Annotated in this window: 55 protein-coding genes and 2 pseudogenes (1 of these 57 cut by a window edge); 29 read left to right on the top strand and 28 right to left on the bottom strand. The window is 59.6% G+C overall.

Going from position 1 to position 55,420, the window contains the following annotated elements; translation table 11 throughout:
• Positions 1-113 precede the first annotated feature (113 nt).
• The 6 genes from AC1RPZ_RS24175 to AC1RPZ_RS24150 form a co-directional block, all read right to left on the bottom strand.
• Positions 114-1,535 (bottom strand): amino acid permease, encoded by a 1,422-nt coding sequence (locus AC1RPZ_RS24175; protein ID WP_493140004.1) that lies wholly within the window; start codon positions 1,533-1,535, stop codon positions 114-116.
• A gap of 759 nt (positions 1,536-2,294) precedes the next feature.
• Positions 2,295-3,560, bottom strand: coding sequence for a 23S rRNA pseudouridine(2605) synthase RluB (gene rluB / locus AC1RPZ_RS24170; protein WP_493140002.1), 1,266 nt, complete (start codon positions 3,558-3,560; stop codon positions 2,295-2,297).
• A 264-nt stretch (positions 3,561-3,824) separates the two neighbouring features.
• Positions 3,825-4,808: an SMC-Scp complex subunit ScpB gene (scpB, locus tag AC1RPZ_RS24165; protein ID WP_493140000.1), complete on the bottom strand. Its 984-nt coding sequence runs from the start codon at positions 4,806-4,808 to the stop codon at positions 3,825-3,827.
• Positions 4,809-4,820: 12 nt separating this feature from the next.
• Positions 4,821-5,639, bottom strand: a complete 819-nt coding sequence (locus AC1RPZ_RS24160; protein ID WP_493063721.1) for a segregation and condensation protein A — start codon at positions 5,637-5,639, stop codon at positions 4,821-4,823.
• Positions 5,640-6,269, bottom strand: a complete 630-nt coding sequence (locus tag AC1RPZ_RS24155; RefSeq protein WP_493139998.1) for an L-threonylcarbamoyladenylate synthase — start codon at positions 6,267-6,269, stop codon at positions 5,640-5,642. It abuts the gene before it with no gap.
• A gap of 13 nt (positions 6,270-6,282) precedes the next feature.
• Positions 6,283-7,146 (bottom strand): PHP domain-containing protein, encoded by an 864-nt coding sequence (locus tag AC1RPZ_RS24150; RefSeq protein ID WP_493139996.1) that lies wholly within the window; start codon positions 7,144-7,146, stop codon positions 6,283-6,285.
• A gap of 87 nt (positions 7,147-7,233) precedes the next feature.
• Between AC1RPZ_RS24150 and AC1RPZ_RS24145 the strand changes: the two genes are divergently transcribed.
• The 6 genes from AC1RPZ_RS24145 to AC1RPZ_RS24120 all read left to right on the top strand — a co-directional run bounded on the left by AC1RPZ_RS24145 (position 7,234) and on the right by AC1RPZ_RS24120 (position 11,458).
• On the top strand, positions 7,234-7,830 hold the full coding sequence (locus tag AC1RPZ_RS24145; RefSeq protein WP_493139994.1) for a septation protein A: 597 nt from the start codon (positions 7,234-7,236) through the stop codon (positions 7,828-7,830).
• Between the two features lies 1 nt (position 7,831).
• Positions 7,832-8,131, top strand: coding sequence for a YciI family protein (locus AC1RPZ_RS24140; protein WP_493139992.1), 300 nt, complete (start codon positions 7,832-7,834; stop codon positions 8,129-8,131).
• Positions 8,132-8,239: 108 nt separating this feature from the next.
• Entirely contained in the window at positions 8,240-8,650 is a 411-nt protein-coding gene (locus AC1RPZ_RS24135; RefSeq protein WP_493139990.1) for an SH3 domain-containing protein, read from the top strand.
• Positions 8,651-8,657: 7 nt separating this feature from the next.
• A complete protein-coding gene (locus AC1RPZ_RS24130) occupies positions 8,658-9,335 on the top strand; it encodes a response regulator transcription factor (protein ID WP_493139988.1) in 678 nt (225 codons plus the stop codon).
• A 262-nt stretch (positions 9,336-9,597) separates the two neighbouring features.
• Entirely contained in the window at positions 9,598-10,038 is a 441-nt protein-coding gene (locus AC1RPZ_RS24125; protein WP_493139986.1) for a Spy/CpxP family protein refolding chaperone, read from the top strand.
• A gap of 67 nt (positions 10,039-10,105) precedes the next feature.
• Positions 10,106-11,458, top strand: a complete 1,353-nt coding sequence (locus AC1RPZ_RS24120; RefSeq protein ID WP_493139985.1) for a sensor histidine kinase — start codon at positions 10,106-10,108, stop codon at positions 11,456-11,458.
• 124 nt (positions 11,459-11,582) lie between these two features.
• Here AC1RPZ_RS24120 and AC1RPZ_RS24115 read toward each other — a convergent pair whose 3' ends face one another.
• Positions 11,583-12,149: a nitroreductase family protein gene (locus AC1RPZ_RS24115; protein ID WP_493139984.1), complete on the bottom strand. Its 567-nt coding sequence runs from the start codon at positions 12,147-12,149 to the stop codon at positions 11,583-11,585.
• Between the two features lie 119 nt (positions 12,150-12,268).
• Here AC1RPZ_RS24115 and AC1RPZ_RS24110 point away from each other — a divergent pair, with 119 nt between their 5' ends.
• Positions 12,269-13,723 carry a TrkH family potassium uptake protein gene (locus AC1RPZ_RS24110; RefSeq protein WP_493139983.1) on the top strand — a complete coding sequence of 485 codons (1,455 nt, stop codon included), beginning with the start codon at positions 12,269-12,271 and terminating at the stop codon, positions 13,721-13,723.
• Here the strand turns inward: AC1RPZ_RS24110 and AC1RPZ_RS24105 are convergent.
• The gene (locus tag AC1RPZ_RS24105) at positions 13,680-14,741 is read right to left on the bottom strand and encodes an AraC family transcriptional regulator (RefSeq protein ID WP_493139981.1); all 1,062 of its coding nucleotides are present in this window, start codon (positions 14,739-14,741) and stop codon (positions 13,680-13,682) included. The two genes, AC1RPZ_RS24110 and AC1RPZ_RS24105, sit on opposite strands and share 44 nt — an antisense overlap.
• A 160-nt stretch (positions 14,742-14,901) precedes the next feature.
• Here AC1RPZ_RS24105 and AC1RPZ_RS24100 point away from each other — a divergent pair, with 160 nt between their 5' ends.
• On the top strand, positions 14,902-15,213 hold the full coding sequence (locus AC1RPZ_RS24100; RefSeq protein ID WP_493139979.1) for an Mpo1-like protein: 312 nt from the start codon (positions 14,902-14,904) through the stop codon (positions 15,211-15,213).
• A 99-nt stretch (positions 15,214-15,312) separates the two neighbouring features.
• Entirely contained in the window at positions 15,313-15,903 is a 591-nt protein-coding gene (locus tag AC1RPZ_RS24095; protein WP_493139977.1) for an HD domain-containing protein, read from the top strand.
• Positions 15,904-15,937: 34 nt separating this feature from the next.
• Here AC1RPZ_RS24095 and AC1RPZ_RS24090 read toward each other — a convergent pair whose 3' ends face one another.
• A complete protein-coding gene (locus tag AC1RPZ_RS24090; RefSeq protein WP_493139975.1) occupies positions 15,938-16,747 on the bottom strand; it encodes a UDP-2,3-diacylglucosamine diphosphatase in 810 nt (269 codons plus the stop codon).
• Positions 16,748-16,881: 134 nt separating this feature from the next.
• On the opposite strand from AC1RPZ_RS24090, the gene AC1RPZ_RS24085 reads away from it, so the two are divergent.
• Together AC1RPZ_RS24085 and AC1RPZ_RS24080 are read left to right on the top strand one after the other, a co-directional pair.
• Positions 16,882-17,640 carry a helix-turn-helix transcriptional regulator gene (locus AC1RPZ_RS24085; protein ID WP_493139973.1) on the top strand — a complete coding sequence of 253 codons (759 nt, stop codon included), beginning with the start codon at positions 16,882-16,884 and terminating at the stop codon, positions 17,638-17,640.
• A 94-nt stretch (positions 17,641-17,734) separates the two neighbouring features.
• Entirely contained in the window at positions 17,735-18,628 is an 894-nt protein-coding gene (locus AC1RPZ_RS24080; protein ID WP_493139971.1) for a DMT family transporter, read from the top strand.
• On the opposite strand, the gene AC1RPZ_RS24075 is transcribed toward AC1RPZ_RS24080, so the two are convergent.
• The 4 genes from AC1RPZ_RS24075 to recQ form a co-directional block, all read right to left on the bottom strand.
• Positions 18,622-18,909 carry an Rdx family protein gene (locus tag AC1RPZ_RS24075; protein WP_493139969.1) on the bottom strand — a complete coding sequence of 96 codons (288 nt, stop codon included), beginning with the start codon at positions 18,907-18,909 and terminating at the stop codon, positions 18,622-18,624. The two genes, AC1RPZ_RS24080 and AC1RPZ_RS24075, sit on opposite strands and share 7 nt — an antisense overlap.
• A gap of 87 nt (positions 18,910-18,996) precedes the next feature.
• A complete protein-coding gene (locus AC1RPZ_RS24070; RefSeq protein WP_493139967.1) occupies positions 18,997-20,640 on the bottom strand; it encodes a FimV/HubP family polar landmark protein in 1,644 nt (547 codons plus the stop codon).
• A gap of 270 nt (positions 20,641-20,910) precedes the next feature.
• Positions 20,911-21,345 carry a MarR family transcriptional regulator gene (locus AC1RPZ_RS24065; RefSeq protein WP_493139965.1) on the bottom strand — a complete coding sequence of 145 codons (435 nt, stop codon included), beginning with the start codon at positions 21,343-21,345 and terminating at the stop codon, positions 20,911-20,913.
• A gap of 118 nt (positions 21,346-21,463) precedes the next feature.
• Positions 21,464-23,593: a DNA helicase RecQ gene (gene recQ, locus AC1RPZ_RS24060; RefSeq protein ID WP_493139963.1), complete on the bottom strand. Its 2,130-nt coding sequence runs from the start codon at positions 23,591-23,593 to the stop codon at positions 21,464-21,466.
• Positions 23,594-23,842: 249 nt separating this feature from the next.
• Here recQ and AC1RPZ_RS24055 point away from each other — a divergent pair, with 249 nt between their 5' ends.
• From AC1RPZ_RS24055 to AC1RPZ_RS24045, 3 genes and pseudogenes are all read left to right on the top strand, one after another.
• Positions 23,843-24,430: a UPF0149 family protein gene (locus AC1RPZ_RS24055; protein WP_493063736.1), complete on the top strand. Its 588-nt coding sequence runs from the start codon at positions 23,843-23,845 to the stop codon at positions 24,428-24,430.
• A gap of 10 nt (positions 24,431-24,440) precedes the next feature.
• Positions 24,441-24,551, top strand: a pseudogene (locus AC1RPZ_RS24050) (DUF454 domain-containing protein); the annotation flags it as partial.
• A gap of 164 nt (positions 24,552-24,715) precedes the next feature.
• Positions 24,716-25,858 carry a bifunctional diguanylate cyclase/phosphodiesterase gene (locus AC1RPZ_RS24045; protein ID WP_493139961.1) on the top strand — a complete coding sequence of 381 codons (1,143 nt, stop codon included), beginning with the start codon at positions 24,716-24,718 and terminating at the stop codon, positions 25,856-25,858.
• 41 nt (positions 25,859-25,899) lie between these two features.
• Here the strand turns inward: AC1RPZ_RS24045 and AC1RPZ_RS24040 are convergent, their stop codons facing one another.
• Both AC1RPZ_RS24040 and AC1RPZ_RS24035 read right to left on the bottom strand, forming a co-directional pair.
• Positions 25,900-26,499 carry a tRNA-uridine aminocarboxypropyltransferase gene (locus AC1RPZ_RS24040; RefSeq protein WP_493139959.1) on the bottom strand — a complete coding sequence of 200 codons (600 nt, stop codon included), beginning with the start codon at positions 26,497-26,499 and terminating at the stop codon, positions 25,900-25,902.
• Positions 26,500-26,512: 13 nt separating this feature from the next.
• Positions 26,513-27,406, bottom strand: coding sequence for a LysR family transcriptional regulator (locus AC1RPZ_RS24035; RefSeq protein WP_493139958.1), 894 nt, complete (start codon positions 27,404-27,406; stop codon positions 26,513-26,515).
• Between the two features lie 232 nt (positions 27,407-27,638).
• Between AC1RPZ_RS24035 and speB the strand changes: the two genes are divergently transcribed.
• The 5 genes from speB to AC1RPZ_RS24010 all read left to right on the top strand — a co-directional run bounded on the left by speB (position 27,639) and on the right by AC1RPZ_RS24010 (position 32,017).
• Entirely contained in the window at positions 27,639-28,589 is a 951-nt protein-coding gene (speB, locus tag AC1RPZ_RS24030) for an agmatinase (protein WP_493139956.1), read from the top strand.
• A 9-nt stretch (positions 28,590-28,598) separates the two neighbouring features.
• On the top strand, positions 28,599-29,021 hold the full coding sequence (locus AC1RPZ_RS24025; RefSeq protein WP_493139954.1) for a YybH family protein: 423 nt from the start codon (positions 28,599-28,601) through the stop codon (positions 29,019-29,021).
• Between the two features lie 55 nt (positions 29,022-29,076).
• Positions 29,077-30,588: a purine-cytosine permease family protein gene (locus tag AC1RPZ_RS24020; protein ID WP_493139953.1), complete on the top strand. Its 1,512-nt coding sequence runs from the start codon at positions 29,077-29,079 to the stop codon at positions 30,586-30,588.
• Between the two features lie 146 nt (positions 30,589-30,734).
• A complete protein-coding gene (locus AC1RPZ_RS24015) occupies positions 30,735-31,244 on the top strand; it encodes a hypothetical protein (RefSeq protein WP_493139952.1) in 510 nt (169 codons plus the stop codon).
• 47 nt (positions 31,245-31,291) lie between these two features.
• The gene (locus tag AC1RPZ_RS24010) at positions 31,292-32,017 is read left to right on the top strand and encodes an MBL fold metallo-hydrolase (protein ID WP_493139951.1); all 726 of its coding nucleotides are present in this window, start codon (positions 31,292-31,294) and stop codon (positions 32,015-32,017) included.
• A gap of 78 nt (positions 32,018-32,095) precedes the next feature.
• On the opposite strand, the gene AC1RPZ_RS24005 is transcribed toward AC1RPZ_RS24010, so the two are convergent.
• Together AC1RPZ_RS24005 and ptrR are read right to left on the bottom strand one after the other, a co-directional pair.
• Positions 32,096-32,224: a PA1414 family protein gene (locus AC1RPZ_RS24005; protein WP_009042667.1), complete on the bottom strand. Its 129-nt coding sequence runs from the start codon at positions 32,222-32,224 to the stop codon at positions 32,096-32,098.
• Positions 32,225-32,296: 72 nt separating this feature from the next.
• Positions 32,297-33,232: a putrescine utilization regulator PtrR gene (gene ptrR / locus AC1RPZ_RS24000; RefSeq protein WP_493139950.1), complete on the bottom strand. Its 936-nt coding sequence runs from the start codon at positions 33,230-33,232 to the stop codon at positions 32,297-32,299.
• Positions 33,233-33,335: 103 nt separating this feature from the next.
• On the opposite strand from ptrR, the gene AC1RPZ_RS23995 reads away from it, so the two are divergent.
• Positions 33,336-34,514 carry an MFS transporter gene (locus tag AC1RPZ_RS23995; RefSeq protein WP_493139949.1) on the top strand — a complete coding sequence of 393 codons (1,179 nt, stop codon included), beginning with the start codon at positions 33,336-33,338 and terminating at the stop codon, positions 34,512-34,514.
• Positions 34,515-34,535: 21 nt separating this feature from the next.
• Here AC1RPZ_RS23995 and AC1RPZ_RS23990 read toward each other — a convergent pair whose 3' ends face one another.
• Entirely contained in the window at positions 34,536-35,372 is an 837-nt protein-coding gene (locus tag AC1RPZ_RS23990; protein WP_427529808.1) for a CvfB family protein, read from the bottom strand.
• 351 nt (positions 35,373-35,723) lie between these two features.
• Between AC1RPZ_RS23990 and AC1RPZ_RS23985 the strand changes: the two genes are divergently transcribed.
• From AC1RPZ_RS23985 to AC1RPZ_RS23970, 4 genes are all read left to right on the top strand, one after another.
• On the top strand, positions 35,724-35,912 hold the full coding sequence (locus tag AC1RPZ_RS23985) for a PFL_1563 family small protein (protein WP_017337097.1): 189 nt from the start codon (positions 35,724-35,726) through the stop codon (positions 35,910-35,912).
• 177 nt (positions 35,913-36,089) lie between these two features.
• Positions 36,090-36,959 (top strand): DUF6279 family lipoprotein, encoded by an 870-nt coding sequence (locus tag AC1RPZ_RS23980; RefSeq protein ID WP_493139948.1) that lies wholly within the window; start codon positions 36,090-36,092, stop codon positions 36,957-36,959.
• 106 nt (positions 36,960-37,065) lie between these two features.
• The gene (locus AC1RPZ_RS23975) at positions 37,066-37,812 is read left to right on the top strand and encodes a DUF899 domain-containing protein (protein WP_493139947.1); all 747 of its coding nucleotides are present in this window, start codon (positions 37,066-37,068) and stop codon (positions 37,810-37,812) included.
• A gap of 5 nt (positions 37,813-37,817) precedes the next feature.
• Entirely contained in the window at positions 37,818-38,765 is a 948-nt protein-coding gene (locus AC1RPZ_RS23970) for an AraC family transcriptional regulator (RefSeq protein ID WP_493139946.1), read from the top strand.
• Positions 38,766-38,831: 66 nt separating this feature from the next.
• Here the strand turns inward: AC1RPZ_RS23970 and AC1RPZ_RS23965 are convergent, their stop codons facing one another.
• A complete protein-coding gene (locus AC1RPZ_RS23965) occupies positions 38,832-39,506 on the bottom strand; it encodes a DUF3313 domain-containing protein (RefSeq protein ID WP_493139945.1) in 675 nt (224 codons plus the stop codon).
• A 322-nt stretch (positions 39,507-39,828) separates the two neighbouring features.
• Here AC1RPZ_RS23965 and AC1RPZ_RS23960 point away from each other — a divergent pair.
• Positions 39,829-40,158 (top strand): annotated as a pseudogene (locus AC1RPZ_RS23960) (AraC family transcriptional regulator); the annotation flags it as partial.
• 64 nt (positions 40,159-40,222) lie between these two features.
• On the opposite strand, the gene AC1RPZ_RS23955 reads toward AC1RPZ_RS23960, so the two are convergent.
• The 4 genes from AC1RPZ_RS23955 to AC1RPZ_RS23940 form a co-directional block, all read right to left on the bottom strand.
• Complete coding sequence (locus AC1RPZ_RS23955) at positions 40,223-41,569, bottom strand: DEAD/DEAH box helicase (RefSeq protein ID WP_493139944.1); 1,347 nt, start codon at positions 41,567-41,569, stop codon at positions 40,223-40,225.
• Positions 41,570-41,835: 266 nt separating this feature from the next.
• Positions 41,836-42,735, bottom strand: coding sequence for a carboxylate/amino acid/amine transporter (locus tag AC1RPZ_RS23950; RefSeq protein ID WP_493139943.1), 900 nt, complete (start codon positions 42,733-42,735; stop codon positions 41,836-41,838).
• 229 nt (positions 42,736-42,964) lie between these two features.
• Complete coding sequence (locus tag AC1RPZ_RS23945; protein ID WP_493139941.1) at positions 42,965-43,564, bottom strand: FMN-dependent NADH-azoreductase; 600 nt, start codon at positions 43,562-43,564, stop codon at positions 42,965-42,967.
• Between the two features lie 149 nt (positions 43,565-43,713).
• Positions 43,714-44,028 carry a 3-phosphoglycerate kinase gene (locus tag AC1RPZ_RS23940; protein ID WP_493139939.1) on the bottom strand — a complete coding sequence of 105 codons (315 nt, stop codon included), beginning with the start codon at positions 44,026-44,028 and terminating at the stop codon, positions 43,714-43,716.
• A 49-nt stretch (positions 44,029-44,077) separates the two neighbouring features.
• On the opposite strand from AC1RPZ_RS23940, the gene AC1RPZ_RS23935 reads away from it, so the two are divergent.
• The 4 genes from AC1RPZ_RS23935 to AC1RPZ_RS23920 all read left to right on the top strand — a co-directional run bounded on the left by AC1RPZ_RS23935 (position 44,078) and on the right by AC1RPZ_RS23920 (position 48,298).
• Positions 44,078-45,001 carry a PA3225 family LysR-type transcriptional regulator gene (locus AC1RPZ_RS23935; protein ID WP_019648027.1) on the top strand — a complete coding sequence of 308 codons (924 nt, stop codon included), beginning with the start codon at positions 44,078-44,080 and terminating at the stop codon, positions 44,999-45,001.
• A 14-nt stretch (positions 45,002-45,015) separates the two neighbouring features.
• Positions 45,016-45,819 (top strand): alpha/beta fold hydrolase, encoded by an 804-nt coding sequence (locus AC1RPZ_RS23930; protein ID WP_493139937.1) that lies wholly within the window; start codon positions 45,016-45,018, stop codon positions 45,817-45,819.
• A gap of 3 nt (positions 45,820-45,822) precedes the next feature.
• Positions 45,823-46,377, top strand: coding sequence for a peptidylprolyl isomerase (locus AC1RPZ_RS23925; RefSeq protein ID WP_493139936.1), 555 nt, complete (start codon positions 45,823-45,825; stop codon positions 46,375-46,377).
• An 88-nt stretch (positions 46,378-46,465) separates the two neighbouring features.
• Complete coding sequence (locus AC1RPZ_RS23920) at positions 46,466-48,298, top strand: ABC transporter ATP-binding protein (RefSeq protein ID WP_493139934.1); 1,833 nt, start codon at positions 46,466-46,468, stop codon at positions 48,296-48,298.
• Positions 48,299-48,438: 140 nt separating this feature from the next.
• On the opposite strand, the gene AC1RPZ_RS23915 is transcribed toward AC1RPZ_RS23920, so the two are convergent.
• The 5 genes from AC1RPZ_RS23915 to hrpA form a co-directional block, all read right to left on the bottom strand.
• Positions 48,439-49,563, bottom strand: coding sequence for a GNAT family N-acetyltransferase (locus tag AC1RPZ_RS23915; RefSeq protein WP_493139932.1), 1,125 nt, complete (start codon positions 49,561-49,563; stop codon positions 48,439-48,441).
• Positions 49,564-49,685: 122 nt separating this feature from the next.
• Positions 49,686-49,922 (bottom strand): anti-sigma factor family protein, encoded by a 237-nt coding sequence (locus tag AC1RPZ_RS23910; RefSeq protein ID WP_493139931.1) that lies wholly within the window; start codon positions 49,920-49,922, stop codon positions 49,686-49,688.
• Entirely contained in the window at positions 49,916-50,530 is a 615-nt protein-coding gene (locus AC1RPZ_RS23905) for an RNA polymerase sigma factor (protein WP_493139930.1), read from the bottom strand. Before AC1RPZ_RS23905 ends, AC1RPZ_RS23910 begins: the two co-directional genes overlap by 7 nt.
• Positions 50,531-50,556: 26 nt before the next feature.
• Positions 50,557-51,678 carry a beta-ketoacyl-ACP synthase III gene (locus AC1RPZ_RS23900; protein ID WP_493139928.1) on the bottom strand — a complete coding sequence of 374 codons (1,122 nt, stop codon included), beginning with the start codon at positions 51,676-51,678 and terminating at the stop codon, positions 50,557-50,559.
• A 262-nt stretch (positions 51,679-51,940) separates the two neighbouring features.
• Positions 51,941-55,420, bottom strand: the 3' portion of a protein-coding gene (hrpA, locus tag AC1RPZ_RS23895) for an ATP-dependent RNA helicase HrpA (protein ID WP_493139926.1). 432 nt of this gene lie beyond the right edge of the window; only the last 3,480 of its 3,912 coding nucleotides appear in the window; its start codon lies off the right edge, out of view; it ends in the stop codon at positions 51,941-51,943.

The following is a 55,420-nucleotide window of genomic DNA, read 5'->3' as shown; positions in this document are numbered from 1 at the left end:
CCAAGGACGGTAAAGATTTCAAAGACCCGTTTTCCAGTAGACCGTAAGGCTGCTCCGCTTAAGTGAACAGCATTACGGCACATGGCCGGGTTTGTTGTTTATGCGTCGTGCGTTTATTTCATCGCAGGAGCAGCAGCATTCAACGCGTGTTGAGCGCTGCGCTTGTTCTTGATGTTGTAGCACACCCACATGAACACGACCCACACCGGGATCGCGTACACCGAGATCTGGATCCCCGGAATCAACAGCATCACGCACAAAATGAACGCCACAAATGCCAGGCAGATGTAGTTGCCGTACGGGTACCACAGCGCCTTGAACAGCGGTGTTTGCCGGGTACGGTTCATGTGCTGACGGAACTTGAAGTGCGAGAAGCTGATCATCGCCCAGTTGATCACCAGCGTCGCAACCACCAATGACATCAGCAGTTCCAGCGCGTGCTGCGGCATCAGGTAGTTCATCACCACAGCCACAAACGTTACCGCTGCCGAGGCCAGGATCGAACGCACCGGCACGCCGCGCTTGTCGATCTTCGCCAGACCTTTCGGGGCGTCGCCCTGCTCAGCCATGCCCAGCAACATGCGGCTGTTGCAGTAAGTGCCGCTGTTGTACACCGACAATGCCGCCGTCAGGACCACAAAGTTGAGGATGTGCGCGGCGGTGTTGCTGCCCAGCATCGAGAACACCTGAACGAACGGGCTGCCGCTATAGGCATCGCCGGACGCGTTCAGGCTCGCCAGCAGGCTGTCCCACGGCGTCAGCGAGAGCAGAACCACCAGTGCGCCGATGTAGAAAATCAGGATCCGGTAGATCACCTGATTGATCGCTTTCGGGATCACGGTTTTCGGCTGGTCGGCTTCTGCTGCGGTGAAACCGAGCATTTCCAGGCCGCCGAAGGAGAACATGATGATCGCCATGGCCATCACCAGACCGCTGACGCCATTGGGGAAGAACCCACCGTGCTCCCACAGGTTGGTCACCGAGGCTTGCGGGCCACCATTGCCGCTGACCAGCAGGTAGCTGCCCAGGGCAATCATGCCGACAATCGCCACGACCTTGATGATCGCGAACCAGAACTCCGCCTCGCCAAAGACTTTGACGTTAGCCAGGTTGATTGCGTTGATCATTACGAAGAACACTGCGGCCGAGGCCCAGGTCGGGACGTCCGGCCACCAGTAGTGCACATATTTACCGACCGCAGTCAGCTCCGACATGCCCACCAGAATGTACAGAATCCAGCAGTTCCAGCCCGACAGGAAGCCGGCGAAACCGCCCCAGTACTTATGCGCAAAGTGGCTGAACGAGCCGGCTACCGGCTCTTCGACGATCATTTCGCCCAGTTGGCGCATGATCATGAACGCGATGAAGCCACAGATCGCGTAGCCGAGGACCATCGACGGGCCGGCCGATTTCAGTACACCGGCAGAGCCCAGGAACAATCCGGTACCGATCGCGCCACCGAGGGCGATCAGTTGAATATGGCGATTTTTCAGGCCGCGTTTAAGCTCGCCTGAATGCGAGTTTTGTCCACTCATGAAAAGGGTCTCACGCAAGGTTTGATGATGTTCGTTAAGACGTTGCTGCTCGAATCGGGCTTAAGCAACACGGATCAAACCCCAGCGCAGGCACCAGGAGTTCAGCGTTTTTTTACCAGTCATGCGTCACCTGTTTGTTTTTATCTGTGACGAAATCGAACCCGACACGCTTGTGACGCGGCGGAGTTAACAAAGCGGATAGCCTTGAGTTTTGCGCAGTTACGCAGGGAGGTCACAGTTAAAACGCGGCGCATTGTACACCTGTAACCCCCTGCGGCCAGACACCGCTGGGTCAGCGCGTCGTTTGCCGGGATTGCCTGTGTCCGCCCCGAGGGTCTCGGGCAGCTGCAAAAACAATGTCAGACCTTTGCGGGTCGTTGACGGGGGGGACGGGAATATCGCCCTTTGAGGAGAGATGAAAATGACTCACGGCGTACATTGCGCCTCCTTCTTGTTATGCACCTGCACGACAGGCATGGGGCGCATGACACCGCTGATGGGCGCCTGAAACAAGCGGGCCAGAGCCCTGCGAGTAGCACTCACCAGCGCTGATCGGAAGCTTTTCCTTACAGTCCCTGAAACTGCACGAATTCACGGCGCAGAAAGCGCCTTTTCGTAAATATTCCGTTACATAACGTCATGTATTATTTCCACTACAGATCTTTCCGTGCTCCGGTAGGCGCCCCTCGAGCAAAAAAAAACGCCAACCCGAAGGCTGGCGTTTCACTTGCAGCTTAAAGCGTGGCGCTTGTCACTGCTTCACTCCGGCTTGCGACGACCAAAGCCTGGACGCTGACCGGAACCGGCCGGTGCGCCGCGACGCTTGCCCGATGGCGCGTCACGGTCGACCAGAACGATGCCTGGACGTTTTTTCGGCGCTGGCTTGGCCGGGCGCTTGGTGTCGGACGGACGGTCTGCCACTGGCGTACCGCGACCTGCCGGAGCACCACGATCGCTGCGACCACCCGCTGGAGCGCTGCGGCCTTCGCCACGTTCAGTGCGACCGTTGGCCGGACGCGGCGTGCGTGGACCGCGCTCGCCGTCCTGACGTGGCGCTGGCTTGCGGGCCGGACGTTCGCCTTCGATCTGCGGCTCGCGCGCTGGACGCGGGCCAGCAGCAGGAGCCGCGGTGGCTGGACGCAGGGTCCGCACACGCTCGCTCTTGCCGACCGGACGGGACGACTTGCGCTGCATACGCTCAAGCTTGTCTTTGCTCTTGGCATTCATTTGCGGCATGGCCACCGGGGTCAAACCGACTTCAGCACTCAGCACGTCGACTTCGTACTGGCTCATTTCGCGCCAGCGGCCCATCGGCAGGTCAGAGTTGAGGAACACCGGACCGAAACGCACGCGCTTCAGACGGCTGACCACCAGACCCTGGGATTCCCACAGACGACGGACTTCACGGTTACGACCTTCCATCACCACGCAGTGGTACCAGTGGTTGAAACCTTCGCCACCTGGAGCCTGCTTGATGTCGGTGAACTTCGCCGGGCCATCTTCGAGAACCACGCCAGCTTTCAGGCGCTCGATCATTTCGTCATCGACTTCGCCACGGACACGTACCGCGTATTCGCGGTCCATTTCGTAGGAAGGGTGCATCAAGCGGTTGGCCAACTCACCGTCGGTGGTGAACATCAGCAAACCGGTGGTGTTGATGTCCAGACGACCGATGTTGATCCAGCGGCCTTCTTTTGGTTTCGGCATTTTGTCGAACACGGTCGGACGGCCTTCAGGGTCGTCACGGGTGCAGATTTCGCCGTCGGGTTTGTTGTACATGATCACGCGGCGGACCGATTCGGCCGCTTCTTCACGCTTGATCACCTTGCCATCGATGGTAATGGCGTCGTGCAGGTCGACTCGCAGGCCAAGGGTGGCATCTTTGCCGTTGACCTTGATCCGGCCGTGACTGATCCAGGCTTCTACGTCGCGGCGCGAGCCGACGCCGATACGGGCGAGGACTTTCTGCAGTTTTTCGCCTGCTGGGCCGATTTCCTGGTCGTCTTTCTGGTCGTTGATACTCATCTGGGCACCTCCCGGTGTGGTCTGTTCAGGCCTGGCCTGAAGATTTGAAAGCTGGTCTTTGGGCAAAAGGATCGCCAAAGGGTCGCGAATCATACGCGCATGGCGCCGCTTGCGCATCAGAGACTAGTGGATAAACGGTTGGTTAATTGTTTTTCCGCCGACCGGTGGTGCGCAAGGATCAAAAGATCGCAGCCTTCGGCAGCTCCTACGATGGTGGGCACATTCCTGTAGGAGCTGCCGCAGGCTGCGATCTTTTGGCGCCCCTCAATCGTCGAACTGGCGGCGTTCGTTTTCGATTGCTTCGGCCAGGGCTTGAGCTTCGGCTTCTTCGTCGCTCAGTTCGGGCGCAGGCTTGGGCTGTTCCAGCGCAGCGACGGCGGCGAGCAGTTTCTCGCGGGCTTCGGCAACGCCCAGGATGTCATCTTCAGCCTCTTCCTCAACTTCTGCCTCGGCTTCAACCTGAAGTTCGGTCTCTACCGCAACCTCGACGGGCACATCGCCTGGCATCTGCGGCTCGCTGTCGGTCACCGCCCCATCACGCAGCAAGTCGTCGAAGTCGGTCTTGATCCCCTCCTCCATCGAGTCCAGTTCCAGCAACAGGGTATGGAAACTGGTTTCGTCCTTCGGTTCTTCCGGTTCTGCGCTGGCATCGGCCAGTTCTTGCAGGCTCTGCGGCACCGGTGCGTCGTCGAACTCGAGCATCGGCTCGGGTTCCAGCTCGCGCAGTTCGGCCAGCGGCGGCAGGTCGTCGAGGTTCTTCAGGTTGAAATGATCGAGAAACGCCTTGGTGGTGGCAAACATCGCCGGCTTGCCCGGTACTTCGCGGTAACCGACAACCCTGATCCACTCGCGCTCCAGCAGGGTTTTGACGATGTGGCTGTTGACCGCCACACCGCGCACATCCTCGATCTCGCCCCGGGTGATCGGCTGGCGATAGGCGATCAACGCCATGGTCTCCAGCATCGCTCGGGAATAGCGCTGCGGGCGTTCTTCCCACAGACGTCCGACCCAGGGCGCGAACTTCTCGCGAATTTGCAGGCGATAGCCCGAGGCGACTTCCTTCAGCTCAAAAGCCCGGCCGTCGCAGGATTTCGCGAGAATCGCCAAGGCCTTCTTGAAAACCGCCGGCTCCGGGCGCTCGCCCTCTTCGAAGAGCTCGAACAGACGCTCCATCGACTGCGGCTTTCCCGAGGCCAACAGAAAGGCTTCAAGCAGCGGCGCCAGCTCGCGGGGTTCACTCAGATTCATTGATTTTGCTCGTTATTCGGCTCGCGCCCGCACATGGATAGCCGCAAACGGCTCATTCTGCACCAGCTCGACCAAGGATTCCTTGACCAGTTCGAGAATCGCCATAAAGGTCACGACCACCCCCAAGCGTCCTTCTTCAGCGGTGAACAGCTCGACAAAGGGCACAAAACCACCGCCCTTGAGCCGCTCCAACACATCGCTCATGCGCTCGCGGGTCGACAACGCCTCGCGGCTGACCTGATGGCTTTCGAACATATCGCCACGGCGCAGCACCTCGGCCATGGACATCAGCAACTCTTCCAGACTCACGTCTGGCAGCAACTTGCGTGCCCGCGCCTCCGGGGCGTCGAGCTTGGGCACCACCACATCGCGGCCGACCCGGCTCAGGCCGTCGATGCCTTCGGCCGCCGCCTTGAAGCGTTCGTACTCCTGCAAGCGGCGAATCAGCTCGGCGCGCGGGTCGTCTTCTTCCTCTTCGATCTCGGCCGAGCGCGGTAGCAGCATCCGCGACTTGATCTCGGCGAGCATCGCCGCCATCACCAGGTACTCGGCGGCCAGCTCCAGCCGCACCGACTGCATCAACTCGACATAGCCCATGTACTGACGGGTAATTTCCGCCACCGGGATGTCGAGGATATTGATGTTCTGCTTGCGGATCAGGTACAGCAGCAAGTCGAGCGGGCCTTCGAAAGCCTCGAGGAAGACTTCCAGCGCGTCCGGCGGAATGTACAGGTCCAGCGGCATTTCCATGACCGCCTGGCCGTAGACCATGGCAAACGGCAGTTCTTGCTGGGCGCCGGCCTGGCTATCGACGGGCTCTACTGCGGACATCTAGGCCTCAACCGTAAACGGCGCGGGGTCACCGCAACCGACGCGAATCACTTCTGGCTCGCCGTTGGCCAGGTTGATCACCGTGGAGGCTTTGATACCACCAAAACCGCCGTCGATGATCAGGTCGACCTGATGCTCAAGCAACTGACGCATTTCATAAGGGTCGCTCAACGGATCGGTGTCACCGGGCATGATCAGGGTCACGCTCATCAGCGGCTCGCCCAGTTCTTCGAGCAACGCCAGGGCAATCGGATGACTCGGCACCCGCAAACCGATGGTGCGCTTCTTCGGGTGCAGCAGCAGACGCGGCACTTCGCGAGTGGCGTTGAGAATGAAGGTGTACGGCCCCGGCAGGTGGGCCTTGAGCAAGCGGAAGGTGCCGGTATCGATCTTGGCGAACAGCCCTAGTTGCGACAGGTCACTGCAGATCAGTGCGAAGTTGTGTTTTTCGTCCAGTTGCCGGAGTCGACGCACACGCTCGACAGCGTTCTTGTCGCCGATCTGGCAGCCAATGGCGTAGGACGAGTCGGTGGGATAGATCACCACACCGCCGGCTCGAATGATTTCTACCGCTTGTTTAATCAGGCGCGCTTGCGGGTTTTCCGGATGAATCTGGAAAAATTGACTCACATTTTCTACCTGTTCAGACGGTAATAACGGCTGGGTCATGTTTGAACCGACACCAAAGCGGTGGCAGGTCCTCCGGGAGTGGGCGGTACTCGCCGATCTCGGACCAGCCTCCGGGTCCATGGAAATCACTGCCGGCACTGACCAGCAGACCGAACTCACGTGCAAGAATAGCCAGGCTGCCGACCTGCTCGGCCGGCTGATGGCCATTGACCACCTCGATAGCGTGGCCACCTGCTTGAATATAGTCGGCAATCAGACGACGGCGTTTGCTGCGGGTGAAATCATAGTGCCAGGGATGCGCCAGACTGACCCAGGCCCCGGCGGTGCGCAGGGTTTCGACGGTTTCTTCCAGGGTCGGCCAGTGTTGCTTGACGTCTCCCAGCTTGCCGGCGCCCAACCACTTGCGGAAGGCTTCGGCGCGATCCTTGACGAAACCGGCGCGGACTAAATAGTCGGCAAAGTGCGGGCGGGCCGGTGCGTTGCCGCTGTCGCCGAGCTCCTGCTGGATAGCCCGCGCGCCTTCCAGCGCGCCCGGCATACCCTTGAGTTCGAGTTTGCGGCTGATTTCTTTGGACCTCAGCCAGCGCCCGTCATGCAATTTGGCAATCGCCTCGACCAACGCCGGCGCGTTGACGTCGAAACCGTAACCGAGCACATGAATGGTCGCGCCACCCCAGGTGCAGGATAATTCGACGCCGTTGACCAGTTGCATCCCCAGCGCAACCGCGGCGCTGCGGGCCTCGTCGAGGCCTTCAAGGGTGTCGTGATCGGTCAAGGCCAGGACTCGCACGCCTTTCTCGAACGCACGCGCAACCAGTACCGCAGGCGCCAGGGCGCCATCGGAGGCCGTGCTATGGCAGTGCAAATCAACATTCACAGGACTGTGTAACCTCAAATCAGCTGGCGCTTTCGCGACTCAATATGTTTGTTATTATGCCGCCACATCCTGCTTCTGGCTGCCACTGTGAAACAATTCATCGACTTCATCCCGCTTCTGCTGTTTTTCATCGTCTACAAAATCGATCCACGGGTCGTCGACATCGCCGGTCAGCAACTGACTGTAGGCGGTATTTACAGCGCCACCGCGATGCTGATCATCAGCTCCCTGGTGGTTTATGGCACGCTGTTCATCAAACAGCGCAAGCTGGAGAAGAGCCAGTGGCTGACCCTCATCGCCTGCCTGGTCTTCGGCAGCCTGACCCTGGCCTTCCACAGCGAAACCGTCCTTAAATGGAAGGCACCGGTGGTTAACTGGCTGTTCGCCCTGGCCTTTATCGGCAGCCACTTCGTCGGCGACCGGTTACTGATCAAACGCATCATGGGCCACGCGCTGACCCTGCCGGATCCGGTCTGGACCCGTCTGAACATCGCCTGGATCGCTTTCTTCCTGTTCTGCGGTGCCGCCAACCTGTTCGTGGCGTTCACCTTCCAGGACTACTGGGTCGACTTCAAAGTCTTCGGCAGCCTGGGCATGACCCTGCTGTTCCTGGTCGGCCAGGGCATTTATCTGTCCCGCCACCTGCACGACGCCGACACTACTACGCCAAAAACCGAGGACTGACATGCTATACGCAATCATGGCCACAGACGTCGCCAACTCCCTGGAAAACCGCCTGGCTGCGCGCCCTGCGCACATCGAGCGGCTGCAACAGCTCAAGGCCGAAGGCCGCGTGGTACTGGCCGGTCCGCACCCTGCCGTCGACAGCAATGATCCAGGCGCTGCGGGTTTCACCGGAAGCCTGATCGTCGCCGAGTTCGCCTCCCTGGAAGCCGCCAAGGCCTGGGCCGACGCCGATCCGTATATTGCCGCAGGCGTCTACGCCAACGTTCTGGTCAAACCGTTCAAGCAAGTCCTGCCATAACACAGCACCGGCGCGATGAACCTTCAGCTCATCGCGTGTTCAATTGCTCATTATTCTCGTTCAACGGCCGACAACCTGCCCAACACTCGATTGGAATCAGGAGTTTCGATGCGCCAAGGTCCGCTGTGTCTGCTGTTGGTCATGTTATCGATCGGGGCCCTCGCCCATGCCGAAGAGCACTCGGACTCGGGCAATTCAACGCCTCTGTCGTTAAGCGCCGGAAGCCAGATCACGCAATTGCAGCAACGCTTGAAAGAAAGCGAGCAGCAACGAGATGAGCTGAACAAACAACTGCAAAATGCCGATAGCGAACGCGAAAGCGCCTTGCTGGGCCGGTTACGCCAGGAGAATCAGCGCCTCAAGCTGCAACTCAAGGAAGCCCAGGCAAACCCGCTGCCGCGTCTGCTGAGCGATCAGCAGCAGTGGTTCGTCACGGGCGCGGGAGTAGCGCTATTGGCCCTGCTCTGCGGTATCTTCGCCAGTGGTGGACGTAAACAACGTCGGCAATGGCTAAATTGAGTGAGTCATGAGCGAGCTGTTACTAATTGATGATGATCAGGAGCTGTGTGAGCTCCTGAGCAGTTGGCTGAGCCAGGAAGGCTTTGTCGTGCGCGCCTGCCACGACGGTCTGAGTGCGCGCCGAGCCCTGGCCGAGTCCGCGCCGGCGGCGGTGGTACTGGACGTAATGCTGCCCGACGGCAGCGGTCTGGAACTGCTCAAGCAATTACGCAGCGACCACCCGGATCTGCCGGTGCTGATGCTCTCGGCCCGTGGTGAGCCGCTGGACCGGATCCTCGGCCTGGAGCTGGGCGCCGACGATTACCTGGCCAAGCCGTGTGATCCTCGGGAGCTGACGGCCCGCCTGCGCGCAGTGCTACGGCGCAGTCATCCGGCGGCGGTATCCAGCCAGATGGAACTCGGCGATCTGTGTTTCAGCCCGATCCGTGGTGTGGTCAGCATCGACGAACAGGAGTTCACCCTGACCGTCTCTGAAAGTCGCCTGCTCGAAGCCCTCCTCAAGCAACCCGGCGAGCCACTGGACAAGCAGGAACTGGCGCAGATCGCCCTCGGTCGCAAGCTCACTCTGTATGACCGCAGCCTGGACATGCACGTCAGCAACCTGCGCAAAAAGATCGGCCCACACCCCGACGGCCGCCCGCGCATCGTTGCCCTGCGCAGCCGCGGTTATTACTACAGCCTCTGAACACCACACGCGCCCCTAAACCCGACGCGGCCCCCCGTAGGAGCTGCCGCAGGCTGCGATCTTTTGATCTTGCTTGTGATTGGGCCAAGATCAGGATCAAAAGATCGCAGCCTGCGGCAGCTCCTACGGGGGGTTGTTTTGTCAGGACGACAGAAAACCGTCTTTACCCAAGCTTTACGCTCCGTTGACCGCCGCTGACCTTGATCTCCGTAATCTGTACTCATCCGGAACACACCGGGAACGAGACAAGGAGAGACACACCATGCGCAAGACCCTTATCGCTTTGATGTTCGCTGCCGCACTGCCGACCATTGCCATGGCCGCGCAAGAAGGCCAAGGCCCGATGGGCCCAATGGACGGCCACGGTTACAGCGAACACATGCATGGCGGCAAAGGCATGTACAGAGAACTGGATCTGAGCCGCGAACAACGCGAGCAGATCCGTAAATTGATGGGTGAGCAGATGCATGCGCGTAGAGAGCTGGTAGAGCACTACCTGCAAAAACTCTCGCCAGCCGATCAGCAGGCCATGAAAGACCAAATGGCGGCCGGCCGCCAGAAAACCGAGAAAGACATTCGTGCCCTTCTCAAGCCGGACCAACAGCAGAAGTTCGATGCGATCCAAAAGCAGCAGGCCGAGCGCAAAGCCGAATGGGCCGAGTTTCAGGCGTGGAAAGCCCAGCAACCGAAAAAAACGCAATAATGTTCTAGCGCTACTTCCCAGCCCAATGGTTAACCCCCATTGGGCTTTCTTTGTTTGAGGACTTCCCGTGCGTTCATTGTTCTGGCGCATCCTTGCCAGTTTCTGGCTGGCCATCGCTCTGGTTGCAGGGCTGTCGATTCTGCTCGGGCACATGTTGAACCAAGACGCCTGGATTCTCAGTCGCCACCCGGGCCTCAGTACCCTGGCGCAAGAGTGGACGCAGCTCTACGAAGAAAGTGGCGAGGACGCCGCGCAAGCGCTGCTCGAACAACGCAAACGGCGTTACCACATCGACGTTCAGGTGCTGAACGAGAGTGGCGACCCGGTGGTGCGCGGGACCTTTCCTCGGCGCGCGGCGGCCCTGGAAGCACGACAGAACGACAACCCCGACAACAACGACCGTCACCTGCCCTGGCGACGCCTGACCGTCGAGTACACCAGCCCGAAAAGCGCTGAAACTTACTTGTTGATCTACCGTATTCCGCATCCGGAGCTCAACGCCTGGCACCGCTCCAGCCTGCTTTGGCCCCTCAGTGCACTGTCGATTGCCTTGGTGGTGCTGACGCTGTTCAGCCTGCTGGTGACCCTGTCCATCACTCGCCCGTTGAGCCGTTTGCGCGGTGCGGTGCACGACCTCGGTCAGACCACCTATCAGCAAAACAGCCTGGCGCGACTGGCCAACCGGCGTGACGAGTTTGGCGTGCTGGCCAACGACTTCAACCGCATGGGCGCACGCTTGCAGAGCCTGATCGGCAGCCAGCGGCAACTGCTGCGTGACGTGTCTCACGAGCTGCGTTCACCGTTAGCCCGGTTGCGTATTGCCCTGGCCCTCGCAGAACGGGCCGGCCCCGAAGAGCGTGAAAAACTCTGGCCACGGCTGACCCGAGAATGCGATCGCCTTGAAGCGTTGATCAGCGAAATTCTGGTGCTGGCACGGGTCGACGCCGACAACGCGAGTGCCGAAGAGGTTGACCTCAACGCGCTGCTGAACACACTGCAAAAAGACGCTCAGCTTGGCTCGCCGGAACAAAGCATACGCATCGAAGCCGAACAGCAATTACGCCTCAAGGGCTGGCCGACCATGATCGAGCGGGCGCTGGACAACCTGTTGCGCAACGCCCAACGCTTCAACCCGGTCGGGCAGTCGATTGAAGTTCTGGCATTGCGTCATGGGGATCGGATTGTGGTCAGTGTGCGCGACCATGGCCCCGGTGTAGAGGCCGAGCATTTGAGCCAACTGGGGGAGCCGTTTTATCGGGCTCCCGGCCAGACGGCGTCCGGACACGGCCTGGGATTGGCCATCGCCCGGCGCGCGGCAGAGCGCCACGGTGGCAGTCTGATTCTGGCCAATCACCCGGAGGGCGGATTCATTGCCAGCCTGGAGTTGCCGTTGATGCCCGGCGCGACCGTACAACCCTAAAAACCTGTGGGACCTTGTGGGAGCGAGCTTGCTCGCGATAGCGGCCTGACAGTCACATCTATGTTGAATGTGCCGGCTTATCGCGAGCAAGCTCGCTCCCACATTAAATCAATCTGCCAATGATTCAGGCCTTGGCGGGCCAGGCGCTGACAAACTCCGCGAGATCGACTTTCCCGGCTACACGCGGTTCGTTCTGCGGTGTACCCAGGTAAAGGAATGCAATCACCTCTTCACCTTCCGCCAGACCCAAGCCTTTGGCCACATGCGCCGAATAGACCAGCTCGCCGGTGCGCCATACCGCGCCGATACCCTGAGCGTAAGCCGCCAGCAAGATTCCATGGGCCGCACAACCTGCGGCCAGCAACTGCTCGGATTTCGGCACTTTGATGTGGTCCTGCAGACGCGCCACCACAACGACTACCAATGGTGCACGCAGCGGGCCACTGCGCGCCTTGTCCACCAACGCCTGAGGTACATCGGCGTCTTGCAGGCGTGCGGCCTCAGCCAGCAACTCGCCCAATTGCTCACGCGCCGCGCCTTCGACCGTTAAAAAACGCCACGGCTGCAAATGCCCGTGATCCGGTGCGCGCATGGCTGCGGCAAACAACACTTCCCGTTGTGCAGCGGTGGGCGCCGGGTCGAGCAAACGCGGAACGGAAACACGGTTGAGCAAAGCGTCGAGAGCCTGCATCGGCCACCTCCTGAAAAAATGTCTGGCTATTCTAGCGGTATCCGCCGCCGGGGTGCCGGTTTACATGCCCTGCCTCGCGGGTAGAATGGCGCCCTTCCCTATCAGCCCGAGCGGATCTCATGGCGTTGCCGACCTTACGGATTATTGGTTTCATCATCGGCATCTTCCTGATCACCCTGGCCATCAGCATGGTTGTGCCGATGGCGACGCTAGTGATTTACGACCGCACCAGCGATCTGCCGTCGTTCCTCTGGGCCAGCATGATTACCTTTCTCGCCGGTTTGGCGCTGGTCATCCCCGGACGACCCGAGCAGATACACCTGCGCCCGCGGGACATGTACCTGCTCACCGTGTCGAGCTGGGTGGTGGTCTGCATCTTCGCCGCATTGCCGTTTCTGCTGACCCAGCGCATCAGTTACACCGACTCGTTTTTCGAAAGCATGTCAGGCATTACCGCCACCGGCTCCACTGTACTCAGCGGCCTGGACACTATGTCTCCGGGCATCCTGATGTGGCGTTCGTTGCTGCACTGGCTGGGCGGAATCGGCTTTATCGGCATGGCAGTCGCCATTCTGCCACTGCTGCGCATTGGTGGCATGCGGCTGTTTCAGACCGAGTCGTCGGACCGTTCCGAAAAGGTCATGCCACGTTCGCACATGGTGGCTCGGCTGATCGTCGCCGCCTACGTCGGCATCACCATCCTCGGCAGCCTGGCGTTCTGGTGGGCGGGTATGAGCCCGTTCGACGCGATCAACCATGCGATGTCGGCAATATCCACCGGGGGTTTCTCCACCTCCGACCAGTCCTTGGCCAAGTGGAAGCAGCCGGCCGTGCATTGGGTCGCAGTGGTGGTCATGATTCTCGGCAGCCTGCCATTTACCCTGTACGTGGCGACCTTGCGCGGTAATCGGCGGGCGTTGATCAAGGATCAGCAGGTGCAGGGATTGCTCGGCATGCTGCTGGTCACCTGGCTGGTACTCGGCACCTGGTACTGGTGGACCACCAACCTGCACTGGTTGGACGCACTGCGCCACGTCGCGCTGAACGTTACGTCGGTGGTCACCACCACCGGTTTTGCGCTCGGGGATTACAGCCTGTGGGGCAACTTCTCGCTGATGCTGTTCTTCTATCTGGGCTTTGTCGGTGGTTGCTCGGGTTCGACCGCTGGCGGGATCAAGATCTTCCGTTTCCAGGTGGCCTTTATCCTGCTCAAAGCCAACCTTAACCAACTGATCCACCCGCGTGCGGTGATCAAGCAGAAGTACAACGGTCACCGTCTCGATGAAGAGATTGTTCGTTCGATTCTGACCTTTTCGTTCTTCTTCGCGATCACCATTTGTGCCATCGCACTGGCGCTATCGCTGCTCGGCGTGGACTGGATGACGGCCCTGACGGGCGCCGCCAGTACGGTTTCCGGGGTGGGTCCGGGGCTGGGCGAAACCATCGGCCCGTCCGGCAACTTCGCGACCCTGCCGGACGCCGCCAAATGGATTCTGTCCCTGGGCATGCTGCTCGGCCGGCTGGAAATCATTACCGTGTTTGTGCTGTGTATTCCGGCGTTTTGGCGTCACTGATCTCTTTGGGCGCGTCCATCAATCGCACCCGGTACTCACCGGGTGTGGCATCGAACCAGCGCCGAAAGGCCCGGAAGAAATTGCTCGGATCGGCGAACCCCAACAGGTAAGCGATCTCCAGCAACGTCATGCTCGGTTGCGCCAGGTATTGCTCGGCCAGCTCACGACGGGTGTCGTCGAGCAACGTCTGAAAACTCGTGCCCTCTTCCTGCAAGCGTCGCTGCAAGGTGCGCTGGGACAAGTGCAGGGTTTGCGCCACCGTATCGCGCTTGGGTTCGCCCTGGGGTAACAAACGACACAACACTTGTCGCGCCTTGTGGGTCACCCGACTTTCAGAAAATCGCGCCAGATATTCGCCGGCAAACCGATCGTGCAACAGCGCCATGGCCTCGTTGGCAGTCGGCAACGGGGCTTCCATGTCTGCCCGTTCGAAAATCAGCGCGTCATACGGCGCGTTGAACTCCAGTGGCGCATGAAAGGCTAATTTGTAGGGTTCGAGGTCTACGGGCTGAGCGCCCTGGATCAACACTTTGCGTGGCTGCAAGGTACGCCCGGTCAACCAGCCGCAGAGGCCCAGCGCGCAGGCGAGTGACGCTTCGGCACTTTGTCGGGTCGGTGGCAGATGATCGCCATGCACTGTCAGAATCAGCGCATAACCTTCGGGTAACAGTCGAAAACTCAAGTCGGCGCTTTCGGCGATGATCCGCTGATAACGCACCAGGCGCTGAAAGCCTTCCGCCAGGGTCTGGCTGGACATCAAGGCATAACCGACCACAGAAAACGATGCCGGGCGGACCAGCTTGCCCATGTTCAGACCGATCGCCGGGTTGCCGGACAGCTCTACCGCGCGCTGCCAGAGCCGCGTCATCGAATCTTGAGGAAAGCGCGCATCCGGATCATCCAGCGCCGCGTAGTCGAGCCCCAACTGTTTGAACAAGACCCGGCAATCCAGGCCGTCCATCTCCAGTGCTTTGACAATCCCCATCGCCCAGCTTGCAGAAGTCGTTCGTTCGCTCATGGCGTTTTCTTACTTGATGAGCCGCGGGTCACGGCCAATTTCAGAAGGATACTAAAGTGGCGCCTATTGTCACTGGCTGTTGCTACTGATGACCCTAAACTCAAATAAGCTCCCCGCAGAACATCCGGTCAGCAGAACAATAACCACAGAGATCGCAGTCGTGGAAAACATCAAACGTTTTAGCAGCTTCGCCGAGTTTTACCCGTATTACCTCAGCGAACACAGCAACAGTGCCTGCCGACGCCTGCACTTTGTCGGCACCAGCCTGGTGATTGTCATCCTCGCCTTCGCTATCGGCAAAGGTGCCTGGATGCTGTTACTTGCCCTGCCTGTCGCCGGTTACAGCTTCGCCTGGGTCGGCCACTTCTTCTTTGAAAAAAACCGCCCGGCGACATTCCAGCATCCGCTTTACAGCCTGCTCGGCGACTTCGTCATGTATCGCGACATGATCCGGGGCAAAGTCCCTTTCTAGGCTCGCCAGGCCATGAAGCCGTCCCAGGCGGCCAGTGCAGTATTGGATCCAGGCTCTACACTGCAAAACGTCCCGACGAAAACAATAAGAGGATAGCCGATGAATGCGCACGCCCGTTTCACCCACATGAAGGATGGCACGCAGGAAGACTGGGCGATCATCGCCGCCGACTTCAGTGCCTACGCCAAACAATTGCCGACACGGATTGTGGCGCACCTGAAACTGCTGGAGGGTGATTTTGGCGGTTTCCCGGTCGATCGTCTGACCCACTCACTGCAAACCGCCACCCGCGCCTGGCGCGACGGCCGGGATGAGGAGTACGTGGTGTGCGCGCTGCTCCACGACATTGGCGATACCCTTGGCTCCTACAACCACCCGGACATCGCAGCGGCGATCCTCAAGCCATTCGTCCGCGCTGAAAACCTGTGGATGGTGGAAAAACACGGGATCTTCCAGGGTTACTACTTCTTCCATCACCTGGGCATGGACCGGCACCTGCGCGAGCAATTCAGCGAACATCCGCAGTACCGGCAGACCATCGAGTTCTGCGCCAGGTACGACGCCGCCGCGTTCGATTCGGCGTACGACACATTACCGCTGAGTTTCTTCGAACCTATGCTGGAACGTCTGTTTGCCCGGCCGAAAAATTCGATCTACACGGCAGCGATGGAAGAATACGCACCAGCCTAAGATCAAGAGACCGCAGGCTGCGATCTTTCCGGCATCAAACCGGTTCTGCGACCTTCACCAGCTGCGCCTCTCGCGCCTGTGCATCCGCCAACCGGTACAACTCGATCGAGCCATCCCAATGCTCGATCAACGCCGTGCACGACTCAACCCAATCCCCGCAGTTGAGGTAATCCACCCCGCCGACCTTGCGGATTTCCGCGTGGTGGATGTGCCCGCAAACCACGCCGTGCAGCTCGCGCTTGACGCACTCGTGGGCGATGGCCTCTTCGAAATCGCTGATGAAGCTGACCGCGGTTTTGACCTTGTGCTTGAGGTACGCCGACAACGACCAGTAACCGTAGCCGTACCGCGCACGCCAATGATTGAGCCAGCGGTTGAGGGTCAGGGTGAACTCGTAGGCCGAGTCGCCGAGAAACGCCAGCCAGCGGTGATAACGGGTGATCACATCGAACTGATCGCCGTGAATCACCAACAGATGCCGACCATCCGCGGTGACGTGAACCGCCTCGTCCACCAGTTGAATATTGCCCAGGATCAGCTTCGAATAACGCCGCAGAAACTCGTCGTGGTTGCCGGTGACGTAAATCACCTCGGTGCCACGCTTGCTCATGGTCAGCAGACGGCGGATGACGTTGGTGTGAGCCTGCGGCCAGTACATGCCGCTGCGCAGCTTCCAGCCATCGATGATGTCGCCGACCAAATAGATCTTGTCAGCCTGATAGCCCTTGAGAAACTGCGACAAATGCTCGGCCTGGCAATCCCGGGTGCCGAGGTGCACATCGGAAATCCACAAGGTGCGCACGCGTTGTTTACCGCTGGGTTTGGCACGTTCGGCGCTGGTCATGGGCAACCTCTGCGAGACTTTTCGCAAGCTTGCACTGCGGCGATTAATAGCCCATGACACAAATGCGGCAGTCTGATGACACCCCGACCCCAGGCGCGGCCGGTGTAGACTGCGAGTCTGCCCAGGAGACTGCGATGAGACCGATCCTCACGCTACGCCAATACACCCACGACTTGATCGTCCACAGCCACGACCACGCACAACTGGTGTTCGGCCTGTCGGGTGCGCTCGACTTCGAGGTCGGCGGCCATGGCAGCCAGGTGGTGCAGCAGAGTTTCGTGGTCGTCCCGTCAGGCGCCCATCACGCCTGTGGCAGCCCGAATGGCAGCCGCTGCCTGGTGCTCGATGTGCCGAGCGATCAGTGGGTTTCGCAGTCGCTGGGCGAGCATGCCGAAGCCAGTCGGCGCTTGCTCGACAACCCCGGACGCTTGCCGCTGGACGCCGGGCAAAGTCAGCTGGTGAGCTGGCTGGCGAGCAGCCCGGTCAGTGACCCACTGATCGCCCAGCAAGGCGCCGTGTTGTTGCTCGCCAGCCTCAACAGCGTCGCGCCGATCAGTGTCGCCGGACGACGGCTGCCCTACGCCGCGCTCAACGCACACATCGATCAATACGCCGCCTACCCGCTGCAAGTCGCCGACCTGGCGCGCATCGCCGGGTTGTCCGGCGCACGCCTGCACGCACGGTTTGTCGCCGAATGCGGGCAGACGCCGATGGATTACATCCGCAGTCGCCGCCTGCATATCGCGGTGAAGTTGCTGCGTGAATCCGCGCTGCCCATCGGCGAAGTCGCCAGCCGTGTCGGCTATGGTTCCCAGAGTGCCTTCGCCGCAGCGGTGATGCGCGAGTTCGGCGCATCACCGGGTGCGCTGCGCCGTGCGGTGAGCGAACGCTAGGCTGGCGATAAAAAACGCGAGTCTGGCGACAGACAGACCGAAGGCCATGGCTTTAGAGTGTCCCCATGGTTCTGTCTCTGTATTAAGGATTGAAATGACTCCGCGTACCGCCCTTGGCGCCCTGCATATCGGCGCACTGATGTTTGGTCTGACCGGCGTGTTCGGCAAACTCGCCGCCGCCTCGCCTGCCATCATCGTCTTTGGCCGGGCGGCATTCGCGGTGATCGCTCTGGCGTTCTTTGCCCGTTTCGCCAGCAACACCGGCTGGCAGAAACTCGAAGCCGTGGACTGGCGCCGCCTGCTGCTCAGCGGCCTGTTACTGGCCGGGCATTGGGTGAGCTTTTTCATTGCGGTGAAAGTCGCCGGTGTGGCGATTGCGACCCTCGGTTTCGCCAGCTTCCCGGCGTTTACGGTGATCCTTGAAGGCCTGATCTTCCGCGAGCGGATTCGCGCCAATGAAATACTTTTGGTGGTGCTGGTGAGCGTTGGGCTGGTGCTGGTCACCCCGGATTTCGATCTGGCCAGTGAGGCCACCAGCGGTCTGCTCTGGGCTGTAGGCTCGGGTTTGTTGTTCGCCCTGTTGTCGCTGACTAACCGCGCCAGCTCTGGGCGTATACCCGCCGTGCAGGCCGCGCTGTGTCAGAACGTGGTGGTCGCGCTCTGCCTGCTGCCGGTGGCGGCACCGGGTTTGAGTGAAGTACGCGCCATCGATTGGTTGTGGATCGGTCTGCTCGGGGTGTTCTGCACCGGCGTCGCCCACAGCCTGTTCGTGGCCAGCCTGGCGGTGATCAAGGCTCGCACCGCAGCGGTGGTGTTCGCTCTGGAGCCGGTTTACGGCATTACCGTGGCATGGCTGTTGTTCGGCGAAAACCCGACGCTACGGATGCTGATCGGTGGTGCGCTGATCATCATCGCGATTGTTGTTTCCAGCAGTCTGTCTGGCAGCTCAAGCAAGAAAAACGTGGCGGCTGAAGCAGCCTCTCACTGAACTCTGTCGTTGTGGCCGAGGTCGCGGTCTGGATCAATCTGATCGCGAACCCGCTGCTTGAGCACCTTGGCTTCCGGAAAGCCGCCGTCGGCCTTGCGCTCCCAGAGCTGTACCCCGTCGCAGGTAATGTGAAACACCCCACCGGTTCCCGGCACCAGTGAAACCTTGCCCAGGTCGTCACCGAAGGTGCTGAGCAACTCCTGGGCCAGCCAGGCGGCGCGCAACAGCCATTGGCATTGCGTGCAATAGGTGATGACAACTTCCGGTTTGCGGGTGGTCATGGTGCGCTGGACTCCTGAGCTCGATGGCATCGCTATAATAGCCGCCTTTATCGCTCGCCCGAGATCCCCCATGCGCCGTTTTCGAGGTCAACGAATGCTCGCCAACAGGTTGCGGGCGGTTTGCTTCAAGGATTCGTCACTGTCCTTGAGCAACTCGTTCAACAGCCGGATGGCACTGTCCAGATCGCCGTCGTCGATACGGTTCTGCGCCTCTTCCAGTTTGCCGGCGTGGACCTCTTCGCGTTCCTGCCCTGCGAACTCCACCGGCAACGGCTCAAGTTCCAGGGTCGGTAATGCATCGGCGAAATCGTCGAGAAAGCCATCGTCCAGCGGCTCCAGCTGATCCACGGGTTTAGCCATTGCCGCGTTTGTGTCGGACGGGCTGATCAGATCCCAGCTCGAATCCATCGACAAGTCATCCAGATTCAACTGGAACTTATCCCGTACCGAAGCAGCAGGTTCAGCCGTCGGTTCAAGAGTTGCCGAAGATTGTGTACTGGCCAGTTTTGGCGAACGTGCACGAATCTGCTCCAAGACCTCGACGCTGTAACCCGCTTCAAGCAGGCTGTTTTCGTGGTCCGAATAACCTGTGCTGTCGCCCTGCTGCCCCAGCACTTCCAACAACTTCAGGTTCAAGTCGCTGCGCTGTGGCTCTTTGAGCAACGCTTCGCGCAATAGACCCACCGCCTCGGCGAAGCGGCCATACGTCAGGTAGATACCGACGCCCTCAAGCACTTCTGCCCCATGAACGGTTTCGCGGTTCGAGGGGGTGGCTTGCGTCGTAGAAAGCTCGATCGGTGGCTTCTGCGCAGTATCGGACGCTACCCGACCGACCACTGGCTCATGTCGCGACCCTGATTCTGACACAGGCTGTACCCGCCGCTGACGGAGCGCAAACAGACCCAGCAACAACAGCAAGCCAAGCACCAGCAGGCCGACGACCAGCCACAACGCCCATCCACTGCTCGTCTCATCCACGGGGGTAACCGGCACCGGGGCCGGCGCGGCAGGAATGGCCGGTGTATATAGGGGCTTTTTGGCTTCGGCCAACTCGGTTTGCAGATCGCTGACTTGCTTGCGCTGGCTGGCAATCTGTTCATCCTGGGCTTGTAGCCGGGAGCTCAACTGATCGACGGTTTGTTTCAGCTGCTGGCTTTCCAGGACGCTGGCTGCCAGCAACTCGGAAGTGGGGTCGGTCGCCGCAGGCACCCTGCTCGCCGGGGCAGCAGCCGGTGTTTTGGCGGGTGCGACGGCAGTGGGTTGCTGGCTGATCGCCAGGGCCGGCTCAATGTCACTCGCCGGTACGATCCCAGGCGAGCCTGGTGGATCGATCAGCAACGTGTATTCGCGCAGCAAATGCCCATTGGGCTGGCTCACCTGCAGCAGAAAATTCAGGAAAGGTTCATTGACCGGTTTACTGGAGACCACTCGAATCACGCTGCGATCGCCACGCAGAACGGTGGTGAAACGCAGGTCGTTGAGAAAAAAAACACGCTCGACACCGGCGCGAGCGAACTCGTCCGCCGTCGCCAGGCTGACCAAGAGTTCACCGTCGGCCAGAGCACCGGGATCGACCAAGGCAATCTCGGCATTCAACGGCTGGTTCAAGGCGGAGTGCAACGTAATGTCACCCAACCCCAGCGCGGGAGCCAATGCCGAGTAACACAAGGCGCCAGCGACCGCCAACAGGCTGACGGAACGCCGTAACACAGACTGCAAACTCTCGAGCATAAGCATCCCTTAGCTAACCAGAACCACCTGTGCGCATTCGCACTTCCAGTACGAACACGTTATTGCCTAGGGTCTGTTGACGTTTGGTGACGGCCGCGACGGATGCCCACTTGATGCAGGGCAAGGCGCGAGGAACGCAGCCCTGCATCAAGTGGGCCCCGTCCCTTCGGGTTGCGTGCCAACGCGGTTCGTCACCAAACGTGAACAGACCCTACAGTTCTTATAGTCTGCTCTGCGCCGGTTCTCAAAAGTCTGCTGTGTGGTTATGCCTCAAGATTTTTCCAGATTGGCCAGAATATGCCCATGAACCCGCATACACACCCGCAGATCTTCCTCGTCGACACCCTCGAACAGCTCGTGGCGCAACTCGGTGGCAATGGTTTCAATTTGTTCGATCAAGGGACGGGCGGACGCACACAACACGATTTTTTTCGCCCGGCGGTCTTCCGCCACGGCCTGACGCTGCACCAGCCCCTGGGTTTCCAGACTATCGAGCAGGCGAGCCAGCGTCGGCCCTTCAACACCGACGCTTTGTGCCAGCTCACGCTGTGTGGGGGCTTCTTCGAAACGCGCCAGGTGCAGCAGCACCAACCAGCGGGCCTGGGACAGGCCGAGGCCGGCGAGACGGCGATCCAGTTCAGCGCGCCAGCCGCGAGACATCTGCGCCAACTGCATGCCAAAACGGTGTTGATCGGTTAACGGCATAAAAAACTCATGGTTAGACTGAAATAAGCTGAAACTAATTATTAGTCAGCTAAGCATGACCCTCGACTCTAAGCAAGGCTCGGTCTGTACTGAATCGCTACATCTTGATATTCGGCACTTAAACTTCAAACTCCGACTGCAACGCCGCTCTCACACAGTACAAAACGCCCTCAGGGACACGGCCGGCAAACAACGCGGAAATCTCCGACACCGGTGGTAACTCGCCCTCGCCGTCCAGGAACGCGTCCTGGACTTCACCCATCAGGTCTTCCGGAAGGTCCAGCGCCTGTTCCAGCGACAGTTGCTGCTTGCCGATGGCCTCGGCGAGCATCGTGTACACGTTCTTTTCCGAGCACTGCAACTGGCCGGCAATCTGCATCGGCGTCATGCCGGCGCGCGCCAGGGTGATCAATTCGTGGCGCAGGTCGGTGACCACTTTCGGCGCCTCGGCCTGGCCACCCAGTACTTCGAGGAAGGCCTCGCCGTAGCGCTCCAGCTTGCGCGCACCGACGCCGCTGACCTTGGCCATTTCCGGCAGGGAGCTTGGCTGGCTGCGGAGCATTTCCAGCAGAGTCGAATCGGGGAAGATGACGTACGGCGGCACGCCATGTTCTTCAGCCAGTTTGCGCCGCAGGGCGCGCAAGGCTTCCCATTGCTCGCGCTCTTCACCGCGCACCAGTTGGCTGGCCTGGCTGGTGCTGCTGCTTTTCGCGGTGGTTTGCGGTTTGAGGTCGCGGCGCAGCTCCAGGGTCACTTCGCCCTTGAGCAGCGGCCGACAGCTGTCGCTCAAACGCAGGCCGCCGTAGCCTTCCAGGTCAATGTCCGCCAGACCCCGCGCCACCAGTTGTCGGAACAATGAACGCCATTCGCCTTCGGCCCGCGCTTTGCCGACACCGAACACCGACAGATGCTGATGGCCGATGCTGCGGACTTTTTCGTTGTCCTTGCCCAGCAACACGTCCACCAGATGCCCGACGCCGTAGCGCTGGCCAGTGCGGTAGATCGCCGAAAGTGCCTGACGGGCCGGTTCGGTGGCGTCCCAGGTCTGCACACCGTCGACGCAGTTGTCGCAATGCCCACAGGGTTGCGGCATATCTTCGTCGAAATAGGCCAGCAAGGTCTGACGGCGGCAGCGGGTTTCTTCGCACAGCGAGAGCATGGCGTCGAGCTTGTGCTGCTCCAGACGCTTGTGGCGCTCATCGCCTTCGGAGTTCTGCAGCATCTGCTTGAGCATCACCACGTCTTGCAGGCCGTAAGCCATCCAGGCGTCTGCCGGCAGACCGTCACGGCCGCCACGACCGGTTTCCTGGTAGTAGGCCTCAAGGGACTTCGGCAAATCCAGGTGGGCGACAAAACGCACGTTGGGCTTGTCGATGCCCATGCCGAACGCCACGGTGGCGACCATGATCAGGCCTTCCTCGTTGAGGAAGCGCTTCTGGTGGTGGGCCCGCGTATCGTTGGGCAGACCGGCGTGGTACGGCAGCGCCGGGAAACCTTGCTCGCTGAGGAACACCGCCACTTCGTCGACTTTCTTGCGCGACAGGCAATAGACGATACCGGCATCGCTGCGCCGCTCTGCCAGAAACGCCAGCAACTGCTTGCGCGGCTGCTCCTTGGGCACGATGCGATAGAAAATGTTCGGCCGGTCAAAGCTCGACAGGAAGCGCTCGGCGTTCTGCAGATGCAGGCGCTCGACGATTTCTTCACGGGTACGCTTGTCGGCTGTGGCAGTCAGGGCGATGCGCGGGACGTTGGGGAACAGTTCCGCCAACTGGCCCAGTTGCAGGTATTCCCGGCGGAAATCGTGACCCCATTGGGACACGCAGTGAGCTTCGTCGATGGCAAACAGAGCGATTTCAAGACTTTGCAGAAACGCCAGCATCCGTGGCTGAACCAGGCGTTCAGGCGCCAGGTACAGCATCTTCACTTCACCGCGTTTGATCCGCGCCGCCAGATCGCGCTGTTGCTCGGCGCTCAAGGTCGAATTGAGCGCCGCCGCCGCGACACCGAGCTCTTCGAGGGTCGCGACCTGATCGTCCATCAGCGCAATCAGCGGCGAAACCACCACCGCCAGGCCGTCGCGCAGCAACGCCGGGACCTGGAAACACAAGGATTTGCCGCCGCCGGTCGGCATCAGCACCAGAGCGTCACCGCCGCTGGCTACGCGCTCAATGATGGCACCCTGACGGCCACGGAAACTGTCGTAGCCGAAGATGTCCTTGAGGACGCGTTGAGCCTGTTCGAGCATGAAAAACTCCAAATGGTGCTGAATATCCCTGTGAGCAGGCTGGATCAAAAAAACGCATTGTTCACGGACAGATCCGTAAGCGGATTTGTCCGGGACCATCGCGACACCTGCAGGGCTTTGCAAAACGCGCGAGTATACCCGAGCGATAGCCGCCGACACCGACAATGCAGGCAAATCCGCCGCGCGGCTGGCCGGACCGCTCAAGAACGCCTAGAATTGGGCATCGTATATTCCCAAGGTAGCCCTTCAATGTCCTTCGCTGAGCAACTAACCCGCCTGCAAGCCTTCCTCGACGCCGACGAGCTGCATGACGAGGCGCTGGACTATGTGGCCGCCCACGGCTATCTGACGGCCCTGTCGATCTGTTCCGAGACGGTGCCTGATCGTGAGTGGATCGACGCGCTGTTCGCCGAAGAGCCGCATTATCGCGACGACGCCGAGCGTGAAGAAATCGAATCGACCCTGATTGCCCTCAAGGCTCATATCGCTCGCCAACTGGCGTCCGATGAAGAATTCGAGCTGCCGTGCGACCTGGACCTGGGCGAAGAGCCAGATGATTCCGACCTGCGCGGCTGGTGCATCGGCTTCATGGAAGGCGTATTCCTGCGTGAAGAGGCCTGGTTCGAAACCGCCGAAGACGAAGTCAGCGAAATGCTGCTGCCGATCATGGTCGGTTCCGGCCTGTTCGATGAGCAGCCTGAATTCTCCGACATCGCGGCCGACGCCAACCTGATGGACGACATGATCGTACAGATCCCGGAAGCCCTGACCGCGCTGTACCTGCTGTGCAACGCGCCAGACGAAAAACCGGCGATCCTCAAGCCTCGTCACCACTGAGTTCCTGCCTGTGGCTGAGCCCATAGGCAATCGCTCCCTGATCCCACGCTACGTGCTACTGGCCATCGGCTGGTTGAGTGTAGCGTTGGGGGTGACGGCGTATATCCTGCGGCAAAAACCCCTGATCGAATCCTGAACACGCCTCGCCACACAAGCTCATCTATACCCCATCCCCCCGACAATCTGTCCTGCGTTCCACAAAACAGCACCTAAACTCCAGACGTCTTTACCTCAGCGGCCAGACATTTCCTGTCGCCCGGGAAGGTCAGCGCTCCGGAGCGTCTCATGTCGCTACTCAAACAGTTGTTTCTGGCCATCTGCCTGTTCTTGCTGGTGGCCTTCAGCGGCAGTTTTTTTGTCAGCCTGGAGAGCTCGCGCGTGCAGTTGCTCGGCCAATTGCGCTCCCATGCCCAGGACGCTGCCACTGCGCTGGGACTCTCGTTGAGTACGCAAATCAACGATCTGGCAATGATTGAGTCGATGGTCAGCTCGATCTTCGACAGCGGCTACTTTTCCAGTATTCGGGTCATCAACATCGAGGACGAGCGCGTACTGGTGGAGCGCAACGCTGCCGCCCCCACCAAAGACGTACCGGGCTGGTTCGTCGATCTGGTGAACCTGCACCCGCAAGGGGGTGATGCCTTGGTTATGCGCGGCTGGAAACAAGCGGCGCGCGTTGAAGTGGTGAGCAACCCACAGTTTGCCCTGGCCAAACTGTGGGACAGTGCCCTTGGCAGTCTGGTCTGGTTACTGCTGTGCGGATTGCTCAGCGCGGTGTTCGGCGGCTGGTTGCTGCGCCGGCAACTGCGCCCGCTGGACGCCATGGTCAAACAGGCCGAAGCCATCAGCAAACACGAGTTTCTCAGCCTGCCGAAGTTGCCCAGGACCCCGGAACTCAAACGCGTGGTGCTGGCGATGAACCAGATGGTCGAAAAGCTCAAAGGGCTGTTTGCCGAAGAAGTCGCGCGTAGCGAAAAACTTCGCGCCGAGTCGTATCAGGACAGCCTCACGGGGCTGGCCAACCGACGGTTACTGAATGAGCAACTCACTGAGCAATTGCTGGTGACCGAACAGAGCAGCGCCGGACACCTGCTGATGCTGCGGATCAATGACCTGACCGGGCTCAATCAGCGACTGGGTGGCCAGTATGGGATCGGCCTGCAACACTTCGGCGGCAGCTTCAGCCAGATCGGCAACCTCACCCAACTGGGTTTTGCCTACTTGAAAATCGACGGCAGCTACCTTCGCGACATCGACCAGCAAAGCGACAAACGCCTGTTCATCGAAGCCATTTTCCGCGCGACCCACAGCATCGATTTGCCGTTGATTGCCGAAATGGTCAAGACCCGAGGAGAACTTGAGACGATCAGGGAGCTGGGGGTATTTGGGGCGATGGGACGGCTGATCGGACCGCCGGAACCGATGTAGTACGCAGGTGTGGCGCCTGCGTAGGGGACTGCGTCATGCCTCTAGGCTTCGCCACCATGATTACGCTGATAAGTCTGCTCCCCCATCGCCGCAATCTGCCCTTCAATCAAGGCCTCAAACGGTCGCAACAGCGGCTCGAACGAGGTCGGCGCCTCAAGCACCTGCAACGCCTGCACGATCGCCTCCACCGTCGACAACGCTCCCGGCCCCGGTGCCTTGCGCAACCGATAACGCGACACCGCGCCTTCGGCCAGTGTCACTCGGGGCAACGCCGCCAGCAATGGATTGAGGTGTAACAACTTGCGCGCCTTGCGCCAGGTGCCGTCCGGCACCACCAGCAGCAAGGGTTGATCGGAAGCCGTATAGGCCTGCAACGGTTGCGCGTCGTCAGCCGGGAATAGCAAGCGGGCCTGATAACCCGGTTGATTCAACAGGTGCAGCAAATCCTCGAACACTTCACCGACGATCAATTCGGCATTGTTCAACCCCAGCGCTGCCAGCCGCGCGGTGTTCAACGCATGGTTCACCTCGCTCGGATGCTGCAACAGCAGCACCCGGGTGCGGCTGTCGAGGCTGGGAATCAACGGGCACAGGCAATGAGTTTGCGGGCGCAAGCAACGGGCGCATTGGCTTCTGGACATACGATTCTCCCGATCAGGCCTGGTTGAGCTGCGCTTTGAGCAAGTCGCGGAAGGTCTGGATCAACGGCTCACGGCTGCGCCCACGGCGCACGATCATCGAAAACGGTGCCTGGTAGCCGAAAGTGGCCGGCAGCAGCACACGCAAATCGCCCTTGTCGGCCCAAGCCTGGGCGTAGTGCTCCGGCAGGTAGCCGATGTAGGCGCCGGACAGCACCAGAATCAGCTGCGCTTCCATACTCTCCACCGTCGCCGCGCTGTGCTTGAAGCCATGGCGCGCCAGTTCGGCCTGGCTCCAGTAACCGCGACCGACCATGCGCTGCTGGGTGATGACTTGTTCGGGAATGCGCCGCTCGCTGAACAATGGATGACGACTGCTGCAATACAGCCAATGTTGTTCACGGTACAGCGGCATGTAGACCAGTCCGCTCATGCGCGTGGAGAACGCACCGATGGCCAGATCGAGGCGGTTGTCCTGCACGCCGAGTTGCAGTTCGTAAGGGCTCATCACCGACAAGTGCAAATGCACGGCCGGGTGTTCCTGGCTATAGGCGCCAATGGCTTCGGCGAACGGCAACGCTGTGTCGCTGACGGTCGAGTCGATCACCCCGAGGTTGAGCGTACCGCGCAGCTCGCCCTTGAGTGCGGCGGCGTATTGCTCGAAACCTTCGAGTTCGCCGAGCAGGCGCAGGGTCTCCTGATGGAACAGCTCGCCCTTGCTGGTCAGGCTGAAACCGCCACGCCCACGATGACAGAGCACCAGTCCCAGCGCCGCTTCGAGCTGGCTCATGTAGGTGCTGATGGCCGACGTCGAGAGATTGAGCTCGTGCTGGGCGTTGGCAAACCCCTGATGGCGCACCACGCTGACGAAGATGCGCAATAGTTTCAGGTCAGGTAAAGCGTTGGCCATGGGAGGGCTCCGGTTGCAAGGAAATGCGCGCTTGAGGTTGGGTATCCGTCCCATGAGCCCGCAAAGTCTAGCGCCCCTCTGACCATTAGTTTAGAAAAATCTGAACTAAGTATTTGCCGGTAGCGATTCTTCTCCCGCACTGCATTTCGCAGAATCCGCTCAACAGGTGCCTGTGCAATCCCTTTGCGCGGTGCAACCCCATAAATAAAACAATGATGATGAGGCCATACCCGTGGACAAGATTCTTCACCAACCACTGGGCGGCAATGAAATGCCGCGCTTCGGCGGCATCGCCACCATGATGCGACTCCCCCACTTGCAAACCGCTGCCGGCCTGGACGCTGCCTTCATTGGCGTGCCGCTGGACATCGGTACTTCGCTGCGCCCCGGCACCCGCTTCGGGCCGCGTGAGATCCGTGCTGAATCGGTGATGATCCGCCCGTACAACATGGCCACCGGTGCTGCGCCGTTCGACTCGCTGTCGGTTGCCGACATCGGTGACGTGGCGATCAACACCTTCAACCTGCTGGACGCCGTGCGCATCATCGAAGAGTCTTACAACGAGATCCTCGAACACGACGTGATCCCGCTGACCCTCGGTGGCGACCACACCATCACCCTGCCGATCCTGCGTGCCATCCATAAAAAGCACGGCAAGGTCGGCCTGGTGCACATCGACGCCCACGCCGATGTGAACGATCACATGTTCGGCGAGAAGATCGCCCACGGCACCACCTTCCGTCGCGCCGTTGAAGAAGGTCTTCTGGACTGCGACCGCGTCGTGCAAATTGGCCTGCGCGCTCAGGGCTACACCGCTGAAGACTTCAACTGGAGTCGCAAGCAGGGCTTCCGCGTGGTTCAGGCTGAAGAGTGCTGGCACAAATCGCTGAACGCACTGATGGCTGAGGTCCGCGAAAAAGTCGGCGGTGGTCCGGTGTACCTGAGTTTCGACATCGACGGCATCGACCCGGCCTGGGCTCCAGGCACCGGCACCCCGGAAATCGGGGGGCTGACGACCATTCAGGCGATCGAAATCGTTCGTGGCTGCCAGGGCCTCGACCTGGTCGGCTGCGATCTGGTAGAAGTCTCGCCGCCTTACGACACCACCGGCAACACCTCGCTGCTGGGCGCCAACCTGCTGTACGAAATGCTCTGCGTACTGCCGGGCGTGGCCCACCGCTGAGGTTTGACCATGAACGCACGTAATCAGGTTCTCAACGCTGCCGCCGAACTGGTGTCGGCGTTCGCTCGAAATGATCGCGAAGCTTACTTCGGCGCTTTCAGCTTTGACGCCAGTTTCGTGTTCTACACCCTCGAACAGCCGTTGCTGTCGCGCGATGCCTATCAGGCACTGTGGGACACCTGGCGCTCCGAGGATGGCTTCGAGGTGCTTTCGTGCACCTCAAGCAACGCCTTCATCAGCCTGCAAGGTGACGTGGCGGTGTTTGTCCATGACGTGGCCACCGAGCTGCGCATGCAAGGTGAGCAACACTTCAGCCAGGAACGCGAAACCATTGTTTTTAGAAAACAGGTGTCTCGCCAACAACAAGAAGGCCATTGGCTGGCCTGCCACGAACATTTGTCCGCAATGCCGGAAGGGCTGCCCTCCCCTTAGCCAAGACAGGTGACGCTCGCACACGACGAACGCGCCTCTATAATCGGAGCTGATCATGAATAACAACAACAAAGACCAAAGCCTTACGCAAATTGAAACCCACGGGGTCGAACAGATCCCCGACCACGAACGTACCGCCAGTCCGCTGGATTTGTTCCGGATGATCTTCGGCGGTTCGAACACCTTCGCCACCGCCGTGCTCGGCAGTTTCCCGGTGCTGTTCGGTTTGTCTTTTCAAGCCGGCGTCTGGGCCATTGTGCTGGGTGTGCTGGTCGGTTCGTTGATTCTCGCGCCCATGGGCCTGTTCGGCCCGCTCAACGGTACCAACAACGCTGTGTCTTCCGGTGCGCACTTCGGCGTGCATGGGCGGATTGTCGGTTCGTTCCTGTCATTGCTGACCGCTATCGCGTTCTTCTCGCTCTCGGTGTGGAGCTCGGGTGATGCACTGATTGGCGGCGCCAAGCGCTTGATCGGCATTCCGGAAAACGACCTGACCCTGGCCCTGGCCTACGGTCTGTTCGCGATTCTGGTACTGACGGTGTGCATCTATGGCTTCCGCTTCCTGTTGTGGGTCAACAAGATCGCGGTGTGGAGCGCCAGCCTGCTGTTCCTGCTGGGGATCTTTGCCTTCGCCGGTCCCTTCGATGTGAACTTCGCCGGCAGTGTCAACCACGGTCAACCTGGTTTCTGGGCGGCCTTCATCGGCTCCACGCTGCTGGCGATGAGCAACCCGATTTCCTTCGGCGCGTTCCTCGGTGACTGGTCACGCTACATCCCGCGCGAAACCTCGAAAGGCCGAATCATGGCTGCCGTGGTGATCTCGCAGATCGCCACCCTGATCCCGTTCATGTTCGGCCTGGCTACCGCGACCATCGTGGCGATCAAGGCACCGGACTACATCGCTGCGAACAACTATGTCGGGGGCCTGCTGGCCGTGTCGCCGAGCTGGTTCTTCCTGCCGGTGTGCCTGATCGCGGTGATCGGCGGCATGTCCACCGGCACCACCTCGCTGTATGGCACTGGGCTGGACATGTCCAGCGTGTTCCCGCGTCTGCTGTCACGGGTCAAGGCAACCTTGCTGATTGGCGTGCTGTCGATTGCCTTCATCTTCATCGGGCGCTTTGCGGCGAACCTGGTGCAGAGCGTGTCGACCTTCGCCGTACTGATCATCACCTGCACCACCCCGTGGATGGTGATCATGATCATCGGTCTGTTGGTGCGTCGCGGCTTCTACTGCCCGGACGACTTGCAAGTGTTCACCCGTGGCGAGAAAGGCGGACGCTACTGGTTCCAGCACGGCTGGAACTGGCGTGGCCTGGGCGCCTGGATCCCGAGTGCACTGATCGGTCTGTGCTTCGTCAACCTGCCGGGGCAATTTGTCGGCCCACTGGGCGACCTGGCTGGCGGGATCGACATCAGCCTGCCGGTGACCCTGGGCCTGGCGTCGTTGGTGTACCTGGGATTGCTGAGCCTGTTCCCGGAGCCTTCGGCCGTGTTCGGGCCGAACGATCCACGCAGCAAGGGCACGGATTCGCTCGCTAGACCGGTCATGCGCCCAGCCGCCTGACATCGATTTACCTGTGGGAGCGGGCTTGCCCGCGAAGAACGATGACTCGGTGCCTCTGAGAGACCGCAGCGACTGATTCGCGGGCAAGCACGCTCCCACAAATCGCCTTTGTTTCAGTATAAGAAAGACAATCGGAGACACGCTTCATGGCTTTGGATTTATTCGTTGTACTCATCTATGCCGCCGGCATGCTGGTGCTGGGCTATTACGGCATGCGCAAGGCCAAGACCCACGAAGACTACCTCGTGGCCGGTCGTAACCTCGGCCCGACCCTTTACATGGGCACCATGGCTGCCACCGTACTGGGCGGCGCATCGACCGTCGGTACCGTTCGCCTGGGTTACGTCCACGGTATTTCCGGTTTCTGGCTCTGCGCTGCATTGGGTTGCGGGATCAGCGCCCTGACCCTGGCCTACAACCTGTTGGTGGGTGGCATGCTGGTTCCGTTGATCGACGCCATTTTCTGGAAACGTGCAACCACCTCCGGCGCTATCGCCAGCATGGGCCTGGGCTTCGTGACGACTCTGGTGTTCATGTTCAAGGATGGCCTGGATGCCAATACCCCGATCTACTACAGCCTGGGTATCGGCCTGGTGAGTTTCGTTGTGGTCAGCCTGCTGTCCCCTCGCCCGGTCGCCGTGGCAAACGCAATCTAACCTCAGGTTAGACGCCGTACACCTTTCTTCGGCGGGAGGAAAACGCCATGAAGATCGTCAGTCGCGACCAATGGTTCGAAGTCAAACACCTGAGCGACGGCATTCGCTTGATTCACGAGCCGTACATTCGACCGTTCTACCGCTGCAACCTGTGGCACATTCAGGGCCGCGACAAGGACCTGCTGCTCGACAGCGGCTCGGGCCTGGTCAGCCTGCGCGAGCAACTGCCATGGATTACCGAGCGACCCTTGGTGGCGGTGGCCAGTCATTGCCATTTCGACCATATCGCCGGTCATCACGAATTCCCCGAACGGCTGGTGCATCCGGCCGAAGCGCAGATCCTCGCCGAGCCGGATGGCGACAACACCCTTTCAAAGGCTTTTGTCGGCGACGAGATGTTCGAGGCCCACCCCGATTGCCCGCTGTGCTATGCCGAATACCGGGTCAAAGCCGCGCCCGCCACGGGACTGATCGAAGAAGGCGACGTGCTGGACCTGGGTAATCGAACCCTGCAAGTGCTGCACACGCCCGGCCATTCACCGGGTGGTATCAGTCTCTTTGAAGCCGCCACTGGCACACTGTTCAGCGGCGACATCATCTACGACGGACCGTTGATCGAAGACGCCTATCACTCCAACCTCGAGGATTACGCCCGCAGCCTGCAACGCCTGCGCACGCTGCCGATCCGTACCGTGCACGGCGGACATTTCGGGAGTTTTCCCGGGGAGAAGTTGCACACAATGATTGATCAGTGGCTGCATCAGCATGCTTGAGGTGGGTACGCTATCGCAGCACTATCGCGCCTTCGACGATGCGGTCGAAGGCTGCGATCTTTTCACGCCTTACCTCTGTTACCGGCGGCGTTGCTGACGTCGACGTTGTTCATCATCGGTGCGGATTGGCACGGGTTGCAGAGGTGGTTCGATCAAACCAAGCGCGACACCGAGGTCATGGAGCCAGTTTTGCAGTTTCTCTTTCATGGTGCCCCCCTTCAGGGTAGTGCTGAGCGACCGGGTTCTATAGACGCTTCATACAGATAGTAGTCCGAAGTCTTACGCAATGCTCGCCTCAGAGCGCAAAGATCTGTTACCGAATTCATCAAAATCAGCCCCAACCTGGCAACCACCACCGAACGCCGCTTGTTGCACTTCGATCCAGGCATTGAGATTGGCGCCGACCATGCCCTTGCGCCACATCAGCCAAGTAGTGGCGCTGGCGAAAGGCTCGGCCAGCGGGTGTACAGCCACGCTCTCGCGTCCAGGCAGGCTGGCGAGCATCGACTCGGACATCAGCGCCACACCGGAGCCGGCAATCACACACGCCAGCATCCCTTGATAGGACTCGATTTCCATCGCCCGGCCCATCGCCGCGTGATCGTGGGCAAACCAGGCCTCCAGGCGCATTCGGTAAGAACAACCCTGGCGAAAAGTGAACACCGAGCGCCCCTGTACATCCAGTGCGCTGCGCACCGGCGGATGATCGGCTTCGCTGATCAGCACCAGTTTTTCGTCACACAGCGGTACACCGTCGAGCCCGGCCAACTGCAGCGGGCCATCGACCAGCGCGGCATCAAGGCGCCCGGCGAGCAGACCTTCGAGCAACTCACCGCTGGGCCCGGACTGCACTTGCAGGTTCACCGCCGGATAAGTGCGGTGATAGCGCGCCAGCAACGCCGGCAGATGAATCGCCGCGGTGCTGTACATGGTGCCCAGCACGAAATCGCCGGCCGGTTGCCCGCCCTGCACTGCCGCATGGGCTTCGTCATGCAGGGCAAACAGCTTGGCGGTGTAGTCCAACAGCACTTTGCCTGCGGGCGACAACTGCAAACGCTGACGCTCACGCAAGAACAGTTCTACGCCCAGCTGGTCTTCAAGCTGCTTGAGCCGGGTCGACAGATTGGACGGCACCCGATGCAAGCGTTCGGCGGCGCGGGTGATGGAACCTTCCTCGGCCACAGCCTGGAAGATGCGCAATTGGCTGAATTCCACATCTTTCTCCAAACAAGAACAAGTTACTCACTATTATTCATTTTTAAAGAAAGTCAATCAGTCCTAGCCTGACGGTCATTGCTCCGATGCAGGAATCCTGACCATGTCGCCGCTTGTACGCTTACTCGCCAGTTTCATTGCCTTGATGATGGCCATGGGCATTGGCCGCTTTGCGCTCACCCCACAGTTGCCGCATTTGCTCAGTGAAGGTCAGATCGACCTGACCGCCGCTGGTCTGATTGCGGCAGCCAATTATCTGGGCTACTTCATTGGCGCCGTAGACGCGATGTTCGCCCGTCGCCCCGAGCAAGTCCGTCGGCGCTTGCTCGGTGGATTGTGGCTGTGCGTGTTACTGACCCTTGCCTCCTTTTGGGCCAAAGGCTTCTGGCCACATCTGTTGTTGCGCTTCGGCACCGGCGTGGCCAGCGCCTGGGTGCTGGTGATGATCACCGCGTTGAGTCAGCCATTGGCGATGACCGCCGGGCGCCCACGGCTCGGTGCACTGGTATTCGCCGGGCCGGGATTGGGAATTTTTCTGACGGGTTTGCTCGCTCTTGGTTCGAACCTGTTGGGACAAAGCTCCGCGACCTTGTGGCTGGTGTATGCCGGCGTGGGCCTGGCAATGCTGCTGATGATCTTACCGATCCTGCCGCAACCGGCCGCAAACGTGGTAGCCACACCCACGGCCGTCGCCTCAAAGAGTGCAGGAATTGCGCGACTGGGTTTGATCTACGCCTTGTACGGTCTGGGCTACATCATTCCGGCAACGTTCCTGTCGCAGATGGCCAGCGCGCATTTTCAAGGACAATGGCAGGCGGATCTGTTCTGGCCGTGTTTTGGTCTGGCGGCCGCCACCGGTGTGTTGCTGGTGAGTTTGCGCCGACATAACCCCAATACCACGCGCCACTGGTTGATCGCGACGTTGTGGCTGCAAGCGACCGGGGTCTTCGCTTGCCTGCTGGGCAGCGGTCTCGGTCTGGCCTTGGGGGTCATTCTCTGCGGCACGCCGTTTCTGGCCTGCATGCAACTGGTGATGCAACGCTCGCGAGAACTGGCGCCGCACGCCACCCAGCGCAACGCCGGCCTGCTGACCGCGTGCTTCGCCGTGGGTCAGCTCAGCGGGCCATTGCTGGCGGCGCTGAGCAGCCATTTCAGTGGTGGTTTGCAACCGGCGTTGATGGTGGCTGGCAGCGGCTTGCTGGTGGCCGGCGGTTTGCTATTGCGTCCACTCAACGCTCCAGCGCTTTGTGCAAACGACGGCGCACCCACTGTTCTGCGCTGACCGACCGTCGGGTGCGCAAGGTTAACTGAGCTCGATGCGATCCGCGTGAATGACGATCTGGCCGTTCTTGTAGAGCGCGCCGATGGCCTTCTTGAAGTTGCCTTTGCTGACACCGAACAGGCTGCTGATCAGCGCCGGGTCGCTCTTGTCGCTGACCGGCAAGGTGCCGTTGTTGTCGCGCAACTTGGCGAGGATCTTCGAGTTCAGGCTGGTGGCGGCTTCTTCGCCCACGGGTTGCAGGCTCAGGCTGATCTTGCCGTCGGCACGGACCTCCTTGATGAAGCCCTTCTCTTCCTTGCCGGCACGCATGAACTTGAAGATTTCGTTCTTGTGGATTAAACCCCAATGCTTGTTGTTGATGATTGCCTTGAAGCCCATGTCGGTCGCTTCGGCCACCAGCAGGTCAACTTCCTGGCCAGGTGTGTAGTTGGCCGGGGTTTTGTCCAGGTAGCGATCCAGGCGCGCGGTCGCGGTGATGCGGCGGGTGTGCTTGTCGAGGTAGACGTGCACCACGCAGTATTCGCCGGCGGTCATCTGACGCTTTTCTTCGGAATACGGCAGCAGCAAGTCCTTGGGCAGACCCCAGTCGAGAAACACACCGATGCTGTTGACTTCAACGACTTTAAGACTGGCGAATTCACCGACCTGAACTTTCGGTTTTTCCGTAGTTGCGATGAGTTTGTCATCGCTGTCCAGATAAACAAAAACGTTCAGCCAATCTTCATCTTCGCTGGGAATATCTTTTGGAATATAACGATTAGGCAGAAGGATTTCGCCGTCCGCGCCACCGTCCAGATATAAACCAAAGTTAGTGTGTTTAACCACTTGCAAGCTGTTGTAGCGCCCGACTAAAGCCATTTCCAATACCCTCATTGCCTGGACGGCATTCTACCCGGTTTTGCCAGCGCCGTTGGGTAGCCGGCTTGCTTGAGAAGAAAAATCCGCTGCGAGGCTCATTTTTCCTGGGTTTTGCGCCGGAGCAGGGCCCACTCGTCAGACCGTTCTGGCGCTTTGGGCTGATATCGGTAAGCCATACACGGTATTTTCCACGCCAGCGTTCTTATTTAAAACAGTCGCTTAGGTGGTTATTGCGAACATCAACTTATGAATAATTGACACCTGCCCTCGGTTATTTCAGGGGGATATTTACCAAGCAATTGTCAAGTATTTCCTGTACGATGCTTGGCCAAGTTAATTTTCTACAGGTTAATGGCCGCCATGCGTGTAAAAGCATCCAACAGCAAAGCAAAGCCAGCTCCAGCCGTTGAAACCAGCGAATCGATCAACAACCAGATTGCTGCTTTCCTTAAATCCGGCGGCGAGATCCAGCAAATTGCCAAAGGCGTCAGCGGCCAGACATTCGGCCCGTCCAAGCAGATCACCCTGGGCAAAAAGTAATACCCCCTCGCGTCACCCTGGTCCCTAAGCGCTTTGAGCTTCGAAGCGCTAGGACTGGAACCCTCTCCCTCCCCAGCAACATCCTGCAAAACCAAACGTACGTTCTATTGATCGGCTGAGCTGTCGGGTCCATCCTGCGTTCAGACACCAGAACTACGCCCTTGCAAGGATTGGCTCATGTCGCGCTGGTTCAAACACCTGGCTCTGCTCCTGACCCTGTGCTTCGCACTGCCGGCCTGCAACCGTATGGGCATGGCCTATCGCAATCTCAACGTGATCATTCCCTGGACGCTCAGCGACTACCTGGACATGACCAGCGAGCAGAAAGACTGGCTCAATGAACGCCTCAAGGAACACCTCAGTTGGCATTGTTCCACGCAGTTGCCCGGCTACCTCGACTGGCTCGATCGTTTGCAGCAGATGGTCGAAACCCATCAAGTCACGGACGCCGCGCTGCAAGCCAGAATCCAGGAAGCCAAGCAAGCCATCGCCCAGACCGCTCGGGAAATCACCCCTTCGGCAGTCAAGTTGTTGCAGGGTTTGAATGACCAACAGGTCAACGAGATGAAGCAGGCCTTCGCCAAAGACCTGCGTCAGCGCCAGGACCAATACGTAAAACCGCCGCTGGCACTTCAGATCAAACATCGCATCGAGCGGATGGATAAACGCCTGGGCGACTGGCTTGGACCGCTCAACAATGCTCAGAAGCAGCGCGTCATTGCCTGGTCCAACGCGCTGGGCGAGCAAAACCAGCAATGGATCGCCAACCGCGCTCATTGGCAGGCACTGTTCAGCGCTGCGGTGGAACAACGCCACAGCAGCGACTTCGCGCAACGCATCGAAACCCTGCTGGTCGATCGCGAGACCTTATGGACCCCGGCCTACCGTCAGGCTTACGCCAACACCGAAGCCCAGGCGCGCAGCCTGATCGTCGATCTGATGGCCGACAGCACTGCCGATCAACACCAGCATCTGTTGAGGAAAATCGACAAGGTACGCAGCGATTTCAGCGCATTGAAGTGCTTGAAGGCAGCGGGTACGTCTTAAGCGATCTGCGCTGTCGACAACCGATCGGCGGCTTGTCGATTTCAGTGTCGGTCAAACGACTAGGCTGTGTAAGCCACAAAACGCCAACCTCGCAGGAGGGAAAGTCATGAACAGCGTGCAACAGCACAAAGTCGTGTCCCGAGAAGAATGGCTCGCGGCCCGCAAACAGCATCTGATTCACGAAAAGGCCTTTACCCGGGAACGCGACAAACTCAGTGCCGAACGCCGGGCACTGCCTTGGGTGAAAGTCGACAAGAACTACGTGTTCGAAGGCCCCGACGGGCGGCAAAACCTCGTGGATCTTTTCGGCGGCAACAGTCAGCTGATCATCTATCACTTCATGTTTGCCAAGGGTTGGGAAGAAGGCTGCCACGGCTGCTCGTTTGTGTCGGATCACATCGACGGCGCCAATCAGCACTTGGCCCACCACGACATTTCGCTGGTGGTGGTTTCCCACGCACCACTCAGCGAATTCCAGGCGTTCCGCAAACGCATGGGCTGGCAGTTCAAATGGGTGTCGTCGGCCGGCAGTGACTTCAACGCCGATTACAAAGTGTCCATCAGCGATCAGGAACTCGCGGACGGCACCGCGACGTACAACTACGAAAAAAGCACCAGCACCGAAGGTGAACTGCCTGGGCTGAGCGTGTTTTATCGCAATGACGCCGGGGAAATTTTCCACACCTACTCCACCTACGCCCGTGGCCTGGACTTGCTGGTCGGCGCCTATAACTACCTCGACCTGACGCCCAAGGGCCGCAACGAGGAGCAAGGCATGAAATGGGTGCGTCATCACGATCGTTACGAAGACGAACCGGCGAGCAAGGGTTCATCAAGCTGCTGTTCCGAGTGAAGCCAATGACCCCTGCCTACCACAGCCTTTGCGAATACACGCGCAGCATGAACCGGGTGCTGGAGCATATCGACCAACATCTGGACCAGCCCCTGGAGCTGGCCGATCTGGCGCAAATCGCGCACTTCTCGCCTTACCACTTTCATCGTTTGTTCACCGCCTGGGTCGGTGAAACCCTCGGCGATTACCTGCGCCGACGCCGACTGGCCTGCGCCGCCCAGCAACTGGCCGGCAGGCCCGAAGCCTCCATTCTGGAGATTGCCCTGGAAGTCGGCTTCAGCTCCGGCGAAGCCTTTTCCCGCGCCTTCAAGCAACACTTCTCAGTGACCCCGAGCACCTGGCGCATCACCGAACCCGAACGCTGGGACCAGCGCCTTACCGGCATCCGCGAACGACGCCAGCAGCAATTGAGCAATCCTGATCAGGCACAGGCCACAGACTTCGCCGATCCTGAGGCCTTCACTCCTATGAAGGACCAGACGATGAACGTCACCTTGAAAGAACTGCCACCCACACGCGTAGCCTACATGCGCTACGTCGGTCCTTACGGCATGGGCATCGGCACCTTCTGGCGCGAAACCGTGGCCCCGTGGATGATCGAAAACAATCTGCTGCAACAAGTGCGCTACGGCATCGGCCACGACGACCCGTTCACGACGCCCCCCGAAAAATGCCGCTACGACGCCTGCGTCGAAGTCCCGGACAGCTTCGGCGCCAGCAAACAGGCCACCGTCACTACCCTGCCCGGCGGCCTCTACGCCATCGCCCCATTCAAAGGCAAAGGCCCGGAAATCGCCGACGCATGGACCGAACTCTGCCGCGACTGGCTCCCCAAAAGCGGCCTGCAGTTCGATGCTCGGCCGTGCTTTGAACGGTATCCGGTGGAGGCCCAATACGATGAGAAAACCGGCGTGCTGGAATGTGAGATTTGTATACCGGTGAAAGCGCTCTAAACAGGGGAGGCCTTGACGCGAGACCGGCTAATGGGCCTCCCCCTTTTCTTTGTTGACACCTCATTGCTATTCGATGAATGCCTGCATATCACTGTTCAGCTTTTTGATCGCCGCTTTGAAATCATTGGCGGTAATCGGCTGGCTTGCATTCTTCACCTGCTCACCCATGACTTTGCGCACCACTTTGGCCACAGTCTGGCCGTTGTTCGCGTCGATCATCTCGGCTTCGATGAACAACTCGGTGTCCTGGTCGCGGTGGCCGGTGGCCGCCTGAGTCGCGCCTATCGCAGCCGTGACCGGCAGGACTTCATACCACTTCATGCCCTCGTTAGAAGCCGTGACCCCGGTAATCGCGGCGCGCACAACCAGCACTCGCGAACCGGCAGGGGCCGACTGAACGTTCGGTACCACACTGTACTTCTGGCTCAGTACACTCTTGGCATTGTCCGTCACGTAGGCTTGCAACTGATCCAGCGTCTGACGGTTGACCCGCTCATTCGGCTTGGGTACCGGGTACAGGTTCAGGTGCTTGAAGGCCACCGTGTCATAGGCGTTCGGGTTCCAGGACGGGCTTATCCAACGCATGGATTTCTCGCCACTGGGTGTAGTGACTTCTTGCAGGTTGTTGTAGTTGGGAAGAAACCCTGAGTACTGTTCCTTCTCCGTGACTCTTGAGGTGCAACCACCGAGCAACAGGCTGGTCAAGGCAACGCCGACAAACAATTTCCTGGTCAAGCTCATATTTTTACTCCATGGGTAAAGTCATTTTATTCGGATACAGGGCGTCAGAAGCACCGGGGCATATTGCCGGTCACCGCTTGAAACCAGGCGTTATCGAGTCGACGGCAGTGATAGGTGTAGGGCTAATACCTGCACGCTAGTTTCCTTATGAGGGGCCCTGCATAGAGTGCCCTGCGTCCTTTGCTGGAAGATGTCCGGCTTATTTCTATACAGTAGAAATGTTACTCAATTGAAATATAGGGCCTGAAGAGTTTCTGGCTGGGTGGGCACGTCAATGGGTGTCCCCATTTGGTTTGGATAAAAAAGGGGACACCCATTTTGTTGTTATGGCATCGGCCATGACGACCCGAGCGTCACCCCCGCCGCGTATTGCCGTTACGACGCTTGCGTCGAGGTCCCGGAGGGTTTCACTGCAGCCTTCCCGTTCGCCGTCACCACCCTGCCCGGCGGTCTTTACGCGGTGGCCCGCTTCAAAGGTCCGGCCTTGCACATTGCCACGGCATGGGGCGAACTCTGCGGTCAGTGGATGCCGGCCAGTGGCCTGGACTACGACAAACGTCCCAACTTTGAACGCTACCCGGTAGACGCCTCCTGCGACCAGAAGAGCGATGTGATGGAAATGGATATGTGTGTGGCGGTGATAAAGCGCTAAACCGCACTAATTAAAATGAAAAACCCGGACACTGTCCGGGTTTTTATGGGATCGCTACGGCGCGTTATTCAGCGGCCGGCGCTTCTGGCTTGCGGCGCTTGAGCGGCGCCATGCCGTCCTTGCTGACCAGCGACAGGGCGTCGGTCTTCGGGCGGTTGGCGATCTTGCGTTTGGTCGGGGCCTTGGCTCCGGTCTTTTTCTTCTCGCCTTTGGCGTCTACTTTTTTCTTCTTCACGCCAACCGCTTTACCCGAAGCCTTGACCTTTTTCGGTCCGCCGTAGGTGCCTTTGACTTCCTTGATGGTGCGGCGCTCGAAGCTCTGCTTGAGGTAGCGCTCGATACTCGACATCAGGTTCCAGTCGCCGTGGCAGATCAGCGAGATGGCCAGGCCATCGTTGCCGGCACGACCGGTACGACCGATACGGTGAACGTATTCGTCACCGCTGCGTGGCATGTCGAAGTTGATCACCAGATCCAGACCTTCCACGTCGAGGCCGCGAGCGGCAACGTCGGTGGCGACCAGGATCTTCACCCCGCCCTGCTTCAGACGGTCGATTGCCAGTTTGCGGTCTTTCTGGTCTTTCTCACCGTGCAAGACGAACGCCTTGTACTCCTGCGCCACCAGACGGCCGTAGATACGGTCGGCCATGGCCCGGGTGTTGGTGAAGACGATCGCCTTCTGGTAGGTCTCGTTGGCCAGCAGCCAGTTAACGATCTGTTCTTTGTGCTGGTTGTGGTCAGCGGTGATGATTTGCTGACGGGTGGTCGCGTTCAGCTGGCTGACGCTGTTGAGCTGCAAATGCTCAGGGTTGTTCAGGACCTTGGCGATCATCTCGCGCAAGCCCGAACCGCCGGTGGTGGCGGAGAACAGCATGGTCTGCTGACGGTTGGTGCATTCTTCGACCAGACGCTGTACGTCTTCGGCAAAGCCCATGTCGAGCATGCGGTCGGCTTCGTCGAGCACCAGCACTTCAACTTCTTTCAAGTCGAGGTTACCGGCGTTCAGTTGCTCGATCATCCGGCCCGGGGTGCCGATCAGGATGTCCGGCACCTTGCGCAGCATGGCCGCCTGGACCTTGAAGTCTTCGCCGCCGGTGATCAGGCCGGACTTGATGAAGGTGAACTGCGCAAAGCGCTCAACTTCCTTGATGGTCTGCTGGGCCAGCTCACGGGTCGGCAGCAGGATCAGGGTTTTAATGCTGACGCGGACTTTGGCCGGGCCGATCAAACGGTTGAGGATTGGCAATACGAATGCAGCGGTTTTGCCGCTACCGGTTTGCGCAGTCACCCGCAGGTCACGCCCTTGGAGCGCGAGCGGGATAGCCGCTGCTTGCACAGGCGTTGGCTCGACAAATTTAAGCTCGGCCACGGCTTTGAGCAGGCGTTCGTGCAGGGCGAATTGGGAAAACACGGGTGCTACCTCGAAGAAATACAAAAAATCAGCTGCATAGGGTAACGGTTTCGAGCGCGAAGGCCGAGTTTCTTTATGCAAACGAACGCAAACAGTGGCTATTTCGTTAGCTGATTTGTCCCCGAACGTCACTCGATGCGTCTTAAATGCTCTGATCGACCCGTCTCGTCCTATAGAAGAGTCGTTTTAGCCCATGCAGCTCAAACTGCTCTGGCTCAATACCCAAGACCTCTGGGGCGCTCTCGATCAGCATCCGATTCTGCAATTCAGGCCTGGCCCTGACGGGGCTGCTGGGGATCATCCTGCTGCTCGGACGAGCGGCGAGCACCCAACCGACTGATCCACACCGCCGCCAGAATCACCATCGCGCCAAACATCAACCGTCCCAGCGCTTCATGCTGATTCCAGATCAGCAGGTTGATCAACAACCCTACCGGCACGTGCAGGTTGTTCATCACCGCCAGCGTCCCGCCATTGACCAGACAGGCGCCCTTGTTCCACCAATACAGCCCCAACGCAGTGGAAACCAATCCGAGGAACACCAGCACGCCCCACTGCAATGGCGCTTCAGGCAGGAAGTTCTGTTTGCCGAACAGCAGAAACGCCGGCAAGGCCACCGCCAGCGCACCGAGGTAGAAGTAACCAAAACGCCGGTAGTGCGGCAGATCGCTCGGATGACGCGCCACCAGATGTTTGTACAGCACCTGACCTGCGGCGTAGGTGAAGTTGGCCAGTTGCAGCAGCAGGAATCCCATGAAGAAGTCCGGGTTAATCCGGTCATAACGGATCACCGCCGCACCCAGCACGGCAACCAATGCCGCCACCAGCGCCCAGGGATTGAAACGGCGATTCAGCGCATCTTCGATCAAGGTCACGTGCAACGGCGTGAGAATGGTGAACAGCAAGACTTCCGGCACCGTCAGCACCCGAAAGCTCAGGTACAGGCAGACGTAGGTCACGCCGAACTGCAACGCGCCAATCAACAACATCCCGCGGATGAACGCCGGTTCCACCTGACGCCAGCGGGTCAATGGAATGAACACCAGTCCCGCCAGCAACACCCGCACCAGCACCGCGAAATAGCTGTCGACATGCCCGGCCAGGTATTCGCCGATCAAACTGAAGGAAAACGCCTGAATCAGCGTGACAAAAAGTAGATAGCCCATGCTCGCCTCGTTTCGAATGGCGGCGACGATAGCGGGTTTTGCCCGTTATCGCGAACAGTCAGCCAATACACAAAATCACAGACAAAAAAAAGCCCGATCTCGCTAAAGCGTTCAATCGGGCTAGAGCACTCATGAGCAACAAGTGCAAAGGGAGGTTCGATGCGCGAACCGGCTTGAAGGGGGTTCGGGAGCTACTTAACCATCAGGTGATTATCTGGCGATTAACGGCTCAGGCGACCTGGGCCAGCTTGGCATTGGCCTGGTTCAGACCCTTCTCGTGGAAGTCACCGCCCAGGTTCATGCCTTCGGCGTGAATGAAGGTGACGTCGTGGATACCGATGAACGCCATGACCTGGCGCAGGTACGGTTCTTGATGATCCGAAGTACTACCGGTGTGGATCCCGCCGCGAGCCGTCAGGACAAACGCCCTTTTATCGTTGAGCAGCCCCTGAGGACCGGTGGCGGTGTACTTGAAGGTCACGCCCGCACGCAGCACATGGTCGAGCCAGGCTTTCAGCGTGCTGGGAATCGCGAAGTTGTACATCGGTGCGGCCATCACCAGCACGTCGGCGGCCAGCAGCTCGTCAGTCAGTTCGTTCGAACGCTCGAGTGACGTCTGTTCGATTTCATTGCGTTGCTCGGCAGGTTTCATCCAGCCACCCAGCAGGTTGGCATCCAGATGCGGAACCGGATGGGTCGCCAGGTCACGAACGGTGATCTGGTCGGCTGGGTGCGCGGCTTTCCATTGACTGATGAAGGTTTGAGTCAGCTGACGCGATACTGAGTCTTGCTGGCGGGCACTGCTTTCGATGATCAGAACGTGGGACATGGGATGTAGCCTCCATCGGTGAATGCTGTAAGTCGATGGAGTGGAGATTAAACAGAGTCGTATCGATGAAAAAGCACAAATAACTGCTATAACCCATCAATAAATTCGTTTATAAGCGGAGCGTATCTGCCCCGCCTGTGCAACAGCCCTTATTTGGGTTTGCAGGTCAGAGTGATGTACAGCTTGATGATTTCGCGGTTGAACCTGACCGAAAGGTCGGCGCTTTTGCCGGCATCCAGGCTCACGCGGCGAGTTCGCGGCGATTCCGGGCCATTGCGAAATACCACCGAGCATTCGGCGGCTTTACCGCTGTAGTTGTTCAGTTTAATGGCGCCCATATCGCGAGCGGTGTCATAGGTGGTGTAGTCGATTTTCAGGCCGTTGAGTTCTTTTTGTACATCGATGGGGTAGGCGAATGCGCTCAACGGCAGCATCGCCAGCACCACACAACAGATTTTTTTCATTCGGCAGCCTCCAATGGAAGCTGTCAGCTTAGGACAAGAGGAGCTCATCATGAAAGCGCCCCGCGTGACCCTTGATCAATGGCGCACGTTGCAAGCCGTGGTCGACCACGGTGGTTTCGCCCAGGCCGCCGAAGTGCTGCACCGTTCGCAGTCGTCCGTCAGCTACACCGTAGCGCGCATGCAGGACCAGCTCGGCGTGCCGCTATTGCGCATCGACGGCCGTAAAGCGGTGCTGACCGAAGCCGGCGGCGTGCTGCTGCGCCGCTCCCGGCAACTGGTCAAACAGGCCAGTCAGCTGGAAGATCTGGCGCACCACATGGAGCAAGGCTGGGAAGCGGAAGTGCGGCTGGTGGTCGACGCCGCTTACCCGAGCGCCCGCCTCGTCCGCGCCTTGACCGCGTTCATGCCGCAAAGCCGTGGCTGCCGGGTGCGTCTGCGCGAAGAAGTGTTGTCGGGGGTCGAGGAAGTCTTGCTCGAAGGCGTAGCCGACCTGGCCATCACCGGTCTCAGCATTCCCGGTTACCTTGGCGCGGAATTGAGCGACGTGGAATTTGTGGCCGTGGCCCACCCCGAACACCCGCTGCATCGTCTGAACCGCGAACTGAATTTCCAGGATCTGGAAACCCAGATGCAAGTGGTGATCCGCGACTCCGGTCGCCAGCAGCCGCGGGACGTCGGCTGGCTCGGCGCTGAACAGCGCTGGACCGTCGGCAGCCTCGCCACCGCCGCGACCTTTGTCAGCAGCGGCCTGGGTTTCGCCTGGTTGCCCCGGCACATGATTGAACGGGAACTGAAGGAAGGTACCCTCAAGCTGCTACCGTTGGATCAGGGCGGCAGTCGAAACCCGAGCTTCTATCTGTATTCGAACAAGGACAAACCCTTGGGCCCGGCGACGCAGATCCTCATCGAACTGCTGCGCACCTTTGACACAGCGCCGCTGGATGCCCCCTTCGCGGCCCCTGAACAAGCCTGACACGGAGTGTACGCATGGCCTATTTCGAACATGAAGGTTGCAACCTGCACTATGAGGAATATGGCCACGGCGCTCCGCTGCTGCTGATCCACGGGCTGGGTTCCAGCACCCTGGACTGGGAAAAACAGATCCCCGAGCTCTCGGCCCGTTATCGGGTGGTTATCCCGGATGTACGCGGCCACGGTCGCTCCGACAAGCCCCGCGAGCGCTACAGCATTGCCGGTTTCAGCGCTGACCTGGTCGCGCTGATCGAACACTTGAACCTCGGCCCGGCGCATCTGGTCGGGTTATCCATGGGCGGGATGATCGGTTTTCAGCTGGCAGTGGATCAGCCATCGCTGCTTAAAAGCCTGTGCATCGTCAACAGCGCGCCCGAGGTCAAATTGCGCAGCCGCGACGATTACTGGCAGTGGTTCAAACGCTGGAGCCTGATGCGCATCCTCAGTCTGCGCACCATCGGCACGGCCCTGGGCGGCAAGCTGTTTCCCAAGCCCGAACAGGCAGACCTGCGGCAAAAGATGGCCGAGCGCTGGGCAAAAAACGACAAACGTGCTTATCTCGCCAGCTTCGATGCCATCGTTGGCTGGGGGGTTCAGGAACGACTGGCGAAAGTCACCTGTCCAACCCTGATCGTCAGCGCCGACCGCGACTACACCCCGGTAGCGCTGAAAGAAGCCTATGTAAAACTGCTGCCCGATGCGCGGCTGGTGGTGATCGAAGATTCACGCCACGCAACACCCTTGGACCAGCCACAACGTTTCAACCAAACCCTGCTTGAATTTCTAACCACAGTCGACACCACTACCCAGGATCACTGACCCATGCTGAAAAAAATCGCCCTCGTCGCCGGCTCCGTTCTGTTCGCCACTAATCTGATGGCCGCCCCGGCGCCGCACGTGCTGCTGGAAACGACCAACGGCCAGATCGAAATCGAACTGGACCCGGTCAAGGCGCCGATCAGTACCAAAAACTTTCTCGCTTACGTCGACAAAGGTTTCTACAACAACACCATTTTCCACCGCGTGATTCCGGGTTTCATGGCTCAGGGCGGCGGTTTCACGACGTCGATGCAACAGAAGCCTACCGACGCACCGATCAAGAACGAAGCCAGCAATGGCTTGCATAACGTGCGTGGCACACTGTCCATGGCGCGCACCTCCGATCCGGATTCGGCCACCAGCCAGTTCTTCATCAACGTCAAGGACAACGACTTCCTCGACCCGGGTCGCGATGCCGGTTACGCGGTGTTCGCCAAAGTCGTGAAAGGCATGGACGTTGTCGACGTCATCGTCAACTCGCGAACCACCACCAAACAAGGCATGTCGGATGTGCCCGCAGACCCGGTGCTGATCAAGTCGGCCAAGCGCATCGACTAAACTGCACAAGGAGTCCTGAGCGGCAACGGTATTATCACCGAGCCGCTCGCATCGAAAAAAGGAGAGCCCGTACGCGGGCGTTTATCTGATGCTTTATCGTCGTTTCGAAAAACTGATCGATATTTTCCGTGACGCCCCGACGGCGGCTCCGCCGAGCCGGGTTCTCCCCTTCTATACCTATTATTTGCGCCAGGTTTGGCCGAGTTTTGCCGCGCTGTTGGTCGTCGGTTTGATCGGCGCGCTGATTGAAGTGGCGTTATTCAGTTACCTGAGTCGAATCATCGATTTGGCACAAGGCACACCCAATGTAGACTTTTTTAAAATCCACGGCGTCGAGCTGGCCTGGATGGCGGTGGTCGCACTGATTCTGCGACCGATATTCGTCGGCTTGCATGACCTGCTGGTGCATCAGACCCTGAGCCCCGGCATGACCAGCATGATTCGCTGGCAAAACCACAGTTACGTGCTCAAACAGAGCCTGAATTTTTTCCAGAACGACTTCGCCGGGCGTATCGCCCAACGGATCATGCAAACCGGCAACTCCCTGCGTGACTCGGCGGTGCAAGCCGTTGACGCGTTGTGGCATGTGCTGATCTACGCGATCAGCTCGCTGGTGCTGTTCGCTGAAGCCGACTGGCGCCTGATGATCCCGCTGTTGACCTGGATCGCCTGCTACATCGGCGCGCTGTGCTACTTCGTGCCACGGGTCAAGGAACGTTCGGTGGTGTCCTCCGATGCGCGCTCCAAACTCATGGGCCGGATCGTCGACGGCTACACCAACATCACCACACTGAAACTCTTCGCCCACACCCGTTTCGAACAGCAATACGCCCGCGAAGCCATCGCAGAGCAGACCGAAAAATCCCAACTGGCCGGCCGCGTGGTCACCAGCATGGACGTGGTCATCACCAGCATGAACGGCCTGCTGATCGTCTGCACTACGGGCCTGGCGCTGTGGCTGTGGACCCAGTCGCTGATCTCGGTCGGCGCGATTGCCCTGGCCACCGGCTTGGCAATCCGTATCGTCAACATGTCGGGCTGGATCATGTGGGTGGTCAACGGCATCTTCGAAAACATCGGCATGGTCCAGGACGGTCTGCAGACCATCGCCCAGCCGATCGGTGTCACCGACCGCGAACCGGCACCACGCCTGGAAGTGGCCCGCGGTGAAGTGCGTTTCGAGCACGTGGCGTTTCATTACGGCAAGAAAAGCGGAATCATCGGTGACCTCAACCTGACCATCAAAGCCGGTGAAAAAATCGGCTTGATCGGTCCTTCAGGCGCGGGCAAATCGACCCTGGTCAACCTGCTGCTGCGCCTCTACGACTTGCAGAGCGGGCAGATTCTGGTCGACGGCCAGAACATCGCCAACGTGGCTCAGGAAAGCCTGCGCGAGCGGATCGGCATGATCACTCAGGACACCTCGCTGCTACACCGTTCGATCCGTGACAACCTGCTTTACGGCAAACCCGACGCCACCGACGAAGAACTCTGGGAAGCGGTCCGCAAGGCCCGCGCCGACGAGTTCATCCCATTGCTGTCGGACGCTGAAGGTCGCACCGGCTTCGACGCTCATGTCGGCGAGCGCGGGGTGAAGCTCTCCGGCGGCCAACGCCAACGGATCGCCATCGCCCGGGTGCTGCTCAAGGACGCGCCGATCCTGATCATGGACGAAGCCACCTCGGCGCTGGACTCGGAAGTCGAAGCAGCGATTCAGGAAAGCCTGGAAACCCTGATGCAGGGCAAGACCGTGATCGCCATCGCTCACCGGTTGTCGACCATCGCGCGAATGGATCGTCTTGTGGTGCTGGAAAAAGGCCGGATCGCCGAAAGCGGCAGCCACGCCGAACTGCTGGCCCACGGCGGGTTGTATGCACGGTTGTGGCAGCACCAGACCGGTGGGTTTGTCGGGATCGACTGAGGACGTCCACCTTCCGTAGGAGCTGCCGCAGGCTGCGATCTTTTGATCCTGGTCTTTATCGGCTTCAGGCCTAAAAAGATCGTAGCCTGCGGCAGCTCCTACAGGGTCGTGTATATCAGCGGTCAAAGAAGACAGCTAATTCAGCCTTGTCGGTAGGGCAAGGCGCTCTTCGCCTCTTCTGCATACCCCATGACACCCAGACGTTCGCGCTCAAGAAAATCCTTCACTGCCGCTTTCAATCCAGGGTGCCGCAAGTAGTGCCAGGAATGGGTGATCACCGGCTCGAAACCACGAATCAACTTGTGCTCGCCCTGCGCACCGGCATCAAACCGCTGGAAGCCGTTAGCAATGGCGTACTCCATGCCTTGATAGAAACAGGTCTCGAAGTGCAGGCGATCGAACTCCGCCAGACACCCCCAATAACGTCCATAAAAACTATCGCCGCCGACCAGACTGAACGCCATGGCCACCGGCCGTGATCCTTGTTTGGCCAAAACCACCCGAATGGCTTCGGGCATGCGTTCGGCCAACAGACTGAAAAACTCCCGTGTCAGGTATGGCGACTGCCGACGCACCGCATAGGTGTTGGCGTAACAGGCGTAGACGAAATCCCACTGTGCCTGGTCGAGTTGATGCCCCTCAAGCCATTCAAACTCGATGCCCTGTCCCGCCACTTGTTCACGTTCCTTGCGCATCTGCTTGCGCTTGCGAGAACTGAGTGCGTCGAGGAAGTCCTGAAAATCCCGATAACCGCGATTCTGCCAGTGGTACTGGCAACCGATGCGTTGCAACCAGCCCGGTTGCTCGGCCAATGCCGCATCGGTAAAGGCGTCGGTAAAGTTGATATGGGCGCTGGAGAGTCCTTCAACTTCCAGATAACCCGGCACGCTGTTCAGCAGTTCGAAACCATCCTGCACAGTGGCCGCCAACAACCGTGGCCCGCTGACCGGGCTGAAGGGCACAGCCGTCAACAGTTTGGGGTAGTAATCAATCCCGGCGCGCTCGCAAGCATCGGCCCAGGCATGGTCGAACACGTATTCGCCATAAGAATGCCATTTACGGTAACTCGGCAATGCCGCGAGCAGCCGACCGTCTTCGATGTGCAGCAGATGCTCCGGCTGCCAGCCAGAATGCTCGCCCAGACTGCCGCTGTCTTCCAGCGCACTGAGAAAGGCGTGACGCAGAAACGGCTGAGTCTCGGGCACCAGCGCATCCCACTCTTGAGGCGCGATGGCGGACAGACTGTCCAAAACGTGTAACGGCATCCTGTTCCCCAGCGGTTGTTGCCTACAGACCCTCCGAGTATCGCCCATCCCCGGTGCATGCCGAAATAAAAAACCCGCCGAGGCGGGGTCAAAACCAAGTATGCGGGAGGTGCGACCTGAAGCTATTTTTTACCTTTTTGACGCTCGGCGGCCAGGCGTTCGGCGAGTTCGTCGACACCGGGAACCGGTTTTTCGGGCATGACGCGCAGGGTCGCCTGCATCAAGCGCATCTGCCGGATGAACCGCCGGCAATTGGGGCAAAACATCAAATGATGACGCATCATCAGCCGCTCACGAAAACTCAACTGACCATCGAGATAATCGCTGGACCGCGCCACTTGTTCCTTGCAGGTCAACATTCGCCGGTTTCCTCAAAATGCTCCACGGTCGCAAACACCTTCAACCGTGCCCGGTGCAGCAGCACCCGAACATTGGAGAGCGAGATCTCCAGAAGATTACAGATCTCCTCCAGCTCCAGGCCTTGGCGCTCTCGCAACAGCAACACGCTGCTTTGCAGTTCCGACAGGCTGAGCAAGGTGTGTTCCAGGCATTCACGCAATTCGTTTTCGGTGAGCAGCGCTTCAGGGCTGTCCTGATGCCAGTTGAACGGCGCCACCAACCAGTGGCCATCTCCGGGGGAGAACCGATCATCATCAATGGTGCCGTGGGGTGACGGCAGGTCATCGAGCAACACTTCCCGGCGATTTTGTTTGTATCGACCTTTTGCCGCGTTGGCGGTGATGGTCAACAGCCAGGTCTTGAGGCTGGAACGCCCCTCGAACCCGTTCAGGTTGCGCACCACCGACAGCCAGGCATCCTGCACCACTTCGTCGGCATTGCGACTGCCGACGATGGCATAAGCCACCGCCCGCATGGCGCTCTGGTAGGTGCTGACCAACTCCTTGAAAGCCTTCTGCTCGCCCGCCAACAGGCGTTCGAGCAGTTGCGTGTCGTCAGCTGCGGCCATTGATACCTCGCGTCCGGTTCGTGAACTCAGCGCTTGCGCAGAATTACACTGCCAATTGAATAACCGGCACCAAACGAGCTGAGTACCGCCAGCGAACCGGCTGGCAAATCGTCCTGGTTCTTGTGAAAGGCGATCACGGAACCTGCGGAGCTGGTGTTGGCATAGGTGTCGAGAATCACCGGCGCTTCTTCTATGGTGGCTTCGCGGCCCAGCAGCTTCTTGACGATCAGGTGGTTCATGCTGAGGTTGGCCTGGTGCAGCCAGAAACGCTTCACGTCGCTGACGTTCAGCTTGTTTTCGTCAAGATGGGTAGCGATCAATTCCGCGACCATCGGGCAGACGTCGCGGAACACCTTGCGACCTTCCTGGACAAAGAGTTTGTCACGGGCACCGATACCCTCTTCCGCCGCGCGGTTGAGGAAGCCGAAGTTGTTGCGAATGTTGTTGGAGAACTTGGTCAGCAGTTTGGTGCTGACGACGTCGAACTGGTACTTGGATGTGGCCAGATCGGCACGTTCGATAATCACCGCAGTCGCTGCGTCACCGAAGATGAAGTGACTGTCACGGTCGCGGAAGTTCAGGTGACCGGTGCAGACTTCCGGGTTGACCATCAGGATCGCCCGGGCCTGACCCAGCTGGACGCTGTTGGCGGCAGCCTGAATACCGAATGTGGCCGAAGAGCAGGCCACGTTCATGTCAAAACCGAAACCTTCGATACCCAGCGCTTCCTGGACTTCGATGGCAATGGCCGGGTAGGCGCGTTGCAGGTTGGAGCAGGCGACGATCACACCGTCGATGTCCGCCGCAGTCTTGCCGGCGCGTTGCAGGGCCTGCTCGGCAGCACCAATGGCCATCTGGCAGAGCACCGACCATTCATCGTTGGAACGCTCAGGCAAACGAGGCGCCATGCGCTTTGGATCGAGAATGCCTTCCTTGTCCATGACAAAGCGGCTTTTGATCCCGGAGGCTTTTTCGATAAAGGCGGCGCTGGATTCAGTCAACGCTTCCACTTCGCCACGCTCGATGGCGTCAGCGTTGTCAGCATTGAACTGAGCGACATAAGCATTGAAAGACTGCACCAGCTCTTCGTTGGAGATGCTGTTGGCCGGGGTGTACAGGCCGGTGCCGCTGATGACGACATTATGCATGGTCGTTTCTCTAATCTGTTCAGGCAGAAAGTGTTGGCACCGACGTACCAACACATAAAGGGCCTTATCCCGTCAAAGGGCATCGACCTGGCATCGTTTTATTCCGATCCGCCCGGGCTGCGAAGGCTCAAATCTGCGGGGCCGGCGTTTATAACGGCGAAGTTTGCCATAAACGTTGGCATTTGGCCCCTATTGCAAGAGTAACGGCGTACCTAATGTGGGAGCGAGCTCGCTCCCACAGGGTTTTGTGCAAGCCTCGGGTTTAGGGTTCGACTTGAGCCCATTGCTTGCTCAAGCGTTTGTCGGAGATCGGCACCTTGGTCCCCAATTGCTGGGCGAACAGCGAAACCCGGTACTCCTCCAGCCACCAGCGATAGAGTTCAAGCTGCGGATCGCGTTTGCCTTCCTGGGCGTGTTTGTTGGCGCGGGTCTGGTATTGGGTCCAGAGACCGGACAATTCGCCACTCCAGACCCGGTCCTTCTGCACCTGAGCGCCCAGTTTTTCGATGCGCTGCTCGATGGCTTTCAAGTAACGCGGCAGTTCTTTGAGCCACTGCATCGGGGTTTCACGGACAAAACCCGGATAAACCAGGTGACTGAGCTGCTGCTTGATGTCGTTCAGGGCGACTGCTTGCGCCAGGTCGATCTTGCCTTTGAAGCGCTTCTGCAAACCGTGCCAGAGCTTGAGCGTTTCCAGCGTCAGTTTCGCCAGACGCTCGGCATGTTCGGTCCACGCACCGCGCTTGCGCTCGGCCAGCGAGGCCAAACCAGCACCGTCACGCGGCAAACTGGCTTCGCCGTCGAGAATGCAACTGTCGAGGCTCGCCAGCAGAATGTCTTCTACCAGACTGTCGATACGCCCCAGTTCGCGGTACATCAGGCCCAGCTCAGTGAGCCCCGGCAGCTTGCCGCGCAGGAACTTCGCTGGCTCGGCCAGTTGCTGCATGAGCAAACGCTGCAACGCCCGACGATGCTGGAACTCGGCCTCGGCCGGTGTCGAGAAACGCCCTTCCTTGACCGTACCCGCCTCTTCCACCAATGCCGGGTAAACCGTCATCGACAGCCCGGCGATCTTTTGTTGAGTCTTTTGCGCCACCGCGGCGAAGACTTTCGCCTCCACCGGCAGCTGACTTTTCGCCGTCTGCGGGACAGCCAATGCCGCCTGACTGGCCTCGGCGAATCGCGCCGTCAGCTCAGGCAGATCCCGGCCTTCGCCAAGAAACTTGCCCTGGCCATCGACGATTTCCAGGTTCATCCGCAGATGACTTTCGACCTGCTGCGCCGCTTCCGCCCAGGCTTCGTCGCTGACCCGTGCACCGGTCATGCGCAACAGTTCACGACCCAGCGCCTGAGGCAAAGAGCCCTCGGCGAAAGTGACTCGCTGCAACGCCGCTTTGACAAAGTCCGGCACCGGCACGAAGTTCTTGCGCAGGGCCTTGGGCAGGTTGCGCACCAGCGCGATGCACTTGGCTTCGATCACCCCCGGCACCAACCATTCCAGGCGTTCCGGCGGCAGCATCGGTAGCAACGGCGCCGGTACACGCAAAGTCACGCCATCGCGGGGATGGTTGGGCTCGAAGTGGTAACTCAACGGTAAGGTCAGATCGCCCAGACGCAGAGTGTCCGGGTAATGCGCGGCGGTGACTTCGCTGGCTTCGCGGGCCAGCACGTCTTCTTCGCGCATGATCAGCAGTTGCGGATCTTTCTGACTATTGACCCGATACCAGCTGTCGAAGGTCGCGGTTTGATGGATCTCTGCCGGCAAGCGCGCATCGTAGAAGGCGAACAGGGTTTCTTCGTCCGCCAGAATGTCCCGGCGACGGGCCTTGGCCTCCAGTTCGTCGAGCTGTTCCAACAATTGCGCATTGGCCGACAGACACTTGGCTTTCGACTGAATCTCGCCCCGCACCAGCGCTTCGCGGATAAACAGCTCACGCGAGGTGACCGGATCGATCGGCCCGTAATGCACGGCCCGGCGGCCGACCACGATCAACCCGAACAAGGTGATCTGCTCGTAGGCCACAACCTGTCCGCGCTTCTTCTCCCAATGCGGTTCGAAGTGGTTTTTCTTGATCAGGTGCCCGGCCAGCGGCTCGATCCAGTCCGGCTCGATCTTCGCCACCATGCGCGCGTAGAGCTTGGTGGTTTCCACCAGTTCAGCGGTCATCAACCATTGCGGGCGCTTCTTGCCCAGACCCGATGACGGGTGGATCCAGAAGCGCCGCTGACGCGCGCCGAGGTAGTCGCCATCTTCAGTCTTCTGGCCGATCTGGCTGAGCAAACCGGACAGCACGGCTTTGTGCAATTTCGGATAGTCCGCCGGCTCTTTGTTCAGGCTCAGCTGCATGTCGCGGCAGATCAGGCTCAACTGACGATGGGAGTCGCGCCATTCGCGCAGGCGCAGGTAATTCAGGAAGTTCTTGCGGCACCAGTTGCGCAGCGGGCTGGCGGTCAGGGCCTGGCGTTGTTCTTCAAAGCCACGCCACAGATTGACCAGCCCGGCGAAGTCAGAGTCCACGTCTTTCCATTGTGCATGGGCCTGATCGGCGGCCTGCTGACGTTCCGGCGGACGCTCGCGCGGGTCCTGGATCGACATCGCACTGGCGACGATCAGTACTTCCTGCAAGCTGCCGAGTTTCGCCGCTTCGAGCAACATCCGGCCCATGCGCGGGTCCACCGGCAACCGCGCCAGTTGCCGGCCCAGCGGCGTCAGTTGGCTGTTGCGGTCGACGGCCGAGAGCTCTTGCAACAGGTTGAAACCGTCGCTGATGGCTTTGCCATCCGGCGGTTCGATAAACGGGAAATCGGTGATTTCACCGAGGCGCAGATGCAGCATCTGCAAAATAACCGCCGCGAGGTTGGTACGAAGGATTTCCGGATCGGTAAATTCCGGGCGACCGATGAAGTCTTCTTCGCTGTACAGACGTATGCAAATACCCGGCTCGACCCGCCCGCAGCGACCTTTACGCTGGTTGGCGCTGGCCTGGGAAACCGCCTCGATCGGCAGGCGCTGAACCTTGGCCCGGTAGCTGTAGCGGCTGATGCGCGCGGTACCGCTGTCGATCACGTAACGAATGCCCGGTACGGTCAGCGAGGTTTCCGCAACGTTGGTCGCCAGCACCACGCGACGGCCCGGATGGGACTGGAAAATCCGCTGCTGCTCGGCCGGCGACAGGCGTGCGTACAGCGGCAGAACTTCAGTGTGCTTGAGCTGGGCCTTGCGCAGCATGTCCGCCGCGTCACGAATCTCACGCTCGCCAGGCAGGAACACCAGCACATCACCGGGACTGCGACGCTCGCTGCGTTCGAATGCAGCAATTTCATCGAGGGTGGCGAGGATCGCCTGATCCACGGTCAGGTCGTCCTCGACCCGATTGCCCTCTTCGTCTTGCTCCAGGGTCAGCGGCCGGTACCAGGTGTCCACCGGAAAGGTGCGGCCCGAGACTTCGACAATCGGTGCATCATCGAAATGCTTGGAGAAGCGCTCAAGATCGATGGTTGCCGAAGTGATGATGACTTTCAGGTCCGGGCGGCGTGGCAGCAGAGTTTTCAGGTAACCGAGCAGGAAGTCGATGTTCAGGCTGCGCTCGTGGGCTTCGTCGACGATGATCGTGTCGTAGCGTTCGAGGTAGCGGTCGTTCTGGGTTTCCGCCAGCAGGATGCCGTCGGTCATCAGTTTGATCAGGGTGTTGGAATCGCTCTGGTCCTCGAACCGCACCTGATAGCCGACCAACGCCCCGAG

Source organism: Pseudomonas sp. GW822-FHT02D10, assembly GCF_058802345.1.
Note: the sequence above shows the minus strand (reverse complement) of the source record. Positions and strands in the feature narration are given on the sequence as shown.

What these genes read in the sequence shown, in the direction of transcription:
- AC1RPZ_RS24175 (WP_493140004.1), bottom strand. Translation starts at nt 1,535, where the DNA reads ATGAGTGGACAAAACTCGCATTCAGGCGAGCTTAAACGCGGCCTGAAA.
- rluB (WP_493140002.1), bottom strand. Translation starts at nt 3,560, where the DNA reads ATGAGTATCAACGACCAGAAAGACGACCAGGAAATCGGCCCAGCAGGC.
- scpB (WP_493140000.1), bottom strand. Translation starts at nt 4,808, where the DNA reads ATGAATCTGAGTGAACCCCGCGAGCTGGCGCCGCTGCTTGAAGCCTTT.
- AC1RPZ_RS24160 (WP_493063721.1), bottom strand. Translation starts at nt 5,639, where the DNA reads ATGTCCGCAGTAGAGCCCGTCGATAGCCAGGCCGGCGCCCAGCAAGAA.
- AC1RPZ_RS24140 (WP_493139992.1), top strand. Translation starts at nt 7,832, where the DNA reads ATGCTATACGCAATCATGGCCACAGACGTCGCCAACTCCCTGGAAAAC.
- AC1RPZ_RS24135 (WP_493139990.1), top strand. Translation starts at nt 8,240, where the DNA reads ATGCGCCAAGGTCCGCTGTGTCTGCTGTTGGTCATGTTATCGATCGGG.
- AC1RPZ_RS24130 (WP_493139988.1), top strand. Translation starts at nt 8,658, where the DNA reads ATGAGCGAGCTGTTACTAATTGATGATGATCAGGAGCTGTGTGAGCTC.
- AC1RPZ_RS24125 (WP_493139986.1), top strand. Translation starts at nt 9,598, where the DNA reads ATGCGCAAGACCCTTATCGCTTTGATGTTCGCTGCCGCACTGCCGACC.
- AC1RPZ_RS24115 (WP_493139984.1), bottom strand. Translation starts at nt 12,149, where the DNA reads ATGCAGGCTCTCGACGCTTTGCTCAACCGTGTTTCCGTTCCGCGTTTG.
- AC1RPZ_RS24110 (WP_493139983.1), top strand. Translation starts at nt 12,269, where the DNA reads ATGGCGTTGCCGACCTTACGGATTATTGGTTTCATCATCGGCATCTTC.
- AC1RPZ_RS24105 (WP_493139981.1), bottom strand. Translation starts at nt 14,741, where the DNA reads ATGAGCGAACGAACGACTTCTGCAAGCTGGGCGATGGGGATTGTCAAA.
- AC1RPZ_RS24095 (WP_493139977.1), top strand. Translation starts at nt 15,313, where the DNA reads ATGAATGCGCACGCCCGTTTCACCCACATGAAGGATGGCACGCAGGAA.
- AC1RPZ_RS24090 (WP_493139975.1), bottom strand. Translation starts at nt 16,747, where the DNA reads ATGACCAGCGCCGAACGTGCCAAACCCAGCGGTAAACAACGCGTGCGC.
- AC1RPZ_RS24085 (WP_493139973.1), top strand. Translation starts at nt 16,882, where the DNA reads ATGAGACCGATCCTCACGCTACGCCAATACACCCACGACTTGATCGTC.
- AC1RPZ_RS24080 (WP_493139971.1), top strand. Translation starts at nt 17,735, where the DNA reads ATGACTCCGCGTACCGCCCTTGGCGCCCTGCATATCGGCGCACTGATG.
- AC1RPZ_RS24075 (WP_493139969.1), bottom strand. Translation starts at nt 18,909, where the DNA reads ATGACCACCCGCAAACCGGAAGTTGTCATCACCTATTGCACGCAATGC.
- AC1RPZ_RS24070 (WP_493139967.1), bottom strand. Translation starts at nt 20,640, where the DNA reads ATGCTCGAGAGTTTGCAGTCTGTGTTACGGCGTTCCGTCAGCCTGTTG.
- AC1RPZ_RS24065 (WP_493139965.1), bottom strand. Translation starts at nt 21,345, where the DNA reads ATGCCGTTAACCGATCAACACCGTTTTGGCATGCAGTTGGCGCAGATG.
- recQ (WP_493139963.1), bottom strand. Translation starts at nt 23,593, where the DNA reads ATGCTCGAACAGGCTCAACGCGTCCTCAAGGACATCTTCGGCTACGAC.
- AC1RPZ_RS24055 (WP_493063736.1), top strand. Translation starts at nt 23,843, where the DNA reads ATGTCCTTCGCTGAGCAACTAACCCGCCTGCAAGCCTTCCTCGACGCC.
- AC1RPZ_RS24045 (WP_493139961.1), top strand. Translation starts at nt 24,716, where the DNA reads ATGTCGCTACTCAAACAGTTGTTTCTGGCCATCTGCCTGTTCTTGCTG.
- AC1RPZ_RS24040 (WP_493139959.1), bottom strand. Translation starts at nt 26,499, where the DNA reads ATGTCCAGAAGCCAATGCGCCCGTTGCTTGCGCCCGCAAACTCATTGC.
- AC1RPZ_RS24035 (WP_493139958.1), bottom strand. Translation starts at nt 27,406, where the DNA reads ATGGCCAACGCTTTACCTGACCTGAAACTATTGCGCATCTTCGTCAGC.
- AC1RPZ_RS24025 (WP_493139954.1), top strand. Translation starts at nt 28,599, where the DNA reads ATGAACGCACGTAATCAGGTTCTCAACGCTGCCGCCGAACTGGTGTCG.
- AC1RPZ_RS24020 (WP_493139953.1), top strand. Translation starts at nt 29,077, where the DNA reads ATGAATAACAACAACAAAGACCAAAGCCTTACGCAAATTGAAACCCAC.
- AC1RPZ_RS24015 (WP_493139952.1), top strand. Translation starts at nt 30,735, where the DNA reads ATGGCTTTGGATTTATTCGTTGTACTCATCTATGCCGCCGGCATGCTG.
- AC1RPZ_RS24010 (WP_493139951.1), top strand. Translation starts at nt 31,292, where the DNA reads ATGAAGATCGTCAGTCGCGACCAATGGTTCGAAGTCAAACACCTGAGC.
- AC1RPZ_RS24005 (WP_009042667.1), bottom strand. Translation starts at nt 32,224, where the DNA reads ATGAAAGAGAAACTGCAAAACTGGCTCCATGACCTCGGTGTCGCGCTT.
- AC1RPZ_RS23995 (WP_493139949.1), top strand. Translation starts at nt 33,336, where the DNA reads ATGTCGCCGCTTGTACGCTTACTCGCCAGTTTCATTGCCTTGATGATG.
- AC1RPZ_RS23990 (WP_427529808.1), bottom strand. Translation starts at nt 35,372, where the DNA reads ATGGCTTTAGTCGGGCGCTACAACAGCTTGCAAGTGGTTAAACACACT.
- AC1RPZ_RS23985 (WP_017337097.1), top strand. Translation starts at nt 35,724, where the DNA reads ATGGCCGCCATGCGTGTAAAAGCATCCAACAGCAAAGCAAAGCCAGCT.
- AC1RPZ_RS23980 (WP_493139948.1), top strand. Translation starts at nt 36,090, where the DNA reads ATGTCGCGCTGGTTCAAACACCTGGCTCTGCTCCTGACCCTGTGCTTC.
- AC1RPZ_RS23975 (WP_493139947.1), top strand. Translation starts at nt 37,066, where the DNA reads ATGAACAGCGTGCAACAGCACAAAGTCGTGTCCCGAGAAGAATGGCTC.
- AC1RPZ_RS23970 (WP_493139946.1), top strand. Translation starts at nt 37,818, where the DNA reads ATGACCCCTGCCTACCACAGCCTTTGCGAATACACGCGCAGCATGAAC.
- AC1RPZ_RS23965 (WP_493139945.1), bottom strand. Translation starts at nt 39,506, where the DNA reads ATGAGCTTGACCAGGAAATTGTTTGTCGGCGTTGCCTTGACCAGCCTG.
- AC1RPZ_RS23950 (WP_493139943.1), bottom strand. Translation starts at nt 42,735, where the DNA reads ATGGGCTATCTACTTTTTGTCACGCTGATTCAGGCGTTTTCCTTCAGT.
- AC1RPZ_RS23945 (WP_493139941.1), bottom strand. Translation starts at nt 43,564, where the DNA reads ATGTCCCACGTTCTGATCATCGAAAGCAGTGCCCGCCAGCAAGACTCA.
- AC1RPZ_RS23940 (WP_493139939.1), bottom strand. Translation starts at nt 44,028, where the DNA reads ATGAAAAAAATCTGTTGTGTGGTGCTGGCGATGCTGCCGTTGAGCGCA.
- AC1RPZ_RS23935 (WP_019648027.1), top strand. Translation starts at nt 44,078, where the DNA reads ATGAAAGCGCCCCGCGTGACCCTTGATCAATGGCGCACGTTGCAAGCC.
- AC1RPZ_RS23930 (WP_493139937.1), top strand. Translation starts at nt 45,016, where the DNA reads ATGGCCTATTTCGAACATGAAGGTTGCAACCTGCACTATGAGGAATAT.
- AC1RPZ_RS23925 (WP_493139936.1), top strand. Translation starts at nt 45,823, where the DNA reads ATGCTGAAAAAAATCGCCCTCGTCGCCGGCTCCGTTCTGTTCGCCACT.
- AC1RPZ_RS23920 (WP_493139934.1), top strand. Translation starts at nt 46,466, where the DNA reads ATGCTTTATCGTCGTTTCGAAAAACTGATCGATATTTTCCGTGACGCC.
- AC1RPZ_RS23915 (WP_493139932.1), bottom strand. Translation starts at nt 49,563, where the DNA reads ATGCCGTTACACGTTTTGGACAGTCTGTCCGCCATCGCGCCTCAAGAG.
- AC1RPZ_RS23910 (WP_493139931.1), bottom strand. Translation starts at nt 49,922, where the DNA reads ATGTTGACCTGCAAGGAACAAGTGGCGCGGTCCAGCGATTATCTCGAT.
- AC1RPZ_RS23905 (WP_493139930.1), bottom strand. Translation starts at nt 50,530, where the DNA reads ATGGCCGCAGCTGACGACACGCAACTGCTCGAACGCCTGTTGGCGGGC.
- AC1RPZ_RS23900 (WP_493139928.1), bottom strand. Translation starts at nt 51,678, where the DNA reads ATGCATAATGTCGTCATCAGCGGCACCGGCCTGTACACCCCGGCCAAC.